Consider the following 56,910-nt stretch of genomic DNA (forward strand, 5'->3'; position numbering starts at 1 on the left):
CACCGACATCCCGTGGGCCGGGCTGCCCGCCCGCGCCCGCAAGGCGCTGCTGTACGGCCACAAGACCCAGGTCGAGGTGCGCTACCGCAACCGGTACGGCCGCGAGCGCTCCTACACCACCGCGTTCGAGGGCGCCGTCCCGTTCGTGACGCGGCGGCACTCCGAGTCCGAGAGCGACTCCAGCCGCGAGCGCTTCGAGGGCTACATGCGCGAGGTGCCCTGCCCGACCTGCAAGGGCACCCGGCTCAAGCCGGTGGTCCTGGCGGTGACGGTGATGGAGAAGTCCATCGCCGAGGTCTCCGCCATGTCGATCAGCGACTGCGCGGACTTCCTCGGCGCGCTGCGCCTCGACGCGCGGGACAAGAAGATCGCCGAGCGGGTCCTCAAGGAGGTCCTGGAGCGGCTGCGCTTCCTGGTCGACGTCGGCCTCGACTACCTGTCGCTGAACCGCGCCGCCGGCACCCTGTCCGGCGGCGAGGCCCAGCGCATCCGGCTGGCCACCCAGATCGGCTCCGGCCTGGTCGGCGTGCTGTACGTGCTGGACGAGCCCTCCATCGGCCTGCACCAGCGCGACAACCACCGGCTGATCGAGACCCTGGTCCGGCTGCGGGACATCGGCAACACCCTGATCGTCGTCGAGCACGACGAGGACACCATCAAGACCGCCGACTGGATCGTCGACATCGGCCCCGGCGCCGGCGAGCACGGCGGCAAGGTGGTGCACTCCGGTTCGCTCAAGGAACTGCTGAAGAACGAGGAGTCGCTGACCGGCCAGTACCTGGCGGGCAAGCGCGGCATCCCGATCCCGGTCGCCCGCCGGCCGCGCGACAAGAAGCGCCAGATCGTGGTGCACGGCGCCCGCGAGCACAACCTGAAGGACGTCACGGTCGCCTTCCCGCTGGGCACCTTCACGGCCGTCACCGGCGTCTCCGGCTCCGGCAAGTCCACGCTGGTCAACGACATCCTGTACTCGCACCTGGCCCGCGAGCTGAACGGCGCCCGCAGCGTCCCCGGCCGGCACACCCGGATCACCGGCACCGACCTGGTGGACAAGGTGGTGCACGTCGACCAGTCGCCGATCGGGCGGACGCCGCGCTCCAACCCGGCCACCTACACCGGCGTGTTCGACCATGTGCGGCGGCTGTTCGCGGACACCCAGGAGGCCAAGGTCCGCGGCTACCTGCCGGGCCGGTTCTCGTTCAACGTCAAGGGCGGCCGCTGCGAGAACTGCTCCGGCGACGGCACCATCAAGATCGAGATGAACTTCCTGCCGGACGTCTACGTCCCCTGCGAGGTCTGCCACGGCGCCCGCTACAACCGGGAGACGCTGGAGGTCCACTACAAGGGCAAGTCCATCGCCGAGGTGCTGGACATGCCGATCGAGGAGGCCCTCGACTTCTTCGAGGCCGTCCCCGCGATCGCCCGCCACCTGCGCACCCTCAAGGAGGTCGGCCTCGGCTACGTCCGGCTCGGCCAGCCCGCGACGACGCTGTCCGGTGGCGAGGCGCAGCGCGTCAAGCTCTCCGCGGAGCTCCAGAAGCGCTCCACCGGGCGGACGGTCTACGTCCTCGACGAGCCCACCACCGGCCTGCACTTCGAGGACATCAGCAAGCTGATCAAGGTCCTGGAGGGCCTGGTCGAGAAGGGCAACACGGTCATCGTCATCGAGCACAACCTCGATGTCATCAAGACCGCCGACTGGCTCGTCGACATGGGTCCGGAGGGCGGCGCCGGCGGCGGCACCGTCGTGGTCGAGGGCACCCCGGAGGAGGTCGCGGCCTTCACCGCCAGCCACACCGGCAAGTTCCTGCGGGACATCCTGCCGGGCGTCTCGGACGCGACGCCGGTGAAGCGCCGGAAGAAGTAGCCGAAGGGTTGGCCGGAACCGCCCGGGGAGTCGCCAGGCTCCCCGGGCGGTCCGTGTTGTGCGTGCTAGGTTGCTGGCGCCCTTCCCCGCACCGAGGAGTTCCCGATGTCCGAGCCCGTCGCGTCCCGCCGTACCGTCCTCTGCTGCGCGGCCGTCGCGCTGGCCGGTGCCACGGCGGCCGGCTGTTCGTCGAACGGCGGCGGCAAGGAGGCGGCCAAGTCCGCCGGCCCGATCGACCTCGGCAGCGCGGCGGACGTCCCGGTGGGCGGCGGCAAGGTGTACCGGGAGCAGGCCGTGGTCGTGACGCAGCCGACCGCAGGCCAGTACAAGGCGTTCAGCGCGAAGTGCACGCACGCCGGGTGCCTGGTCAACGGCGTGGTCAAGGAGCAGATCCAGTGCCTGTGCCACGGCAGCCGGTTCGGCATCTCCGACGGCGCGGTGCAGGACGGGCCGGCGCCGAAGCCGCTGCCCGAGTACCAGGTCGCGGTGCAGAACGGAAACCTCCAGGTCACCAAGGCCTGACGGCCGGCCGGCAGCGGGCCGCAGGGCCTGCCCGGTAGGAGGTGTCCGACTGACGGCGCGCGCACCGCACTGTCACCCGCAGTCGGTACGGTAGGGGCATGGCTGACCCGTCCACCTACCGACCGGCTCCGGGGGCGATCCCGCTCTCGCCCGGGGTGTACAAGTTCCGTGACGCGCACGGGCGGGTCATCTACGTGGGCAAGGCGAAGAGCCTGCGCCAGCGCCTGTCCTCGTACTTCCAGGACGTCGCCAACCTGCACCCGCGCACCGCGACGATGGTGACCACCGCGGCGTCGGTGGAGTGGACGGTGGTGTCCACCGAGGTCGAGGCGCTGCAGCTGGAGTACTCCTGGATCAAGGAGTTCGACCCGCGGTTCAACGTCAAGTACCGCGACGACAAGAGCTACCCGGAGCTCGCGGTCACCCTGAACGAGGAGTTCCCGCGGGTCCAGGTGATGCGCGGCGCGCACAAGAAGGGCGTGCGCTACTTCGGCCCGTACGGGCACGCGTGGGCGATCCGCGAGACGGTCGACCTGCTGCTGCGGGTGTTCCCGGTGCGGACCTGCTCGAACGGCGTGTTCAAGCGCGCCCAACAGGTCGGCCGCCCCTGCCTGTTGGGCTACATCGGGAAGTGCGCGGCGCCCTGCGTCGGCCGGGTCACCGCCGACGAGCACCGCGAACTCGCCGAGGAGTTCTGCGACTTCATGGCCGGCCGGACGGGCAACTACCTGCGGCGCCTGGAGGCGCAGATGCAGGAGGCCGCCGCCGACATGGAGTACGAGAAGGCGGCCCGGCTGCGCGACGACCTGGGGGCGCTGCGCCGCGCCATGGAGAAGAACGCGGTGGTGCTGGCCGACGGCACCGACGCCGACCTGCTCGCCCTCGCCGAGGACGAACTCGAGGCGGCCGTGCAGATCTTCCACGTCCGCGGCGGCCGGGTGCGCGGCCAGCGCGGCTGGGTCACCGACAAGGTCGAGGACGTGGACACGGCCGGCCTGGTCGAGCACGCGCTGCAGCAGCTGTACGGCGCGGGCACCGAGCCGGTGCCGCGCGAGGTGCTGGTCCCGGCGGTGCCGGAGGAGGCCGTCCGGGAGTGGCTGTGCACGCTGCGCGGCTCCCAGGTCGACCTGCGGGTGCCGCAGCGCGGCGACAAGAAGGACCTGATGGAGACGGTCCAGCGCAACGCCCAGCAGGCGCTGGCGCTGCACAAGACCAAGCGCGCCTCGGACCTGACCACCCGCAGCCGGGCGCTCCAGGAGATCGCCGACGCACTGGAGTTGGACTCGGTGCCGCTGCGGATCGAGTGCTTCGACATCTCGCACCTCCAGGGCGAGGACGTGGTGGCCTCGATGGTGGTGTTCGAGGACGGCCTGGCCCGCAAGAGCGAGTACCGCCGGTTCCAGATCAAGGGCTTCGAGGGCCAGGACGACGTCCGCTCGATGCACGAGGTGATCAGCCGCCGCTTCCGCCGCTACCTCCAGGAGCGCGAGCAGACCGGCGAGTGGGCCGTCCCGGAGGAAGTGCCGGACGGCGACGAGGCGTTGACCGACGAGAACGGCCGCCCCAAGCGCTTCGCGTACCCGCCGCAGCTGCTGGTGGTCGACGGCGGGCAGCCGCAGGTCGCGGCGGCGCAGCGGGCGCTGGCCGAACTCGGCATCGACGACGTCGCGGTGTGCGGCCTGGCGAAGCGCCTGGAGGAGGTGTGGCTGCCCGGGCAGGACGACCCGGTGGTGCTGCCGCGCTCCAGCGAGGGCCTGTACCTGCTGCAGCGGGTCCGCGACGAGGCGCACCGCTTCGCCATCGGCTACCAGCGTTCCAAGCGGGCCAAGCGGCTCACGGCGGGGGAACTGGACTCCGTCCCCGGCCTCGGAGAGACTCGCCGCCGGGCCCTGCTGAAGCACTTCGGTTCGCTGAAGAAGCTGCGGGCGGCCACCGTCGACGAGCTGTGCGAAGTCCCGGGCATCGGGCGCCGGACCGCCGAGACTGTTGCCGCAGCCTTGGCCTCCCGTACACCTGCCGCATTCGCGGTCAACACCGCGACCGGCGAGATCATCGAAGACAGCACCGCCACAGCAGTACCGAGAAGCGGGGAAGAGACGTGACTGTGTCCAACGGGGGAGAGAGCACCCCCGAGCTGGTGATCATCTCCGGCATGTCCGGGGCGGGCCGCTCCACCGCGGCCAAGTGCCTGGAGGACCTCGGCTGGTTCGTGGTCGACAACCTGCCGCCGGCGCTGATCCCCACCATGGTCGACCTGGGGGCCCGCTCGCAGGGCGCGGTGCCGCGGATCGGCGTGGTCGTCGACGTGCGCGGCCGCACCTTCTTCGACGACCTGCTGACCTCGCTGGAGGAGCTGGAGAAGCGCGGCGTCCGGCTGCGGGTGGTGTTCCTGGACTCCTCCGACGACGCCCTGGTGCGCCGCTTCGAGTCGGTGCGCCGCCCGCACCCGCTGCAGGCCGACGGCCGGATCGTCGACGGCATCGCCCAGGAGCGCGAGCTGCTGCGCGAACTGCGCGGCGAGGCCGACCTGGTGGTCGACACCTCGAACCTCAACGTGCACCAGCTGCGCGCCAAGATGGACGCCCAGTTCGCCGGCCAGGACGAGCCGGAGCTGCGCGCCACCGTGATGTCCTTCGGCTTCAAGTACGGCCTGCCGGTCGACGCCGACCTGGTCGTGGACTGCCGCTTCCTGCCCAACCCGCACTGGGTGCCCGAGCTGCGGGCCCGTACCGGAACCGACCCGGACGTGGCAGAGTACGTGTTCCAGCAGCCCGGCGCGCAGCCGTTCCTGGACGGCTACACCGAGCTGCTGCGGATCATCACCGAGGGCTACCGGCGCGAAGGGAAGCGCTACATGACGCTTGCCGTAGGCTGCACCGGAGGCAAGCACCGCAGCGTCGCGATGTCCGAGCAGCTGACGAAGCGTCTGATCGCGGACGGGGTCGAGACGGTGCTGGTCCACCGGGACATGGGCCGGGAGTAGCGGCCGGGAACCCCCCGTACCGCCGCCCCGGCCGAGCACGAGACAGGAACATGGGGTCGGCGTGACGGGATACGTGCCAGCGCGGCAGCAGCTCCGGACCAGACCTGCCGAGCGGTCCGCCGCACCGCGCCCCGGCGCGCCGAAGATCGCCGCGCTGGGCGGCGGCCAGGGGCTGTCCGCGTCGCTGTCCGCGCTGCGCCGGCTCACCACCGAGCTGACCGCCGTGGTCACCGTCGCCGACGACGGCGGCTCCAGCGGCCGGCTCCGCGCCGAGCTCGGCGTGCTCCCGCCCGGCGACCTGCGCAAGGCGCTGGCCGCGCTGTGCGGCGACGACGACTGGGGCCGCACCTGGTCCGAGGTGATCCAGCAGCGCTTCACCGGCACCGGCGAGCTCGGCGGCCACGCGGTCGGCAACCTGCTGATCGTCGCGCTGTGGGAGAAGCTCGGCGACCCGGTCGAGGCGCTGAACTGGGTCGGCCGGCTGCTGAACGTGCAGGGCCGGGTGCTGCCGATGTCCGCCGTCCCGCTGGACATCGAGGCGCAGGTCCGCGGCCACGACCCGCTGCGGCCCGGCGAGGTGACCGCGGTGCGCGGCCAGGCCTCGGTCGCGGTCACCCCCGGCACCGTGCAGTCGATCCGGCTGCTCCCGGACGGGCCGCCGGCCGTCCCGGAGGCCGTGCAGGCCGTCCTGGAGGCGGACTGGGTGGTGCTCGGCCCCGGCTCCTGGTTCACCAGCGTGCTGCCGCACCTGCTGGTGCCGGACCTGGCCAAGGCCCTCACCGAGACCCGGGCCCGCCGGCTGCTCACCCTCAACCTGGCCCCGCAGCCCGGCGAGACCGAGGGCTTCACCCCGCAGCGCCACCTGGAGGTGATCGCCGACCACGCCCCCGAGCTGGCCGTGGATGCGATCCTGGTGGATGAGCGGGCCGTCAGCGGAGGAGCTTTCGGGCTCGCCGACCTGACCGGCCTGGAGCAGGCCGCGAAGCGGATGGGCGCCGCCCTGGTGCTCGACCGGGTGGCCCGGGCCGACGGCACCCCGCGACACGACCCGGAGCTCTTGGCCGCAGCGTACGACCGGATTTTCCGGACTCATGGAAGGATCGGCCCATGGCGATGACGGCAGCGGTGAAAGACGAGATCTCCCGGCTTCCCGTCACCCGTGCCTGCTGCCGCAAGGCGGAGGTCTCGGCGATCCTGCGTTTTGCGGGCGGACTGCACATTGTGAGCGGCCGCATCGTGATCGAGGCGGAGCTGGACACCGGCATTGCGGCACGGCGGCTGCGCAAGGACCTCCTGGAGATCTTCGGACACTCCTCGGATCTGGTGGTGATGGCCCCCGGCGGGCTGCGACGCGGCAGCCGGTACGTGGTGCGGGTGGTGAAGGACGGCGAGCTGCTGGCCCGGCAGACCGGGCTGGTGGACGGACGCGGACGGCCGATCCGGGGCCTGCCCCCGGCGGTGGTGTCCGGCGCGACCTGCGACGCGGAGGCCGCCTGGCGCGGCGCGTTCCTGGCGCACGGCTCGCTCACCGAGCCGGGCCGCTCCTCCTCCCTGGAGATCACCTGCCCCGGCTCGGAGGCGGCGCTCGCCCTGGTCGGCGCGGCCCGCCGGCTCGGCATCCCCGCCAAGGCCCGCGAGGTGCGCGGCGTGGACCGGGTGGTGATCCGCGACGGCGACGCGATCGGCGCGCTGCTCACCCGGCTCGGCGCGCACGAGTCGGTGCTGGCCTGGGAGGAGCGCCGGATGCGCCGCGAGGTCCGGGCCACCGCCAACCGGCTGGCCAACTTCGACGACGCGAATCTGCGCCGCTCGGCCCGCGCCGCGGTCGCCGCGGGCGCCCGGGTCCAGCGCGCGCTGGAGATCCTCGGCGAGGAGGTGCCCGAGCACCTGGCCGCGGCCGGCGCGCTGCGCATGCAGCACAAGCAGGCCTCGCTGGAGGAGCTCGGCGCGCTCGCCGACCCGCCGCTGACCAAGGACGCGGTGGCCGGCCGGATCCGTCGCCTGCTGGCGATGGCCGACAAGCGCGCTGCCGAACTCGGCCTGCCCAACACCGAAGCCAACCTGACCGAGGAGATGGCCCTGAACTGACGGGCCGTCAGCCTGGTGAAACGCAACCCCGAAGGGGCGTGCGGAGCATGACGCGGCATCCGCCGCGGACAAGCCCGCCCGCCCCTTTCGGCCATGTGGGCCCTTGCGCCCTACCGGTGAGGCGATGTGCCTTGCGACACTTGAGGGAGGTAGGGTCAGCAGTGGTCGGGGAAAACCCAAAATTTCACCCCCGTCGGGCTCCGGCCCGGCGTACCTGTTAGGAGATCGGTTCGTGACGATCCGGGTAGGCATCAACGGGTTCGGCCGCATCGGCCGCAACTTCTTCCGTGCGGTCAAGGCCCAGGGCGCGGACATCGAGATCGTCGGTGTCAACGACCTGACCGACACCAAGACTCTGGCTCACCTGCTCAAGTACGACACCACTCTCGGTACCTTCCCCGGCGAGGTCTCGCACACCGAGGACACCATCACCGTCGATGGTCACACCTTCAAGGTCACCGCCGAGCGTGACCCCGCGAACCTCCCCTGGGCCGAGCTGGGCGCCGACATCGTCGTCGAGTCCACCGGCATCTTCACCAAGGCCGAGGGTGCGAAGAAGCACCTGGCGGCCGGCGCGAAGAAGGTCGTCATCTCGGCGCCCGCCACCGACGAGGACATCACCATCGTGCTGGGCGTCAACGACGACAAGTACGACGCGGCCGCGCACCACATCATCTCGAACGCCTCCTGCACCACCAACTGCGTGGCGCCGATGGCGAAGGTGCTGGACGAGAACTTCGGCATCGTCAAGGGCCTGATGACCACGGTGCACGCCTTCACCAACGACCAGGTCACCCTGGACTTCCCGCACAAGGACCTGCGTCGCGCCCGCGCCGCCTCGCAGAACATCATCCCGACCTCGACCGGTGCCGCCAAGGCCACCGCCCTGGTCCTCCCGCAGCTGAAGGGCAAGCTGGACGGCACCTCGCTGCGCGTCCCGGTCCCGACCGGCTCCATCACCGACCTGGTGGTCACCCTGGAGCGCGAGGTCACCAAGGACGAGGTCAACGCCGCGTTCCAGAAGGCCGCCCAGGAAGGCCCGCTCAAGGGCAAGCTGGCGTACACCGAAGACCCGATCGTCTCCTCGGACATCGTGAACGACCCGCACTCCTGCATCTTCGACTCGCAGCTGACGATGGTTCAGGGGAACCAGGTCAAGGTGCTCGGCTGGTACGACAACGAGTTCGGCTACTCCAACCGCCTCGTCGACCTGGTCGCCATCGTCGGCGAGCAGCTCTGACTCCCAGCGGTAGCTGACGTGACGTAAGGGGCAGGGCCCGGACGGCTGTCACCGCCGACCGGGCCCTGCCGCTGCGCCCACCCTCGTCCGTCCTACCCTCCCTGGTGACTCGCTGCCCCGTGTCACCGTCTGCCGATCCACCCATCGAGGAGCAAGCAAGACCGTGAAGACGATCGAAGACCTGGAGGTCTCCGGCAAGCGGGTGTTCGTCCGCGCCGACCTCAACGTGCCGCTGTCCGGTGACACCATCACCGACGACGGCCGGATCCGCGCCGTCGCGCCGACCATCGCCAAGCTCGTCGAGCGCGGCGCCCGCGTGGTCGTCGCCTCGCACCTGGGCCGCCCGAAGGGCGAGCCGGACCCGAAGTTCTCCCTCGCGCCGGTGGCGGTCCGCCTCGGCGAGATCCTGGGCCGCCCGGTGGCGTTCGCCACCGACACGGTCGGGGACAGCGCGAAGGCCACCGTCGCCGCCCTCGGCGACGGCGAGGTCACGCTGCTGGAGAACCTGCGCTTCAACGCCGGCGAGACCTCCAAGGACGACGCCGAGCGCGGCGCCTTCGCCGACCAGCTGGCCGCCCTGGCGGACCTGTACGTCGGCGACGGCTTCGGCGCGGTGCACCGCAAGCACGCCTCCGTCTACGACCTGCCGGCCCGGCTGCCGCACGCCGTCGGCGACCTGATCGCCACCGAGGTGGGCGTCCTCAAGCGCCTCACCGAGGACGTGGCCCGCCCGTACGTGGTGGTGCTCGGCGGCTCGAAGGTCTCCGACAAGGTCGGCGTGATCGAGAACCTGCTCGGCAAGGCCGACCGGATCCTGATCGGCGGCGGCATGATGTACACCTTCATCGCCGCCCAGGGCCACGGCGTCGGCGCCTCGCTGCTCCAGGAGGACCAGATCCCGGTCGTCCAGGACTACCTGAAGCGCGGCGCCGAGCAGGGCGTGGAGTTCGTGATCCCGCTGGACACCGCGGTGTCCGGCTCCTTCCCGGACGTCAAGGGCGGCGCCCCGGTCGAGGACTTCGCGGTCGTCGACGTGGACGCCATCCCGGACGGCGCGCTCGGCCTGGACATCGGCCCGAAGACCGCGCAGCTGTTCGCGGAGAAGATCGCCGACGCGAAGACCGTGTTCTGGAACGGCCCGATGGGCGTGTTCGAGCACCCGGCGTTCGCCGACGGCACCCGGGCCGTGGCCCAGGCGCTGGTCGACTCCGACGCGTTCACCGTGGTCGGCGGCGGCGACTCGGCGGCGGCGGTCCGCACCCTGGGGTTCGACGAGGCGAAGTTCGGACACATCTCGACCGGCGGTGGCGCGAGCCTCGAGTACCTGGAGGGCAAGACCCTTCCCGGTCTCGCCGCCCTGGAGGACTGAGAACACATGACTGAGCGTCTCCCGCTGATGGCGGGCAACTGGAAGATGAACCTCGACCACCTCGAGGCCATCCGCCACACCCAGAAGCTGGCGTTCACGCTGGCCGACAAGGACTACGCGGCCGTCGAGGTCGCCGTCCTGGTCCCGTTCACCGACCTGCGCTCCGTGCAGACCCTGGTCGACGGCGACAAGCTGAAGATCAAGTACGGCTCGCAGGACATCTCCCAGCACGACGGCGGCGCCTACACCGGCGAGGTGTCCGGCCCGATGCTGTCGAAGCTGAACTGCGCCTACGCGGTCATCGGCCACTCCGAGCGCCGCCAGTACCACGGCGAGAACGAGGAGATCGTCAACGCCAAGGTGAAGGCCGCCTACCGCAACGGGATCACCCCGATCCTGTGCATCGGCGAGCCGCTGGACATCCGCAAGGCCGGCACCCACGTCGAGTACACCCTCGGGCAGCTCGACGGCGCGCTGGACGGCGTCCCGGCGAGCGACGCCGAGACCATCGTGGTCGCGTACGAGCCGGTCTGGGCGATCGGCACCGGCGAGGTCGCCACCCCCGAGGACGCGCAGGAGGTGTGCGGCGCGATCCGGGCCCGGCTCGCCGAGCTGTACACCCCCGAGCTGGCCGGCAAGGTCCGCGTCCTGTACGGCGGTTCGGTCAAGTCCTCGTCGGCGGCCGGCCTGATGGCCAAGCCCGACATCGACGGCGGACTGATCGGCGGCGCCTCGCTGGACGCCGACGAGTTCGTCAAGATCGTGCGCTACCGTGACCAGGCAGTAGGCTAACGCCGCCGCAGCAACGTAGGCTTTGGGGCCGGACCGCGAAGAGCGGGCCCGGCCCCTTCGCCGAAGATTCGAGAGAGTTGGTCCCGTCGTGGTTCTCGGGTTCGAGATTGCTCTGATCGTCCTCAGTGCGCTGATGATCCTGCTGGTGCTGCTGCACAAGGGCAAGGGCGGCGGCCTGTCCGACATGTTCGGCGGCGGCGCGATGTCCACCGGTGGCGGCTCCGCGGTGGCCGAGCGGAACCTCGACCGCATCACCATCGTCGTCGGCCTGGCCTGGTTCGCCTGCATCATCGTGCTCGGGCTGCTGCTGAAGGGCAACTGACGCCCGACAACTGACGCGAAGTCGGCGGGCGATGGTGGCACAGGCTTAACCGCCGCTTACACTAGGACGACTTCGCCACCGTCCGCCCAGCCGCGGCCGGACGGCACCAGCACGCAGGGGAGTCAGACCGTGGCAAGTGGCAACGCGATCCGAGGCAGCAGAGTCGGTGCCGGCCCGATGGGAGAGGCGGAGCGCGGCGAGTCCGCCCCCCGCAACCGGATCTCCTTCTGGTGCGCCAACAAGCATGAGACGCGCCCCAGTTTCGCCGCGGAGGCGGCCATCCCGGACACCTGGGACTGCCCCCGCTGCGGGTTCCCGGCCGGCCAGGACGAGCACAACCCGCCCGCCCCGGCCCGCAACGAGCCGTACAAGACCCACCTCGCCTACGTGCGCGAGCGGCGGACCGACGCGGACGGCGAGGCGATCCTCGCCGAGGCGCTGGCCAAGCTGCGCGGCGAGATCTGAGCCGTTCGGCAACGCGAAAGCCGCCCACCCGGGAGTGATTCTCCGGTGGGCGGCTTTCTGTTTGAGGCGGCCGTCCGACCGGGGACGGGGTTCCCGGGCGGGCGGCCTTCTGTTCGACGCGTTCCCCTTCGCGCAGTTCCCCGCGCCCCTGGCGGGGCGCGGGGAACGGGTGGCCGGTTCGGCGGAAGGGCCCTGACGGGGTGTCAGGCGAGCTTGCCGGCGGCGGCCTCGTCGAGGAGCCAGAGGGTCTGCTCGGTGCCCTTGACCGCGCCGGCCGGGGCCGTGCCCGGGTCGGGGGCGGTGCGGGCCAGTGCGACGGCGTCGGCCTTGTCCGCGCCGGCGGCGAGGAGCCAGACCTGCCGGGCGGCGCGCAGGGCGGGCAGGGACAGCGAGATGCGGGTGGGCGGCGGCTTCGGGGAGTCGTGGACCGCGATCACCGTACTGCCGGTCTCCCGGATCCCGGGATGGCCGGGGAACAGCGAGGCGACGTGGGCGTCCGGGCCGACGCCCAGCAGCAGGACGTCGAACACCGGGTCGGCCGCGGCGAGTTCCGCGGCGTACCGGGCGGCGGCCTCCTCGGCGGGGGCGCCGTCGTCGGCGGGCATCTCGTGGATGCGGGCGCCGAGCGGCCGGACGGCGTCCAGGAACGCGGCCGCCTGGACGGCGTTGCGCTCCGGGTCGCCGGCCGGCAGGTAGCGCTCGTCGCCCCACCACAGCTCGACCCGCGCCCAGTCGACCGCGTCGCGCGCCGGGTGGGCGGCGAGCGCGGCGAGCAGGGCGTTGCCGTTGCGGCCGCCGGTGAGCACCAGGTGGGCGGTGCCGCGCGCGGCCTGGGCGTCGACGGCGGCGGTGATCAGCCGGGCGGCGACCGCCTCGGCCATCAGCGCCGGGTCGCGGTGGACCAGGACGCGTTCGCCGCTCACTGCGCGCTCTTCTTGCGGGCGGCGGCCTTCTTGGTGGCGGCGGGCGTCTCGCGCTCGCCGACCGCGTGCTCCTCGACCTGCTCCGCGACCTTCTCCGCGACGTGCTGCTCGACGGTGCCGCCGGGGCCAGCGTGCTCGACTCCGGCGATCCGCTCGCGCAGCCGGTCCACGGGGGTCCGGACGGCGGTGGCGTAGATGTCGTCGGGGTCGAGGCGGCGCAGTTCCTCGGCGATCAGCTCGGCGGTGTCGCGGCGCTTGAGCGCGACCATGCGGTCGGGCGCGCCGGGCATCGACAGGGTGCCGAGCAGGCCGTCGGGGCGGTCCAGGACGATGTCGCCGTCCTTGGTGCGCAGGATGACGGCGGTGATGCCGGGGCCGCCGGTGACGACCCGCTCGACCGGTACCCGCAGGCGGTTGTGCAGCCACAGGCCGAGCAGTTCGACGCTGGGGTTGTACGACTCGCCCTCGACCACCGCGGCGGTGATCTCCACGTCGCGCTGGTCGAGCGCGGCGGCCAGCATCGAGCGCCAGCCGGTGATCCGGGTCCACGCCAGGTCGGTGTCGCCGGGGGTGTAGCCGGTGGCCCGCTGGGCGAGCTGGCCGACCGGCGACTCGGCGGTGACCGCGTCGGTGATCCGGCGCTGGGCGAGCGCGCCCAGCGGGTCCTGGGCGGGGTTGAGCGGCGCGTTGTCCGGCCACCAGACCACCACGGGGGCGTCCGGCAGCAGCAGCGGCAGCACCACCGACTGGGCGTGCGCGGCGAGTTCGCCGTGCATGCGCAGGATGACCGTTTCGCCGCTGCCGGCGTCGCTGCCGACCAGGATCTCCGCGTCCAGCCGGGTCTCGGCCCGGGCGCGGGGCGAGCGGCCGGCCCGCTTGATGACGGCCAGGGTCCGCGAGGGGTGCTCGCGGGAGGCGTCGTTGGCGGCCTTCAGGGCGTCGTAGGCGCTGCCCTCGTCGGTCACGATGACCAGGGTCAGCACCATGCCGGCGGCGGTCGAGCCGCTGGCCCGCCGGGCGTCCATCAGGGCAGCGTTGATCTTGCTGGACGTGGTGTTCGTCAGGTCGATCTTCATGGCCGGCGCCAGCTCCTGCCGTCTCGTGCGAGCATCTCGTCCGCCTCGACCGGGCCCCAGGTGCCGGCCGGGTACTGCGCGGGTTTGCCGTTGGCGTCCCAGTACTGCTCGATCGGGTCGAGGATCTGCCAGGACAGCTCGACCTCCTGGTGCCGCGGGAAGAGGTTCGCGTCGCCGAGCAGGACGTCCAGGATGAGGCGCTCGTACGCCTCGGGGCTGGACTCGGTGAACGACTCGCCGTAGGCGAAGTCCATGGTGACGTCGCGGACCTCCAGCGCGGTGCCGGGGACCTTCGAGCCGAAGCGCACGGTGACGCCCTCGTCCGGCTGGACGCGGATCACCAGGGCGTTCTGGCCGAGCTCCTCGGTGGCGTAGGAGTCGAACGGCAGGTACGGGGCCCGCTGGAAGACCACCGCGATCTCGGTGACCCGGCGGCCCAGCCGCTTGCCGGTGCGCAGGTAGAACGGCACGCCCGCCCAGCGCCGGTTGTTGATCTCCAGCTTGATGGCCGCGTAGGTGTCGGTCTTGGACTCGGGGTTGATGCCGTCCTCGTCCAGGTAGCCGAGCACCTCCTCGCCGCCCTGCCAGCCGGAGGTGTACTGGCCGCGCACGGTGTGCTTGCCCAGGTCGGCGGGGAGCTTGACGGCGGAGAGCACCTTCAGCTTCTCGGCCACCAGCGCCTTCGGGTGGAAGGACGCCGGCTCCTCGATCGCGGTCAGCGCCATCAGCTGGAGCAGGTGGTTCTGGATGACGTCCCGGGCCGAGCCGATGCCGTCGTAGTAGCCGGCCCGGCCGCCGATGCCGATGTCCTCGGCCATGGTGATCTGCACGTGGTCGACGTACGACCGGTTCCAGATCGGCTCGAACATTTGGTTGGCGAAGCGCAGCGCCAGGATGTTCTGGACGGTCTCCTTGCCCAGGTAGTGGTCGATCCGGAAGACCTCGTCGCGGGGGAAGACCTCGTGGACGATCCGGTTCAGCTCCTGGGCGCTCTCCAGGTCGTGGCCGAACGGCTTCTCGATGACCGCGCGGCGCCAGGAACCCGCGGGCGGGTCGGTGAGGCCGTGCTTCTTGAGCTGCTGGACCACGGTGGGGAAGAACTTCGGCGGGACCGACAGGTAGAACGCGAAGTTGCCGCTGGTGCCCTGCGCCTGGTCGAGTTCCTCGATGGTGCGGCGCAGGGTGTCGAAGGCCTCGTCGTCGCCGAAGTCGCCCTGGACGAACCGCATGCCCTTGGCGAGCTGCTGCCAGACCTCCTCGCGGAAGGGGGTGCGCGCGTGCTCCTTGACGGCGTCGTGCACCACCTGCGCGAAGTCCTCGTCGGCCCACTCGCGTCGGGCGAAGCCGATCAGCGAGAAGCCCGGCGGCAGCAGGCCGCGGTTGGCGAGGTCGTAGATCGCCGGCATCAGCTTCTTGCGCGACAGGTCGCCGGTGACGCCGAAGATCACCAGTCCGGACGGGCCGGCGATCCTCGGGAGCCGGCGGTCGGCGGGGTCCCGCAGCGGGTTGACGGGCCGGCTCGGGGTGTCTCCCGCGGCCGGCTCCGTTCCCTCCACGTCCGGGTACGGCTGGGTGTTGCTCACTGTGGTGTGCTCCGCTTTCCGTGCGTCGGTTCCGTGAGCAGGATCAGTTGTCGCTGTGCGACTGGAGCGCGGCGGTGACGGTCTCCAGCAGCTCGGACCAGGAGGCCTCGAACTTCTGCACGCCCTCCTCCTCCAGCACCCGGACCACGTTGTCGTAGTCCACGCCGGCCGCGGCGACCGCGTCCAGCACGGCCTTGGCGTCCGCGTAGTTCGGGGTGATGGTGTCGCCGTCGACCACGCCGTGGTCGTCGGTGGCGTCCAGGGTGGCCTCGGGCATGGTGTTGACGGTGCCCGGGGCGACCAGCTCGGTCACGTACAGGGTGTCCGGCAGGCTCGGGTCCTTGACGCCGGTGGACGCCCACAGCGGGCGCTGCGGCTTGGCGCCGGCCGCCTCCAGGGCCTGCCAGCGGGCCGAGGCGGGCTTGCTGCCGTCGACCGAGCCGTAGACCTCCTCGTACGCCTGGTAGGCGAGGCGGGCGTTGGCGACGGCGGCCTTCGAGCGCAGTTCCTTGGCCTCGCCGCCGACGGCGTCCAGGCGCTTGTCGATCTCGGTGTCGACGCGGGAGACGAAGAAGGAGGCGACCGACTCGATCTGGGAGAGGTCCAGGCCGGCGGCCTTGGCCTGCTCCAGGCCGGTCAGGTGGGCGTCGATGACGGCCTTGTAGCGTTCCAGCGAGAAGATCAGCGTGACGTTGACGCTGATGCCCTTGGCGAGCACCGCGCTGATCGCGGGCAGGCCGGCCAGCGTCGCGGGGATCTTGATCAGCACGTTCGGGCGGTCGACCAGCCACCACAGCTGCTTGGCCTCGGCGACCGTCGCGGCGGTCTCGTGGGCCAGCCGCGGGTCGACCTCGATGGAGACCCGGCCGTCGCGGCCGTTGGAGGCGTCGTACACCGGGCGCAGCACGTCGGCGGCGTCGCGCACGTCCGAGGTGGTGATCATGCGGACGGCCTCGTCGGTGGTGACCTTGCGCACCGCGAGGTCCTCGAGCTGGGTGTTGTACGCCCCGTTGCCCGCGATGGCCTTCTGGAAGATGGTCGGGTTGGTGGTGACGCCGACGACGTGCTTCTCCTGCACCAGCTCGGCCAGGTTGCCGGAGTTCAGGCGCTCCCGGCTGAGGTCGTCCAGCCAGATGGCCACGCCTTCTTCGCTGAGGCGGTTCAATGCGTCGGTCATGGTGCTTCAGTCCCTCTTCTTCTTTTCGTACGTCTGCGGTGGAGTCCGGGGCCCGGCCCGGGGCAGTGCGGATACCCCGGACCGGGCGGGTCAGCGCGTCAGCGGGAGACGGCCTCGACCGTGCGCAGCGAGGCGCGGGCGGCGTTCGCGACGGCATCCGCGGTGATGCCGAACTCCTGGTACAGCACCTTGTAGTCGGCGGAGGCGCCGAAGTGCTCCAGGCTGATGATCCGGCCGGCGTCGCCGACCAGCTCGCGCCAGCCCTGGGCGATTCCCGCCTCGACCGAGACCCGGGCCCGGACGTTCGGCGGCAGCACGCTGTCGCGGTACGCCTGGTCCTGCTCGTGGAACCACTCCACCGACGGCATCGAGACGACCCGGGCCGGGGTGCCCTCGGCCTGCAGCGCCTCGCGGGCCTGCATGGCCAGCTGCACCTCGGAGCCGGTGCCGATCAGGATGACCTTGGGCTCGCCGCCCTCGGCCTCGGCCAGCACGTAGCCGCCCTTGGCCGCGCCCTCGGCGGAGCCGAACACCTCGCGGTCGAAGGTCGGCACGCCCTGGCGGGTCAGCACCAGGCCGACCGGGCCGGGGTGGCTGGTCTGCCGCTCCAGCACGGTGCGCCACACCACGGCGGTCTCGTTGGCGTCCGCCGGGCGGACCACGGCGAGGCCGGGGATGGCGCGCAGCGCGGCCAGGTGCTCGACCGGCTGGTGGGTCGGGCCGTCCTCGCCGAGGCCGATGGAGTCGTGCGTCCACACGTAGACCACGGGCAGCTTCATCAGCGCGGCGAGCCGGACCGCGGGGCGCATGTAGTCGGAGAACACCAGGAAGGTGCCGCCGTAGATGCGGGTGCGGCCGTGCAGGGCGATGCCGTTCATCACGGAGCCCATGGCGTGCTCGCGGATGCCGTAGTGGATGGTGCGGCCGTACGGCGAGGCGCTCTTGAGCGGGTTGCCCTCCGGCAGGAAGGAGGACTCCTCGTCGATGGTGGTGAGGTTGGACTCGGCGAGGTCCGCGGAGCCGCCCCACAGTTCGGGGACCAGCTTGCCGACGGCCTTCAGGGTGTCGCCGGAGGCCTTGCGGGTGGCGACGTCCTTGCCGGCCGGGAAGACCGGGAGGGCCTTCTCCCAGCCGTCGGGCAGCTCGCCGATCTGGATCCGGTCGTACTCGGCGGCGCGCTGCGGGTTGGCGGCGCGCCAGTCGCGCAGCTGCTCCTCCCAGGCGGTGCGGGCGGCCTGGCCGCGCTGCACGACCTCGCGGGCGTGCGCGACGACCTCGTCGGTCACCTCGAAGGTCTTCTGCGGGTCGAAGCCCAGCACCTTCTTGGTGGCGGCGATCTCGGCGTCGCCGAGGGCCGAGCCGTGCGCCTTGGCGGTGTCCTGGGCGTTCGGCGCGGGCCAGGCGATGATGGTGCGCATCGCGATGATCGACGGCTTGCCGGTCTCGGCCTTGGCGGCGGCGAGCGCGGCGGCCAGCGCCGGGACGTCGATGTCGCCGTCCGCCTTCGGGGAGACCCGCTGGACGTGCCAGCCGTAGGCCTCGTAGCGGGCCAGCACGTCCTCGGAGAACGCGGTGGCGGTGTCGCCCTCGATGGAGATGTGGTTGTCGTCGTACAGCGCGACCAGGTTGCCGAGCTTCTGGTGGCCGGCCAGCGAGGACGCCTCGGCGGAGATGCCCTCCTGGAGGTCGCCGTCGGAGACGATCGCCCAGATGGTGTGGTCGAACGGCGAGGTGCCGGCCGGCGCGTCCGGGTCGAACAGGCCGCGCTCGTAGCGGGCGGCCATGGCCATGCCGATGGCGTTGCCGACACCCTGGCCGAGCGGGCCGGTGGTGGTCTCGACGCCGGCGGTGTGGCCGTGCTCGGGGTGGCCGGGTGTGCGGCTGCCCGCGACCCGGAAGGCCTTCAGGTCGTCCAGCGACAGTCCGTAACCGGACAGGAACAGCTGGGTGTACAGCGTGAGAGAGGTGTGCCCCGGCGAGAGCACGAAGCGGTCGCGGCCGACCCAGGTCGGGTCGGTCGGGTCGTGGCGCAGGAAGCGCTGGAAGATGAGGTACGCAGCGGGGGCCAACGACATGGCGGTGCCGGGGTGCCCGTTCCCCACCTTCTGCACGGCGTCCATGGCCAGGACCCGGGCCGTGTCCACGGCCCGCTGGTCCAACTCGCTCCACTCGAATACGTTCGGCGTCGTGCTCACCCTGACTCAGGGCTCCTTCCGATTTTGTGAAGTGTGACCCCGTGAAGGGGACCGGTCGGCCACGCCGTTGTGGTTGGTGCGCCGATCACGGAGGGTTGATCCCGCTTCTCTGTGCGAGCCTACCGTTTGCGGGGCCCCTCACCCTGCGTGCCGGGCAACGTGGACCGGCGGCGTCGCATTCCCCTGGCGTGCCGTCAACTGCCCTGTCCTACCCTCACCCGTCTAGGGAGGGTTCGCGCGTCCGAGGGGCAAGACGCGAGCACCTGCGGCTCGCCGGGGGACCCCGGGGCGGATCGGGAGATATGGAACGTCTATGGTTGCGTGGTACGCGCAGCGCGGACGGTGGGCACCCTGCGGGTCTCCGGGACGCCTGTGGAAGTTCATCGACTGTTGAGGTGTCCGTGACCGCCGTCGAATCCCGCCCCGCCGGGGTGGTGGGGACGAGGACCGCGCCCCGGCCGCTCGGGGCCCGCGTCGGGGCCTTCGTCGCCCTCACCAAACCCCGGATCATCGAGCTGCTGCTGATCTCCACGGTGCCGGTGATGTTCCTGGCCCAGGACGGCGTGCCGAACCTGTGGCGGGTCCTCGCGGTGGTGGTCGGCGGCTACCTGTCGGCGGGCGGCGCCAACGCGCTCAACATGTACATCGACCGCGACATCGACGCGGTGATGTCCCGCACCGAGCGGCGCCCGATCGTCACCGGCATGGTCTCCCCGCGCGAAGCCGTGGTCTTCGGCATCACGCTGGCCGTGGTCTCCACGGTCTGGCTCGGCGTCCTGGTCAACTGGCTGTCGTCGGCGCTCGCGCTGGCCGCGCTGCTGTTCTACGTCTTCGTGTACACGCTGGGCCTGAAGCGGCGCACCGCGCAGAACGTCGTCTGGGGCGGCATCGCCGGCTGCATGCCGGTGTTCGTCGGCTGGGCGTCCGTCACCAACTCGCTGTCCTGGTCGGCGGTGCTGCTGTTCCTGGTGGTGTTCTTCTGGACGCCGCCGCACACCTGGGTGCTGTCGATGAAGGTCCGCGACGACTACACCCGGGCCGGCGTGCCGATGCTGCCGGTGATCCGCGGCAACATCGGGGTGGCCAAGCAGGTCGTGGCCTACTCCTGGGTGATGGTGGCGACCTCGCTGCTGCTGTGGCCGGTCGCGCACACCAGTTGGCTGTACCCGGCCACCGCGGTCGTGCTCGGCGCGCTGTGGATGAAGGAGGCGTACGCGCTCCAGTCGCGCGCCAAGGCCGGCATCGTGGGCGCCAAGCTCAAGGAGATGCGGCTGTTCCACTGGTCGATCACCTACCTGACGCTGCTGTTCCTCGAAGTCGCGATCGACCCGTTCATCGGCTGACCCGGCCTCTCGACACCCCCTCGGCCTCAGCGCGGCGCAAGCCCGCTGGGGCCGACGTGGTTCTCCAGCCAGGCGTGCAGCGGCGCCGCCGCGTGCAGGAACTCCACCACCCGGTCGCAGGCCCCGGCGGTGCCCAGCCACGGGGCGGGCTCCCACTGCTGCCAGGCGATCAGGCCCTTGTGGCGCAGCAGCTCGATCCGCGGGTGGTCCTTCGGGTATCCGCGCGGCGCGGTCTTCAGGCTGTCCCGGCCGACCACCTCCGGCCCGGCGCCGCGCACGGCCGCCACCACCCGCTCCAGCTCGGCGCCCGTCACGTCCTCGGCGACCGCGGTCCGGTAGGCCGCCAGCTGGTCGCTCGCCAGATGGTAGTAGCCCAGCCCGCAGGCCAGCCCGTCGGCGGACAGCTGCACGTAGCCGCCGGACTCCAGGACCGCGCCGATGTGCGTCTTGTAGGGCGACTTGTCGGCGGAGAACCGGACGTCCCGGTGGGGCCGGAAGATCTTTCCCGGCCCGAACTCGGGCTCCAGCCGGGCCAGCAGCGCCTCCATCGGGGCGCGCACCTGCTCCTCGTAGCGGGCGCGGTGCTCCGTCCAGAAGGTCCTGGAGTTGTCGGCCTCCAGGTGCTCGTAGAACTCCAGGGCCTCGGCCGGCCAGCCACGGAAATCGTTCACGAGGGCCAGTATTCACGCTGCGGGGGCGCGGGCCGCGCGGCTTTGCCCGCGCATGGGGTGACGTTTCGTCAGCGGAAACAGTTCTCCAGTAGGGTCGGCCACCGCCGTGATCCTGTCGTCATCTTTTCGGGGGAACCGATGCCGCTGCCGTCCGTCGTCGTGTCCGGACACCTGTTCCGGGCCCGGGAGCCCGCCGAACTCGCCTGCCGGGTCGGCGCCTTCGCCGCCGCGCCCACCCGGCTCCTGCTGGCCTCGGACGGCCTCACTACCACCCTGCTGTCCGCCTGGACCGGCGGCCCGGTGCGGGTCGGGGGAGCGGAGCACCGGCGGGTGGCCGCCGTCGGCGCGCCCACCGGGGCCGCCGTGCTGCTGCGGGCCGGCGCGGACGAGGAGCTGATCGTCCGCCGCTCGGTGCTCACCGGGCCGGACGGCGCAGAGCTGTCGCGCAACGTGGTGGTCGCCCGGCCCGGGCTGTCCGCCGCCGCCGAGGAGTGCCTGACCGACCCCGACGCGCCGATCGGCGCCGCCCTGCGGGCCGCCGGTACCGCCCACCGGCGCACCGTGCTGGACGCCGGCGTGCGCGACTGGGACGGCGCGGACGCCGCCTACAAGACCTACCTGATGTGGCACGGGCAGCAGCCGCTGGCCGCCGTCACCGAGACCTTCGACCCCGCCGTGGTGCCCGCCGCACCCGCCGCCGCACTGCTCGCCGCCGGAGGCAGCCGATGACCCCCCGCACCACCACCGTTGCGATCGTCGGCGCCGGGCCGGCCGGCCTGGTCCTCGCCCACGTGCTGCACCGGGCCGGGATCGCCGTCACCGTCCACGAGCGGCAGTCCCGGGCCGCCGTCGAGAGCGCCGCCCGGGCCGGGGTGCTGGAGCACCGGGTGGTGGAGTACCTGCGGGCGCTCGGCCTGGCCGACCGGCTGACCGCCGAGGGCGAGCGGCACGGCCGGTGCGAGATCACCTGCCTGGGCGAGAACGTGCTGGTCGACTACGGCGTGCTGTCCGGCGGCGTCCGGCACTGGGTGTACCCGCAGCAGCTGCTGCTGCGCGACCTGATCGCCGGGTACGAGCGGGACGGCGGCGCGATCGCCTTCGAGCGGCCGGTGCGGTCCGTCACCGCGGACGCCGACGGCCGCCCGGTGCTGGACACCGCCGACGGCCCGCTGCGCGCCGAGTACGCGATCGGCTGCGACGGCGCGCACAGCGTGGTCGCCGCCGCCTTCCCCGACGGCGACACCGGGCCCGGGCGGCGCTACCCGTACGACTGGCTGACGGTGCTGGCCCGGATCTCCCGGCCGGTCGAGCAGATCCGCTACGCGGTGCACGCCGACGGGTTCGCCGGAATGATGCCGCGCACCGCCGACGTCGGGCGCTTCTACCTGGAGGTGCCCGCCGACGAGGACCCGGCCGGCTGGGACGAGCGGCGGATCCGCGCCGAACTCGGACGCCGGCTGGAGCTCGGCGGCGAGGACCCGGCCCTCGGCGCGCTGCTGGAGACCGGCATGCTGCGGATGCGCGGCCGGGTCGCCCACCGGATGCGGGCCGGCCGGCTGCTGCTGGCCGGGGACGCCGCGCACACCGTCACCCCGTCCGGCGCCAAGGGCCTCAACTCGGCCGTCGCCGACGCCGCCGACCTGGCCGCCTGCCTGCTCGCCGAGCTGCTGGACGGCGACCCCACCGGCCTGGACGGCTACCAGCGGCGCCGGCTGGACGCCGCCTGGCAGACCCAGGAGTTCTCCGACCAGCTGCTCGACCTGCTCCACCTGCCCGCCGGGCTGCCGCCCGCGCAGCGGGAGTTCGCGCTGCGGCTGCGCCTGGAGCGGATCCGGCGGATCGCCGCCCCCGGACCGGAGGGCGCCGCCTTCGCGCTGGCCTACGCCGGGGCCGGCGAGCTGCCGCTGCCCGCCATGTGGCCGTCGGCACAGGGCGCCGCCGTCGCCACCGGCGCTACCGGTCGGTAGCATGCGGGCATGACCAGCGCAGAGACCGCCACCACCGCCGCGCCGGACGCCCGCGTCGAGCGCCGCGCCAAGCGCATTGCCAAGCACCTCACCAGCTTCGCCGCGCAGCACGGCGGCAGCGCGGACGGGGTCGTCGAGTACGTCGGCCGCACCGCCACCCGGATCGTCGTGGTCGGCGCCGACGGCACCTGGGGCGACCAGGTCGCCCCGACCTACGCGATCGGCCGCCGGGCCGCCGAACTCGCCGGGCTCACCCTGCACGACGACTTCGAGGGCGAGCTGGGCCTGAAGGTGAAGACCGGCCCGTACGAGTGGAAGCGCATGGCGGGCATCCAGATCTGACCGCCGGCCGGCCGGCAGCACGAAGAGGAGCGCGGACGATCCGTCCGCGCTCCTCTTCGCTGCGTTCCGGGGTCCGGCGCCCGCTCAGGCGACCAGTTCGGCGTCCGGGGCGGTGGCCTGGGCCGGGATGCCGGAGCGGCTGCGCAGCGCCAGCGGGACGCGCAGCGCGGCGCCCCAGATCACGGCCGCGCCCAGCATGTGCAGGCCGACCATGATCTCCGGGGCGTCCGTGAAGTACTGGACGAAGCCGAGCACGCCCTGCAGCAGCAGCAGGCCGAACAGCTCGTACACCCGGGCGCGGGCCGCCGCCGGGGCCTTCACGGCGGCGAACACCAGCACCGCGGCCAGCGTCAGGCCGACCGACAGGAACACCAGGTCGGCGTGGGCCTGGGTGAGGCGGTCGTAGTCCATGGTGATCCGGGGGGTGCCGGCCGAGCCGGGGTGGTGGCCCGCGCCGGTGACCAGGGTGCCGACCAGGGCGAGCGCGCCGATCGAGGCCACCAGCACCTGCGCGAAGCGGTGGATCGCCGGGGCGACCAGCAGCCGCGGCTCGCCGTCGCCCTCCTTGGACCGCTCCCAGCCGAGCACCGCCGTCCACACCAGGCCCAGCGCGGCGACCATGTGCAGGCCGACCACGTACGGGTTGAGGTGGGTCAGCACCGTGATGCCGCCGATCACCGCGTTCGACATCACCAGCCAGAACTGCGCCCAGCCGAGCCGGGTCAGCGAGTGCCGCCACGGCTTGGAGCAGCGGGCGGCCAGGATGAACCAGCCGACCGCGGCGGACAGCACGTAGGTGAGCATCCGGTTGGTGAACTCGATGACGCCGTGGATGCCCATCGCGGGCGTCGGGGTCACGCTGCCGTCGGTGCAGGTCGGCCAGGTGGTGCAGCCGAGGCCGGAGTCGGTCAGCCGGACGGCGCCGCCGGTGACCACGATCACCACGCTCATCACCACGGCGGCCATGGCCGCCCGGCGGACGTGCTGGGGGCTCGGATGCCAGCGCTCGGCGAGGAGGGAGAACGGGTTGGTCACCGGACCATGGTAGGCGGGCTTTACACGGCGCCCTGCCGACGGTCCGGTGGTGCGGGCGTTTCGGGGGACACGCGGACAAAACGGCTGCTTTCGAGCGTGTCCGGTCATTGGTCTTGACCTCTTCACCGAATGGCCGAAAGAGTGCGCTTTGGTCCATACCTTTCACAGCTTGGGCTCATCTCTCCTGCCCGCACCCACCCGCGGAGTCCTGCACATGCGCACGTCCATATCCGCTGCCACCGTGGCGCTCGGTGGCTCCCTCGCCCTCGCGGCCCTGGTCGTCCCGACCGCGGCCGCCGCCCCCGGTGAGGGCACCTGCTTCAACCTCGGCGTCGCCGGCAAGTACGGCGAGTTCATCGAGGGCGACGACACTCACAGCCCGGACGCCGAGGGCGCGGTCGCGGTCGGCGGGAACGCCGATTTCAGCCACGGCGGCTTCACCGTCGGCAACGAGCTCACCGCCGCCGAGGTGGCCGCCCTGCCCGGCGGCAACGCCCTGGTGGTCGGCGGCAACCTGATCCAGAACGGCGCCCACGTCCAGGTGATGAAGGGCAAGGGCGTGGTGGCCGGCCAGGTGATCGGCGGCGGCCAGCTGGAGGGCGTCACCAAGGGCCCCAGCCCGATCGACTTCGCCGCCGAGTTCGCCAAGCTGCGCACGCTCTCCACCGAACTGGCGAAGACCGCGGGCGCCGCCCCCACCGTGGACGGCAACCGGCTGACCTTCACCGGCGGCGACGCCAGGGCCAACTTCTTCACGGTGTCGGCGGACACCCTGCAGAAGGCCGCCGAGATCTACCTGAAGGTCCCGGCCGGCTCCTCCACCGTGATCACCGTCACCGGCGGCGGCTACGACCAGACCAAGGCCCCCACCAGCGGCTTCCTGATCTGGGACAACGCCAAGAAGGCGTACGTGCTGGACGACAAGCTGCAGTCCGCGGACGGCGGCGCCGAGCGCGCCAGGTTGCTGTGGAACTTCCCCACCGCCACCAGGATCGTCAAGCACAGCGGCAACGCCTGGCCGGGCAGCATCCTGGCCCCGAACGCGGCGTTCGACCTGGGCAAGGGCGGCCCGGTGAACGGCTCGGTGTGGGCGAAGTCGCTGACCGGCAGCGGCGGCGCCGAGACCCACCACTACCCGTTCTCGGGCTGCCTGCCCGGCACCACCGTGCCGCCGACCTCGCCCTCGCCGACGCCGTCGACCGGCACCGGCGGCTCGCCGGGCCCGTCGCCGTCGGGCAGCGCCACGACCCCCGGCGGCGGCACCGGGTCGCCCGCCCCGAGCGGCTCGGGCAGCCCGGCGCCGAGCGGGCCGGCCGGCGTGAGCCCCGCGCCGTCCGCGAGCCACGGCGGCGGCAGCGGCGGCTCCGGCGGCTCGGGCGGGGGCGGCGGGCTGGCGTTCACCGGCGCCGAGGGCCTGGTGCCGCTGAGCATCGGCGGCGCGCTGGTGCTCGCCGCGGGCGGCGGGATCGTCTGGGCGGCGCGCCGCAGGAAGGCCGGCGCCTCCTCCTGACCGCGGGCAGCGGAAGGCCCCGGGGACGGCCGTCCCCGGGGGCCCTCGCGTGCGGGCTACTCCCAGCGGAAGAAGCGGGCGGCGGCGGCCAGGCCGAGCACCGACCAGACGGCGAGGATGCCGAGGTCCGCCCACGGCGTGCCGTGGCCCAGTTGCAGGACCGAGCGCAGGCCGTCGGAGAGCGCCGAGATCGGCAGCAGCTCCAGCACCGGGCGCACCGCGTCCGGGAACTTCGACAGCGGGACGACCACGCCGCCGGCCAGCAGCAGGAGTATGAACACCAGGTTCGCGCCGGCCAGCGTGGCCTCCGCGCGCAGGGTGCCCGCCATCAGCAGGCCGAGGCCGGAGAACGCGGCGGTGCCGAGCACCAGCAGGAGCAGCACCGCCAGCGGGTTGCCGTGCGGCGACCAGCCGAGGCCCAGCGCGATCGCGGACAGCAGCAGCACCTGGAGCAGCTCGGTGACCAGCACGCAGCCGGTCTTCGCGGTGAGCAGCGCCCAGCGCGGCAGCGGAGTCGCGCCCAGGCGCTTGAGGACGCCGTAGCGGCGCTCGAAACCGGTGGCGATGGCCTGGCCGGTGAAGGCGGTGGACATCACGGCGAGCGCCAGCAGGCCGGGGGCGAGGAAGTCGACCCGCTTGCCGGGGCCGTCCACGGCGACCACGTCGACGGCGGAGAACAGCACCAGCAGCACGGTCGGGATGACCACGGTGAGCAGCAGCTGCTCGCCGTTGCGCAGCAGCATCCTGGTCTCCAGGGCGGTCTGCGCGAGCAGCATCCGGCCGACCGGGGCGGCGCCCGGGCGGGGGGTGAGGTCGGTGGCGGTCATCGCAGTTCCCGTCCGGTCAGGTCGAGGAAGACGTCTTCGAGGCTGCGGCGCTGCACCGCGAGCTTGTCGGGCATCACCCCGGCGTCGGCGCACCAGCCGGTGACGGCGGCGAGCAGGGCGGCGTCCAGGGCGGCCTCGACCCGGTAGGAGCCGGGGGCGGCCTCGGTGACCGAGGCCGCGTCGGGGAGCACCTTGCGCAGGCCGGCCAGGTCGAGCCCGGCGGGGCCGTCGAAGCGCAGCTGGGCGTCGGAGCCGCGCAGCTCGTCGGGGGAGCCCTGGGCGATCACCCGGCCGCGGTCGACGATCGCGACGTCGTCGGCGAGCTGCTCGGCCTCGTCCATCTGGTGCGTGGTGAGGACGACGGTGACGCCGGCGGCGCGCAGTTCGGAGACCAGCTCCCAGGTGGCGCGGCGGGCCTGCGGGTCGAGGCCGGCGGTGGGCTCGTCCAGGAAGACCAGTTCGGGGCGGCCGACCACGGCCATGGCGAGCGCGAGGCGCTGCTGCTGGCCGCCGGAGAGCCGGCGGTAGGGGGTGCGGCCGCAGGAGTCCAGGCCGAGGCGCTCGGCGAGCGGGCCGACCGGCAGCGGGTCCGCGTACAGCGCGGCGGTGTGGCGGAGCATTTCGAGGGCGCGCGCACCGGCGTACACGCCGCCGGACTGGAGCATCACGCCGATCCGCGGCCTGAGCCGGCCGGCCTGCGCCACCGGGTCCAGGCCGAGGACCCGGACGGTGCCCGCGTCGGGGCGGCGGTAGCCCTCGCAGGTCTCGATCGTGGTGGTCTTGCCCGCGCCGTTGGGGCCGAGCACCGCGGTGACGGAGCCGCGCGCGATGGCCAGGTCCAGGCCGTCCACGGCGGTCTTGTCGCCGTACCGCTTGACCAGTCCGGTCACCTCGACGGCGGGGTCTGCATGCATACCGGCGAGTGTAGGAGCAGCTCACGCCGTCTTTCAGGTAAGGCTTGCCTTCCGTGACGGAAGCCACCGGTGAGACCCGGGTCACGGCTTGTTTCCTGTCGCCGAATTACGCAACAATCGTGTTGTGAAAAACTTTCGCGAGCGCGCCGCCCAGCCGAAGGAGCCCGAGGCTCCCGGCTGCGACGTGCCCGCGACGGCGGCGGAGGCGCTCTCCGAGGGCCACCGGGCGACCCGGGAGCGGGTCGCGCGTTCGATCCTCGACCACGGGCCGTCCTCGGCCGCCGACCTGGCCAGCCGCCTCGGCCTGACGGCCGCCGCGGTGCGCCGCCACCTGGACGGCCTGGCCGCCGCCGGGCTGGTCGAGTCCCGCGAGCAGCGGGTCTACGGCAGCCGCGGCCGGGGCCGCCCGGCCAAGGTGTTCGCCCTGACCGACGGCGGCCGGGACGCCTTCCACCAGGCCTACGACCAGCTCGCCGCCGACGCGCTGCGCTGGATCTCGGAGGCCGCCGGCGGCGGCGAGGCGGGCGAGCAGGCGGTCGCCGCCTTCGCCCGGGCCCGGCTGGCCGCGCAGGGCCGGAAGTACCAGGGCGCGGTCGAGCAGGCCGACGCCCAGCAGCGCGCCGAGGCACTCGCCCGGGCCCTGAGCGCCGACGGGTACGCTGCCACGGTGCGGCGGGTCCCGACCGCCGGCGCGGCCCCGCCGCCCCGGCCGGCGCGCAGCTCTGCCAGCACCACTGCCCGGTCGCGCACATCGCCGAGCAGTTCCCGCAGCTCTGCGAGGCGGAGACCGAGGTCTTCTCGCAGCTCCTCGGCACCCATGTGCAACGGCTGGCCACCATCGCCCACGGCGACGGGGTCTGCACCACGTATGTGCCGGCATCCGGTGCCGCACCGTCGTCCTCGCGGACGCCCGGTGCCGTGCCGGCTGCCGGTACGTCCCCCAACGAAACCGGCTCCACCGCGCGGAGGAACCTCGCATGACTGACATCGCACACCCCGAGCTCGAAGGCCTCGGCACGTACGAGTACGGCTGGGCCGACTCGGACGCGGCCGGTGCCGCCGCCAAGCGCGGCCTGAGCGAAGAGGTCGTCCGCGACATCTCGTCGAAGAAGAACGAGTCCGAGTGGATGCTGAACCTCCGGCTCAAGGGCCTGAAGCTGTTCGGCAAGAAGCCCATGCCGACCTGGGGCTCCGACCTGTCGGGCATCGACTTCGACAACATCAAGTACTTCGTGCGCTCCACCGAGAAGCAGGCCGAGTCCTGGGAGGACCTGCCCGCCGACATCAAGGCCACGTACGACAAGCTGGGCATCCCGGAGGCGGAGAAGCAGCGCCTGGTCGCCGGCGTCGCCGCCCAGTACGAGTCCGAGGTCGTCTACCACCAGATCCGCGAGGACCTGGAGGAGCAGGGCGTCATCTTCCTGGACACCGACACCGCGCTGCGCGAGCACCCGGAGCTGTTCAAGGAGTACTTCGGCACCGTCATCCCGGCCGGCGACAACAAGTTCGCCGCCCTGAACACCGCGGTGTGGTCCGGCGGCTCGTTCATCTACGTGCCGAAGGGCGTGCACGTGGACATCCCGCTGCAGGCCTACTTCCGGATCAACACCGAGAACATGGGCCAGTTCGAGCGGACGCTGATCATCGTCGACGAGGACGCCTACGTCCACTACGTCGAGGGCTGCACCGCGCCGATCTACTCCTCGGACTCGCTGCACTCCGCGGTGGTCGAGATCATCGTCAAGAAGGGCGGCCGCTGCCGCTACACGACCATCCAGAACTGGTCGAACAACGTCTACAACCTGGTCACCAAGCGCGCCGTGGCGTACGAGGGCGCGACCATGGAGTGGGTCGACGGCAACATCGGCTCCAAGGTCACCATGAAGTACCCGGCCGTCTACCTGATGGGCGAGCACGCCAAGGGCGAGACGCTGTCGATCGCGTTCGCGGGCGAGGGCCAGCACCAGGACGCCGGCGCGAAGATGGTCCACATGGCGCCGAACACCTCGTCGCACATCGTCTCCAAGTCGGTGGCCCGCGGCGGCGGCCGCACCTCCTACCGCGGCCTGATCGAGATCGGCGAGGGCTCGCACGGCGCCAAGTCGAACGTGCTGTGCGACGCGCTGCTGGTCGACACCGTCTCCCGCTCGGACACCTACCCGTACGTGGACGTCCGCGAGGACGACGTGTCGATGGGCCACGAGGCGACCGTCTCCAAGGTCTCCGAGGACCAGCTCTTCTACCTGATGAGCCGCGGCCTGAGCGAGACCGAGGCGATGGCGATGATCGTCCGCGGCTTCGTCGAGCCGATCGCGCGCGAGCTGCCGATGGAGTACGCGCTGGAGCTGAACCGGCTGATCGAGCTGCAGATGGAGGGCGCGGTCGGCTGACGCGCCGTCAGCACCCGCCGTCCGTCGTCCATTTCCGAAAGAGAGCAACACGAACAGCCATGGCTGAGCAGAACACCCCCGGCTCCACCACCGCCGGTTCGATCGAGGTGGGCACCGCCGGCGCCGGCGCGCAGCTCGCCGGCCCCGGCACCGGCCGCGAGACCGTCCGGCAGCCGATCGACGCCCGCGTCACGGTCAAGCCGTCCTACGACGTCAACGACTTCCCGGTGCCGACCGGCCGCGAGGAGGACTGGCGGTTCACCCCGCTGCACCGCCTCGCCGGCCTGCACGACGGCACGGCGCTGGACGGCGTGAAGGGCGAGACCCGGACCGAGCTGGGCCTGCCGGAGGGTGTCACCTCCGAGCTGGTCGGCCGCGACGACGCCCGTGTCGGCAAGGCCGGCATCCCGGTGGACCGGGTGGCCGCGCAGGCGTTCAGCGCCTTCGAGGAGGCGCTGGTGGTGACCGTCCCCAAGGAGACGGTGCTCACCGAGCCGGTCCGGATCGACGTGCACGGCGAGGGCGGCGTCCGCTTCGGCCACGTGGTGGTCGAGGTCAAGCCGTTCGCCGAGGCCGTGGTGGTGCTGAACCACACCGGCACCGGCACCCGCGCCGCCAACGTCGACCTGCTGGTCGGCGACGGCGCCAAGCTGACCTTCGTCTCCGTCCAGGACTGGGACCGGGACGCGGTGCACGTCGCCCAGCACAACGCGCTGGTCGGCCGGGACGCCACCTTCAAGTCGGTGGTGGTCACCTTCGGCGGCGACGTGGTGCGCCTGCACCCGCGGGTCAACTACGCGGGCCCCGGCGGCGAGGCCGAGCTGTTCGGCCTGTACTTCGCCGACGCGGGCCAGCACCTCGAGCACCGCCTGATCATCGACCACGACACCCCGCACTGCCGCTCCAACGTGGCCTACAAGGGCGCGCTGCAGGGCGAGGACGCGCACGCGGTGTGGATCGGCGACGTGCTGATCCGCGCGGCCGCGGTCGGCACCGACACCTACGAGCTGAACCGCAACCTGGTGCTCACCGACGGCGCCCGGGTCGACTCGGTCCCCAACCTGGAGATCGAGACCGGCGAGATCGTCGGCGCCGGCCACGCCTCGGCGACCGGCCGCTTCGACGACGAGCAGCTGTTCTACCTGCAGTCCCGCGGCATCCCGGCCGACGAGGCCCGCCGCCTGGTGGTGCGCGGCTTCTTCGCCGAGCTGGTCCAGCAGATCGGCGTCACCGAGATCCAGGACCGGCTGATGGCGAAGATCGAGGCCGAGCTGGAAGAGACCGTGGCATGAGCGCCGGCTACGTGCGTGCCTGCGCGCTGAGCGTGCTGCAGGAGGACGTGCCGAAGAAGGTCGAGCTGAACGGCGTCCCGGTGGCGATCGTCCGCACCGACGAGGGCGTGTTCGCGATCAACGACATCTGCTCGCACGCCAACGTCTCGCTCTCCGAGGGCGAGGTGGAGGACTGCATGATCGAGTGCTGGCTGCACGGCTCCAGCTTCGACCTGCGCACCGGAAAGCCGTCCGGGCTGCCCGCGACCAGGCCGGTCGCCGTCTACCCCGTAAAGATCGAAGGGGACGATGTGCTCGTCTCCGTCAACCAGGAGAACTGAGTACCCCATGGCAACGCTTGAAATCCGCGACCTGCACGTCTCCGTCAACGCCGAGGGCGGCCCGCGCCAGATCCTCAAGGGCGTCGACCTGACGGTCAAGCAGGGCGAGACCCACGCGATCATGGGTCCGAACGGCTCCGGCAAGTCCACCCTGGCCTACTCGCTGGCCGGCCACCCCAAGTACACCGTCACCGGCGGCCAGGTGCTGCTGGACGGCGAGGACGTGCTGGAGATGTCGGTCGACGAGCGGGCCAAGGCCGGCCTGTTCCTGGCCATGCAGTACCCGGTCGAGGTCCCCGGCGTCTCGGTCTCCAACTTCCTGCGCACCGCCGCCACCGCCGTCCGCGGCGAGGCCCCCAAGCTGCGGCTGTGGGTCAAGGAGGTCAAGGAGGCGATGGCCGCCCTGCAGATGGACCCGGCGTTCGCCGAGCGCAACGTCAACGAGGGCTTCTCCGGCGGTGAGAAGAAGCGCCACGAGATCCTCCAGCTGGAGCTGCTCAAGCCGAAGGTCGCGATCCTCGACGAGACCGACTCCGGCCTGGACGTCGACGCGCTGCGGATCGTCTCCGAGGGCATCAACCGGGTCCGTTCCACCGGCGAGGTCGGCACCCTGCTGGTCACCCACTACACCCGCATCCTGCGCTACATCAAGCCCGACTACGTGCACGTCTTCGCGGGCGGCAAGATCGTCGAGTCCGGCGGCGCCGAGCTCGCCGACAAGCTGGAGGAAGAGGGCTACGAGAGCTACGTGAAGGGCGGCGCTTCCGAGTGACCCATTCCCATCTGACCGGACTCCTCGACACCGACGCCATCCGCAAGGACTTCCCGGTCCTGTCGCGGGTGCTGCACGACGGCAAGCCGCTGGTCTACCTGGACAACGCGGCGACCTCGCAGAAGCCGCGCCAGGTGCTGGACGCGCTGAACGCCTACTACGAGCGGCACAACGCCAACGTCCACCGCGGCGTGCACGTGCTGGCCGAGGAGGCCACCGCGCTGTACGAGGGCGCCCGGGACAAGGTCGCGGCGTTCGTCAACGCGCCCAGCCGGAACGAGGTGATCTTCACCAAGAACGCCTCGGAGTCGCTCAACCTCGTTGCCAACATGCTGGGTTGGGCCGACGAGCCGTACCGGGTCGACGCCGACTCGGAGATCGTCATCACCGAGATGGAGCACCACTCCAACATCGTGCCGTGGCAGCTGCTCGCGCAGCGCACCGGCGCGAAGCTGAAGTGGTTCGGGCTGACCGACGAGGGCCGGCTCGACCTGTCCAACATCGACGAGCTGATCACCGAGAAGACGAAGATCGTCTCGGTCACGCTGGTGTCGAACCTGCTGGGCACCGTCAACCCGGTGGAGACCATCGTCCGCAAGGCCCAGTCGGTCGGCGCGCTGGTCGCCATCGACGCCTCGCAGGCCGCCCCGCACGCCGTCCTCGACGTGCAGGCGCTGGAGGCCGACTTCGTCGCCTTCACCGGCCACAAGATGCTCGCGCCCACCGGCATCGGCGTGCTGTGGGGCCGTCAGGAGCTGCTGGAGGACCTCCCGCCGTTCCTCGGCGGCGGCGAGATGATCGAGACCGTCACCATGGGCTCGTCCACCTACGCCCCCGCGCCGCACAAGTTCGAGGCCGGCACCCCGCCGATCGCCCAGGCCGTCGGCCTGGGCGCCGCCATCGACTACCTGTCGGCGATCGGCATGGACAAGGTCGCCGCCCACGAGCACGCGATCACCGCGTACGCCATCGAGCGCCTCGCCGAGGTGCCCGACCTGCGGATCATCGGCCCGCGCACGGCCGTCGACCGCGGCGCGGCGATCTCGTTCACGCTGGGCGACATCCACCCGCACGACGTGGGCCAGGTGCTCGACGAGCAGGGCATCGCGGTCCGGGTCGGCCACCACTGCGCACGGCCGGTGTGCCTGCGGTACGGAATTCCGGCGACCACCAGGGCGTCGTTCTATCTGTACTCCACGCCCGGCGAGGTGGACGCGCTGATCGACGGCCTCCACCACGTCCGCAACTTCTTCGGCTGAGGTGGCTGCCATGAAGCTCGACTCGATGTACCAGGAGATCATCCTGGACCACTACCGCAACCCCCACGGCAAGGGGCTGCGGGACGGCGACGCCGAGGTGCACCACGTCAACCCGACCTGCGGCGACGAGATCACCCTGCGGGTGAAGCTCGACGGCGCGGTCGTCGCGGACGTCTCCTACGAGTCGCAGGGCTGCTCGATCAGCCAGGCCTCCGCCTCCGTCCTGAACGACCTGGTGGTCGGCAAGACGGTCGGCGAGGCCCAGCAGGTCCAGGAGGCCTTCCTCGAACTGATGCAGAGCAAGGGCCAGTCCGAGGGCGACGAGGAGATCCTGGAGGACGCCGTCGCGTTCGCCGGGGTCTCCAAGTACCCGGCCCGGGTCAAGTGCGCCCTGCTCGGCTGGATGGCCTGGAAGGACGCCACCGCCAAGGCGCTCGCCGGCCGGCCCTCGATCACCGACTGACGCCCCGTTAGGACACTGGACACATGAGCGAGAACGAGACCCCCGAGGCCGTCGCGGCCGACGCCGCGCCGACCGACAGTCCCGGTGCGTTCACCACCGCCGGCACCGTCACCACCGAGGACCTCATGGAGGCCCTGATGGACGTCGTCGACCCCGAACTGGGCATCGACGTCGTCAACCTGGGCCTCATCTACGGCCTGCACATCGACGAGGACGACACCGCCACCGTCGACATGACCCTCACCTCGGCCGCCTGCCCCCTCACCGACGTCATCGAGGACCAGGCCCGCACCGCCACCGACGGCCTGGTCAAGGACCTCCGGATCAACTGGGTCTGGATGCCGCCGTGGGGCCCCGACAAGATCACCGACGAGGGCCGCGACCAGCTCCGCGCGCTCGGCTTCAACGTCTGATCGCACCGACGCGAAAAGGGGGCGGGATCCATCCGGATCCCGCCCCTTTTCGCGTGCCCGCGCCCTCCGGTCAGGCCCTGCGGCGCAGGACCGCCGCGCCCAGCGCCAGGGAGGCGGCGGCGGCGAGGACGGCGAAGGCGGTGACGGCGGGGAGCAGGCCGTAGGCGCGGGTGAGGGCGCCGACGGCGATGATCGGGGCGGAGGAGCCCAGGTAGACGATCACCCACAGGGCGGAGAGCTCGCTGCCGCGGCGGGCCGGGTCGAGGGCCGCGACGGAGGCCGTGAACAGCGAGCGGAACGCGATGCCCTGGCTGACGCCGGCGACCACGCTGCCGACGAACAGCAGCGCCGAGGCGCCGGTCGCGGCGGCCGCCGTGAGCAGGCCCAGGCCGACCGCCAGACCGGCCAGGCCGGCCGCGACCACGGCCCGGTCGGAGGTCGGCGGGACCAGCAGCTGGGCCGCCGCCGAGGAGCCGAGCAGCAGCGCCGCCACCGCCGCGCCCGCCATCCGGGACTCGGTGTGCAGCAGGGTGCCGGCGAACGCCGGGGCGAGCGCCAGGTAGACGCCGAAGACCGCGTACGAGACGAAGCCCGCGCCCGCCGCGAGCAGGAACTCGCGGCGGCCCGCGCGGGGCAGCCGCAGCCGCTGCGGACGCAGGTGGGCCGGGGTGGTGACGCGCGGCGGGGAGGCCGGCGGGCGGACCGAGCCGGGCATCCGCGGGTGCACCAGGGCCAGCGGCACGCACAGCGCGAGCAGCGCGAGCGCGTGCGGCAGGAACAGGCCCGGCAGCGGGTTCGCGCCGGAGGCGACGGCCGCGCCGACCAGCGGGCCGAGCGCGACGCCGCCGGCCGAGCAGGCCAGCGTGAGTTTGGCGGCCAGGGTCGGCCGGTCGGGCAGCAGGTCGCCGAGGGCGGCGCCGGCCGCGCCGGTGGACAGGCCGACCGCGACGCCCTGGACGGCGCGTCCGGCGGCCAGCTGCCAGAACGAGCCGGCGGTGGCGAACACCACGTCGCCGGCGGCGGACAGCGCCACCGCGGGCAGGATCATGGCGCGCCGCCCCAGGTGGTCCGACCAGTGGCCGACCGCGGCCAGCACCGGGACCAGGGCGAAGACGTAGACCGTGAACAGGACCGTGGTGTCGAGCGGGGTCAGGCCGAGCCGCACCTGGAGGGTCGGGTAGAGCGGCGTGACCAGGTTGGCGCCGATCAGCATCAGCAGCAGAGCGGCGGCCACCAGGCCGACGCGGATGCCGCGCAGCGCGTTCCAGCGGCTGATCGCGGCGAGCTGGAGCTGCCCGCGGGGGGCGAGTTCCAGCGGAAGCAGGGCCTCCGACAGTCGGCGGCCGGCGTAGCGAGCGGGGCTCGGGCCGGGGCCGGCGGGGGAGAGGTCCGCCATGGCAGGGGTCTCCTGTGGCCGGGCGCCGCCGGGCGCGCGTCCGGGCCGGGAGTGGTGGCGCGGCGGCATGGCCCGGTCGGCGCGGGTGTGCACGTGGTACTGAGGGGTTCGGAGCCTCGTCGCTCCGGGCGCGTACGCGCGGGGGTGTGCGCGTCGCTCACCGAAGGATACGTGCACCGGGGCACTCGTTCGGCCGCACCGTCCCACTCGTTCGGGGGACGCCCGCGCAGGTCACGCGTTCGGTGGTGACGGCCGATACGCTGGGTTGACGGGCCGACACGTTCGGCCCGCGCCGCCGATGCCCCGGCGTCCGCCCCACCGTCGGACCGCCCCGGTCGGCGGTGCCCTCCGACGAACCGCGGGAGATCGCGAGCGATGGCCGGACGAAGCCGTTTCACCCCTGACCAGCAGCCGTCCGACGCCGAGGGCCTGCTGCCCGCCGACTACGACCTCGCGGACCTGTACGGCGCGCAGAGCGGCGACGACGAGGACCCCGACGACACCGCCGTGCTGATCCCGCCGATCGCGCTGCCCGCGGACCGCGAGCTCGCCGACGCGGCGCTCGCCGTCCCGCTGATCGCCCGGGTGGTCGCGCTGGCCCGCTGGGTCGCCCCGCACCGGCCGGTCGACGAGCACGGCGACCTCGCCCCCGAGGACCGGGCCACCGCCGCGCGGATGCTCGGCGCCGAGGACCCGGGCGAGGAGGAGATCGTCGAGGCGATGCGCGCCTGGGCGCTGGCCTGCGACCTCGACCTGGTGGAGACCGGCACCACCGAGGACGGCAGCCACATCGCCATCCCCGGCCCCGACCTGCCCGCCGTCGAGGCCGGCGACCCGGCGGCCGTGCTCGGCCTCTGGTTCGACGCCGCCGAGCTGGTCCGCGAACTCGCCGCCGAGGCCGAGTCGGTGGACCCCGAGGTGGTCGAGGGCGATGTCCGCGCCGCCGCCGAGGATCCCGACGGGCTCGCCGAGGTGGAGGACGCCCACGACCAGGCCGCGGAGATCCTCGACGAGGCGCTGCACGTGCTGTACGAGGCCACCGCGTTCGCCGAGCCCGGCGCCGAGACCGTCCCGCTCGGCGTGCTGGCCGCGCTGCTGGTCGTCCCCGACGGGCAGGAGCCCGACGAGGAGATGCTCGGCGAGATCACCGACCTGATGGTCGTCCTCGACCCGATGCTCGGCGACCTCGCCGAACTCGGCCTGGTCGAGCACCGCCCGATCGACCCCGAACTCTTCGAGGAGGACGACCAGGACGAGGAGGGCGTCGACACCGACCAGCCGCTGACCGACGAGGACGCCGCCCGGTTCGGCACCGTCCGGCTCACCCCGCTCGGCCAGTACGCGGTCCGCGAGTGGCTGATCGCCGACGGCTTCGACGCCCCGCTGGCCGGCGACCTCGCCGACCGCGACGGCCCCGCCCTGCTGCGCGCCCTCGCCGAGAACGGCAGCCTGTTCGCCGAACCCGAGCTCAAGGCCTGGCTGGCCGCCCGGGAGGACCCCGCCGACGCCGCCCGCGAGCTGCTGGCAGGCGGGAAGGGCCGCGACGTGCAGTCCCCGGTGCGCCGCCACTACTGCCTGGTCGCGCTCGGCGAGCTCGGCGACGGCGCGGCCCCCGCCGTCCGCGAGGTGATCGACGATCCCGAACTCGGCGGCCTCGCCCGCGAATGGCTGCGCGCCCGCGGCGCCGCCGACGTGGACGCCCCCGAACGCTCCGCCGCGCTCTGGCGGACGGTCGACGCGCTGGCCGCCACGCTGCTGCTGACCGCCGGCCAGGGCGGCGGGCTGCCGGCGATGGTCGCCGAACTGCCGGTCACCGACAACCCCGCCAGCTACTTCGGCGAGGTCTGGCGGGTGCCGCACCCCCTGACGGTCGAGGTGCTGGAGGCCGTCGGCGACCTCCACCTGGACCGCAAGGTCGCCAAGGAGGCACGGCGGGCCGCGATCAAGGCGCGTTCGCTGCGGGCCCGGGGCTGACCGCCGCCCGGCCCGGGCGGCCGGTGCGCGGCGCCGGCGGGGCCGGCCGGCAACCGAGGCGCAACCCCGCCGCGTCCCACTGTCGGAAGGCCGCCGCGGACCTGATGGATCGACAGGTTCCCAGGGCCGTATGGTGTGGGGCGATGCCGGGCCCGCCCGGCGGGCAGACGGTACGGCGAGTGGCCGGGGGTGCGGCGAGGAATGAAGAGGCAGCGCGCGAGCGGGCCGTGGGAGATCGAGGAGGTCTACGCGGACCAGGAGGCGTACAGCCGACGGCTGTTGGCCGGCGCCGACTTCCCGGTGTTCGGCTGGGAACACCGCACGGGCGGCCTGCCCGGGCGGGACGTGCTCGCCGAGTGCGGGGTCAGCAACGGCGAACTCGGCTGGGTCGAGGTCCGCTCCGGCGACTGGGACGCGGCCGACGGCCCGTACGTCACCGTCCGCACCTACCGCCCCGGCGCGGAACTCGCCGAGCCGCTGCCCGACCTGGAGGACGTGGTCGAGGACGAGCGCGACCGGGTCTGGGAGCACCTCGGCATCGACGAGGGCGACACCCCCTCCGGCGTCCGCGCGCTGCGCGAGTGGATCACCGTGGACGGCGACCCGCGCGCCCTGCAGATCCACGAGGACCGCCGCCCCGGCGGCGGCACCGTCTGGGCCGGCCGGCTGTGGATGGACGGCGCGACCGTCACCGTCACCGGGCGGGGCGTGCCGCCCGGCGCGATCGAGCTGCGCCGGATCGCCGACTTCGAGCAGTACATCATCGGCCGCACCGCGCTGCTGCGGACCCTGGCCGCCCGGCAGCCGGCCCCGGCCGCGCCCCGGCCCGAGCCGACGCCCGGCGAACTCGGCCTGACCGCGCACCGCGAACTCGTCGAGCAGGGCATCGCCCGGGCCACCGCGATCCAGGCCCAGCTGCGGGCCGGCCGCTCCGCCCGGCTGCCCCGCCACCTGCGCGGCGACGACCGCAAGGAACGCTGGGAGACCGTGGTGCGCCAGCAGATGCGGCTCGCCTCGGAGTCCGAGGACGAGGCCGACGGCGCCGTCACCTCGATGGTCAACCACCTCAGCCGGCTCGCCCACCACGTCGACTGGCTGACCGGCACCACCGAGGGCTGCGCCGCGATCGAGGAAGTGGTGCGGTACACCGTGTTCGCCAGCGAGGTGCCGAGCCTGCCCGCGCAGCGCGCCTGGGAACGCCTGTGGGCGGGCGGCACCCCCGAGCTGCCGTCCGGCACCGAGGACGCCTGGCTGACCGCGTGGGAGCAGTGGCGGATCGAGCGTACCCAGCACTGGAGCCGGCGGTAAAGCCCCGGTCATGGGGCGGTCTCCGGTTGGCAAATCGGTTCACGGATCGGCACGTTGACGCAGCGTCGGGTTCATGTCCGGTTCACGTGCGGCCCGGACTCTGACGGACACCGATCCACACCTCCCCCTCCAGGAGTGACCGTCATGTCGCTGTCCCGTCGGGACTTCGTGAACCGTTCGACCGTCCTCGGCGCAGGCGTCCTGATCGCCGGCAGCGCCGAGGTGCTCGCCACCGCCCCCGGTGCGATCGCCGCCCCGGCCGGCGGTGAGGCCGCCCTCGCCAAGGGCGGGCACACCGCGGTCGGCTACGGCGAGCTGGTGTCCGACCCCCAGGGCATCCTGGCGCTGCCGAAGGGCTTCTCGTACGAGATCATCACCCGCACCGGCACCACCACCCTGGTCACCGGCGAGAGCACCCCCAGCAACCACGACGGCACCGCCGCGTTCGAGGGCCGCCACGGCGCGACCCTGCTGGTCAACAACCACGAGCTGGCCGGCCCCCGGGCCAAGTGGCCGCACCCCGTGCCGCTGCTCCCCGGCTACGTGTACGACCCGGCCGCGGCCGGCGGCTGCACCGTCGTCGAGGTGTCCGGGCACGGGCACGGGCGCGGCGACGAGCAGGGCAAGGGCCACGGCCACGGCAAGCGGCAGGTCCGGGAGTGGGTCGGCATCGCCGGCACCGCCACCAACTGCGCCGGCGGCGCCACCCCGTGGAACACCTGGCTGACCTGCGAGGAGACCGAGGACAAGGCCGGCACCAACGGCTTCACCAAGGACCACGGCTACGTCTTCGAGGTCGACCCGCACGACCAGGACGCCAACCGCGACCCGCAGCCGATCAAGGCCTTCGGCCGGTTCGCGCACGAGGCCGTCGTCATCGACGAGAAGCGCGGCCACGCCTACCTGACCGAGGACGCGTCCAAGCCGAACGGCCTGCTCTACCGCTGGACGCCGCCGGCCGGCTTCCGCCACGGCAAGGGCAAGCTGCGCACGCTGGCCGCCGACGCCGGCGCGCTCGAGGCGCTCAAGGCGTTCGACTCCCAGGGCAAGCTGGTCGACGACCTGTCCCGGGCCACCAAGCCCGGCACCACCTACGGCGCGGACTGGGTCAAGGTCGCCGACCGGGACGCGCGTTCGGTCTCGATCCGCAAGCAGTTCAAGGACGGCGAGATCACCCGCGCCCGCAAGCTCGAAGGCATGTGGTGGGGCGACGGCGGCATCTACTTCGTCTCCTCCTTCGCCCGCGAGGAGTCGCCGCTCCAGCACGACGGGCAGGTCTGGTTCTACAACCCGGTCCGCCGCACGCTGACGCTCAAGGTCATCCTCGGCGTCAACGCCGACATCTGGACCGACAAGGGCAACTTCGACGGCCCCGACAACATCACCGTCTCGCCCCACGGCGGCCTGATCATCGCCGAGGACGGCAACGGGCTTCAGCACCTCTTCGGCACCACCACGGACGGGCGGACGTACGCGCTGGCGCGCAACGAGCTCAACCTCGGGACGGCGGAGGAGCCGGAGTTCAGCGAGTTCACCGGCGTGACGTTCTCGCACGACGGGCGGACGCTGTTCGCGAACATCCAGGAGCCGGGCATCATGCTGGCGATCACCGGGCCGTGGCACCGCATGTGACGCGCTGATCGGTGGGTCCGCCCGGGGAGGGGTGTCGCTCTCCCCCGGGCGGACCCTGCCCTTTCGGGGTGCGAGGGGGTCAGTGCTCGGCGAGCCTCAACTGGAGCATGGCCAGCAGGCGCTGCTGAGGCTGGGTCAGGTCGAGGCCGGTCAGCTGCTCGGCCCTGCGGACGCGGTACCGCAGGGTGTTGGGGTGGATGTGGAGGGCGTCCGCGGCGGTGCGGACCTCGCCGAGGGCGTCGAGGTAGGCGAGGACGGACTCGGCGAGGCGGGTGTGGTGCCGGGCGTCGTAGGCGGTGAGGGCGGTGAGGCGGGGGTCGCGGAGTTCGGGGCGGTCCTGGAGCAGGGCGAGCACCTCGGAGACCAGGACCTCGGCCTGCACGTCGTGCAGCGCGGCGACGTCCGGGACGACGCCGCCGCGGCCCATCGCGTCGAGGATGCGGTCGGCCTGGGCGCGGGAGGCGGGCACCTCGGAGAGGCCGGGGACGGTGGGGCCGATGGCGGCGCGCAGCGGGATGGCGAGGTGGGTGCGGGCGGCGTCGACGGTCTCCTGGGCCCAGTCGCGCAGGGTGGCCTGCGGGAGACCGGGCGGGAGTTCGGGGAGCAGGACGTAGACGCGGGAGTCGACGGGGGCGAGCAGCGCGCCGCGGTGGCGGGCGGCGGTGTGCACCGAGATCAGGCCGGTGACCTCGTCGCGGGAGAGTTCGGCGTCGCGGCCGTCGGTGGCGGCGGGCGCGTAGGCGAGGACGGTGGCCGGGCGGCGCAGGTCGAGGCCGAGGTGGGTGGCGAGCGACTGCGGGCCGGTGGAGCCCTCCAGCAGGCCGGTGAGCAGGGTCTGGGTGAGGCGGGCGTCCGCCGACAACTCGCGGCGGCGGCGCACCAGTTGGCCGGCGGCGACGCGGGCCGCGCCGACCAGGGCCTGGGCGGCGTTCGGGGTCAGCGGGCGGGCGCCCTCCTGGACCCAGATGGTGCCGAGCGGCTGGGCGCCGGAGCGGATCGCGATGGCGAGGCGGCGGCGGATGCCGAGCTCCGGGTGGGCGGCGATCTCGATCGCGCCCTCGGAACCGCGCAGGTGCGAGAAGACGCCCCACTCGCGGAGCTTGGCGAGGTACGGCTCCGGGCCCTGGCGGCCGAGGATGGACAGCCGCCGCAGGTCGTCGACCTCGTCGGTCTCGGAGGTGCGGGAGTAGGCGAGCACCCGGCTGGAGGTGTCCTCGACGGAGACGATGCCGCCGGTGAGGACGGCCACGGTCTGGGCGAGGGAGAACAGGTCGCCGGTGTCGGCCTCGCCGGGCTCGGCGCTGTCCGGCCCGGTGAGCAGGGTGCGGGCCAGCGAGTCGAGGTGCTCCCAGCGGGTCTCGCGGCGGACCGACAGCAACGCCACGCCGGCCTCGGTGGCGGCCTCGCGCAGCGCGTCGGCTTGGCCGGGTCCGTCGAGCTTGACGGCGACGGCGGCGGCCCGGGCCCGTCCGGCGGCGCGCAGCGCGGGGAGGGCGGCGCGGCCGCGGGCGCCGATGGCGAGGACGAGTTCGCCCGGGGCGGCGGTCGGCGGGTCCTCCGGGTCGAGGATGGCGACGTGGCGGACCGGCACGTCCAGCCCGGCCGGCGCGGCCTGGAGCTCGACCAGGGGTTCGCCGAGCGACATCAGCAGCTGGCGCAGCGGCAGGCCGTTCATGTGCGGGTCCTTCGTGGGGTCGGACAACATCCCGGCCCCGAGTTTAGTGAACCGGACAGGATCCGGGGGCCGTGACCGGGGCGTGACGGTGTTCGTCCGGGCGGACAACGGCGAGCGGGGGACTTTGGCGGCGCGGCCAACAGTTCGCGCCCGGCGCGGGGAATAGCGTTCCTCCATGGCCGGCGTGCGACCCGCGTCGGCGTCCCATGACGAGAAGGAGAGCGTGCGCGCCATGGATGCTGTGACCCAGGTCCCCGCGCCGGTGAACGAGCCGGTCCACAGCTACGCCCCCGGGAGCCCCGAGCGGGCCCGCCTGGAGGCGAAGCTGAAGGAGCTGGGCGGCCAGGGGCCGATCCAGCTCACCATGACGATCAACGGCGAGCGCCGCCTCGGCGGCGGTTCCGAGTTCCACGTGGTGCAGCCGCACAACCACGCGGCCCGGCTCGGCACGCTGCGCAACGCCACCCAGGACGACGCGCGCGAGGCCATCGACACCGCGCTGGCCGCCGCGCCGGCGTGGCAGGCGCTCTCCTTCGACTCGCGTGCCGCGATCTTCCTGCGCGCCGCCGACCTGCTGGCCGGCCCTGGCGCGAGACGCTGGCCGCCGCCACCATGCTCGGCCAGTCGAAGACCGCCCAGCAGGCGGAGATCGACACCCCCTGCGAGCTGGTCGACTTCCTGCGCTTCAACGTGCACTTCGCCCGGCAGATCCTGGCCGAGCAGCCGGTCTCCTCCGAGGGCGTGTGGAACCGCAGCGACCACCGCCCGCTGGAGGGCTTCGTCTACGCGATCACCCCGTTCAACTTCACCGCGATCGCCGGCAACCTGCCGACCGCGCCCGCGCTGATGGGCAACGTGGTGATCTGGAAGCCGTCCCCCACGCAGCAGTTCGCCGCGCACTACCTGATGCAGCTGCTGGAGGCCGCCGGCCTGCCCAAGGGCGTCATCAACATGGTCACCGGCGACGGCCTGGACGTCTCCGAGGTCGCGCTCAAGCACCCCGCGCTGGCCGGCATCCACTTCACCGGTTCCACCGCCACCTTCCAGCACCTGTGGCGCACGGTCGGCGAGAACATCGCCGGCTACCGCACCTACCCGCGGATCGTCGGCGAGACCGGCGGCAAGGACTTCCTGGTCGCCCACCCGTCCGCCGACAAGGCCGTCCTGAAGACCGCGATGACCCGCGGCGCCTTCGAGTTCCAGGGCCAGAAGTGCTCGGCGCTGTCCCGCGCCTACGTGCCGGCCTCGATCTGGGCCGAGCTGAAGGACGAGTTCCGCGACGAGGTCGAGTGGCTCACCATGGGCGACGTCACCGACCTGGCGAACTTCATGGGCGCCGTCATCGACGACCGCTCCTTCGCCAAGAACAAGGCCGCGATCGACCGCGCCCAGGCCGACCCCAAGGTCGAGGTCCTGGCCGGCGGCAGCTACGACGACTCGGTCGGCTGGTTCGTCCGCCCGACCGTGCTGGTCTGCGAGGACCCGGCCGCCGAGTACTTCAAGGACGAGTACTTCGGCCCGATCCTCGCCGTGCACGTCTACCAGGACGAGAACTACGACGAGATGCTCGCGCAGATGGAGTCGGTCTCCTCCTACGGCCTGACCGGCTCGATCATCGCCCAGGACCGCACGGCCGTCGAGCACGCCATGCACGTGCTGCGCAACGCCGCCGGCAACTTCTACATCAACGACAAGCCGACCGGCGCCGTCGTCGGCCAGCAGCCCTTCGGCGGCGGCCGCGCCTCCGGCACCAACGACAAGGCCGGCGCCAAGCAGAACCTGATGCGCTGGACGTCCACCCGGTCCATCAAGGAGACGTTCGTCCCGCCGACGGACTACCGCTACCCGCACATGGGCTGACGAAGCCTCAGTGCCGTTCTGCGGGGCGGCCGCCACCCCGGCCGCCCCGCACCTCTCCCCACCAGCTGATCCTTGATCGGGAGTCCACGATGCTCCGTTCCGCCCTCCTCGCCGCCTCGCGCTCCCCGCAGGTGCGCACCATGGTCGAGAAGTTCCCGCCCACCCACGCGATAGTCGAGCGCTTCGTCGCCGGCGACCGCCTCGACCAGGGCGTGAGCGCGACCGAGACGCTGGTCAGCAGCGGCCGCAAGGTCACCCTCGACCACCTCGGCGAGGACACCAAGGACGCCGAGCAGGCCGCCGCCACCGCGCTGGCCTACGAGCACCTGCTGACCGCCCTCAAGGAGACCGGCCTCGCCGCCGACGCCGAGGTCTCCGTCAAGCTCTCCGCGGTCGGCCAGTTCCTGCCGGTCGACGGCGAGAAGATCGCACTGGAGAACGCCCGCCGGATCTGCCAGGCCGCCGCCGACGCCGGCACCACGGTGACCCTCGACATGGAGGACCACACCACCACCGACTCCACCCTCGGCATCGCCCGCGAGCTGCGCGCCGACTTCCCGTGGCTCGGCGTCGTCCTCCAGGCGTACCTGCGCCGCACCGAGGCCGACTGCCGCGACCTCGCCCACGAGGGTTCCCGGGTCCGCATCTGCAAGGGCGCCTACAAGGAGCCCGAGTCGGTCGCCTTCCAGGGCAAGCGCGAGGTCGACCTCGCGTACGTCCGCGCGCTGAAGGTCCTGATGGCCGGTCAGGGCTACCCGATGGTGGCCTCGCACGACCCCAACATGATCAAGATCGCGGGCCAGTTGGCCGAGTGGAACCGCCGCGACGTCACCTCGTTCGAGTACCAGATGCTCTTCGGCATCCGCCCCGAGGAGCAGCTCCGGCTCGCCGAGGCCGGCAACACCATGCGCGTCTACCTCCCCTACGGCCAGGAGTGGTACGGCTACTTCATGCGCCGCCTCGCGGAGCGCCCCGCGAACCTGACGTTCTTCCTCCGCGCGATGGCCACCCGCGGCTGACGGCCACTCAACTCCCCGGCGGGGCCCGCGGCATGACGCCGCGGGCCCCGCCGGCGACTCCGGGGGTGTGTCAGAGCATGGCGGCGGCGGGCTTGACCATGGAGCGGGCGGTCTTGGCGTCGACGTACTCGCCCAGGGCGGTCATGACCCATTCGCCGGAGAACTGGCGGACCAGCTTGCACATGGCGACGCCGGTGCGGGGTTCGGCGTGGGTGAGGTCGAAGCGGACGAGTTCCTCGCCGGTGGTGGCGTCGACCAGGCGGCAGTAGGCGTTCTTGACGTCGGTGAACTTCTGGCCGGAGAAGGAGTTGACGACGAAGACCAGCCCGCAGACCTCGGGGGGCAGGCCGCCGAGGTGGACGGTGATGGCCTCGTCGTCGCCGCCACCCTTGCCGGTGAGGTTGTCGCCGGAGTGGGCGATCGCGCCGTTGAAGACCGAGAGCTTCATGAACCAGGCGGTCTCGATCCGCTCGCGGTTCGCGTTGAAGGCGATCACCGAGGCGTCCAGGTCGATGCCGCGGCCGCGGCCGGCGGGCTCCCAGCCCAGGCCCATCCGGACCGAGGCGAGGAAGGGCTTGCCGGCCTTCTCCAGGGAGACCGAGCCGCCCTTGACCAGGTTGACCCGGCCCTTGTCGAGGGTGATCTTGCCGACCGCGGGGGAGCCGGAGGGCATCGGCGGCGGGGTGGCGGACGCCGGGGCGGCGGCGGGCACCGGCGGTGCGGCGGGCGGTGCGGGCGGGACCGGCGGCGCGGAGGGGACGGCGGCGGCCGGGGCCTCGTCCTCGACGGAGACGCCGAAGTCGGTGGCGATGCCGGCCAGGCCGTTGGCGTAGCCCTGGCCGACGGCGCGGATCTTCCACTCGGCGCCGCGGCGGTAGACCTCGACCACCACCAGGGCGGTCTCCCGGCCGAGCCGGGGCGGGGTGAAGGTGAAGAGTTCGCGGCCGCTGTCGGCGTCCCGGACGGTCGCGGTGGGCTCGGTGCCGGCGAAGGTGGCCTGCCGGTCGTCGAGCGAGGCGGTGACCACGATCCGGGTGATCTCGGCGGGCACGCCGGAGGTGTCGACGGTGATCGCGTCGGGGGCGCCGCCGGCGGCCGGACGGTGCGTCACGCCCGGGCCGCTCGGGGCGTTGAAGAACACGAAGTCCGCATCCGAACGGACCTTGCCGGACTGGGTGAGCAGCAGCCCGGACACGTCCAGCTGCTTGGGCGCGGTGACCTCCACCACGACCCGGCCCGCACCGAGCGGTGCGTTGCCGCCCTGCACCAGAACAGACGTCACGTGCTCCTCCTAGACTCGCCGCCGCGACCACCCTAGCCAACGGTCCGGGCCCGCCGCGGTACGCCGCCAGCGAATCCCGGTCGAACACGCTTGCCGGGCCCGGGCGGGCTCGGCGAGCATGCAGTCATGCCAGCACTGCAACGAGCCGAAGCAACTGTCCGTGCCCGCCTCCTGGAGGTCCGCGGCTACACCGTCGACCTCGACCTGACCCGGGGGGCGGAGCGGTTCGGCAGCACCACCGTGATCCGGTTCGGGTGCGCCGAGCCCGGCGCCGACAGCTTCGTCGACCTGGAGCCGGCCGCCCTGCACCGGGCCGTGCTGAACGGCCGACCGCTGGACGTGGCCGACCTGGACGGCAACCGCCTCGCGCTGCCCGGCCTGCTCGCCGAGAACGAGCTGCTGATCGAGGCCGAGATGCGCTACTCGCGCACCGGCGAGGGCCTGCACCGCTACACCGACCCCGCCGACGACGCGGTCTACCTGTACGCCACCTGCGGCCCGGACCTGGCCGCGAAGGTCTTCGCCTGCTTCGACCAGCCCGACCTGAAGGCCCCGATCACCCTCACCGCCACCGCGCCCGGGGAGTGGACGCTGGTCGCCAACGGGGCGCCGGTCAAGTCCGACGGCGGGCACTGGGAGTTCGCCGCCACCAAGCCGATCTCCACCTACCTGTTCACGGTCGTCGCGGGCCCGCTGCACTCGGTGTACGGCGAGCACGACGGCATCCCGCTGGGCCTGCACGCCCGCCGCTCGCTGGCCGCCGAACTCGACCGCGAGGCCCCCGAGCTGTTCGAGGTGACGGCCGCCTCGCTGGACCGGCTGCACGAACTCTTCGACGAGCGCTACCCCTTCGGCGAGTACCACCAGGCCTTCGTGCCCGAGTTCAACTGGGGCGCGATGGAGAACCCCGGCTGCGTGGTGTTCCGCGACGAGATGCTGTTCCGCTCCCCGGCCACCGAGGCCGACCACGAGCGCCGCGCCATGGTGATCTGCCACGAGATGGCCCACATGTGGTTCGGCGACCTGGTCACCATGCGCTGGTGGGACGACCTGTGGCTGAACGAGTCGTTCGCCGAGATGCTCGGCTACCGGATCGCCGCCGAGTCCACCCGCTTCACCGGCACCTGGACGGCCTTCGCCGCCCAGCGCAAGGGCTGGGGCTACGACGCCGACCAGCGCTCCTCCACCCACCCGGTGGCCGGCAACGGCACCCGCTCGGTGGCCGAGGCGATGGTCAACTTCGACGGCATCTCCTACGCCAAGGGCGCGTCCGCGCTGCGCCAGCTCGTCGCCTGGCTCGGCGACGAGGCGTTCTTCGCCGGCCTCAACGCGTACTTCGCCGACCACCTGTACGGCAACGCCGAACTCCCCGACTTCCTGGCCGCGCTGGCCACCGCCAGCGGCCGCGACGTGCACGGCTGGGCCGACGCCTGGCTGCGCACCAGCGGCGTCGACACGCTGCGCGCCGAGACCGAGCGCGCCGACGACGGCACCCTGACCGCGCTCACCGTGGTCAACGAGGGCGAGCGGCCGCACCTGATCGAGGTCGGCGGCCACCGGGTCGAGGACGGCCGGCTCGTCCCGGCCGGCCGCGCCGCCGTCGAGATCGGCCCCGGCCGCCGGGTCGCCGTGCCCGCCCTGGTCGAGGCCGGCGCCCAGCTGGTCGTCCCCAACGACGGCGACCTCACCTGGGCCAAGATCCGGCTGGACGCGCACTCCTGGCGGCTCGTCACCGAGTCGCTCTCCACGATCGGCGACGACGTCACCCGCGCCGTCCTCTGGGAGCACGCCCGCGACCTGGTCCGCGACGCCGAACTCGACCCGGCCGAGTACCTCCGCCTGATGGAGCGTCACCTGCCCGCCGAGACCAGCGACGTCATCGTCGAGACGGTGCTCACCTTCGCCCGCGTCCACGTCGCCGGCCGCCACCTCACCGGCGAGCGCCGCACCGAGGGCCTGGCCGCCGTCAGCCGCACCGCCCGCGCACTGCTCGCCGACGGCGGCAGCGAGGGCATCCGGCTGGCCGCGCTGCGCGCCGCCGTGGACAGCTCCGGCGGCGAGCAGCAGCTCGCCGAACTGCGCGGCTGGCTGGCCGGCGAGGGCGTCCCCGCCGGGCTGGAGCTCGGCCCCGAACTGCGCTGGGCGGGCCTGGCCCGACTGGCCGCGCTCGGCGAACTCGACGAGGACCGGATCGCCGCCGAGACCGCCCGCGAACCCGGCACCGAGGCCGACTTCGGCGCCGCCCGCTGCCGCGCCGCCCGGCCCGACAGCGAGGCCAAGGCCCGCGCCTGGCACGACCTGTTCACCCCCGACGCGATGTCCAACCGCCTGCTGGAGGCCACCGCCCGCGGCTTCTGGGCCTCCGGCGACGAGACCGAGCAGACCGCGTACGCGCTGCGCTTCTTCGAGCGGATCGGCGAGGCCGCGCAGCGCGGCGACATCATCGCCCGCCTGCTCGGCGCCACCCTCTTCCCGGTCGCCCAGGCCGGCCCGGAGGTGGTGGCCGCCGCCGAAACCGCCCTCGGCGACCCGGGGCTGACGCCGTCGCTGCGCCGCAACCTGGCGGACTGCACGGACGACCTCCGGCGCACCCGGGCGATCCGGGCGGCCTTCGAGTAGGGGCCGGAGCCGGGCCCAGGGCTCGGGGAACGGCGAGGTCGTGTTGCGGCGGGCCTCAGGACGGTGGCCCGAAGCAGCCGGACCGATTCGCGCCCCTTTGATCCTCCGCAGACTCGGCCTCGCCGTTCCCCGAGCCCCTGGTTACGCACCCCGAGCCCCCGAAGGGGCTCTCGCCGCGCCGCCGGAGTCAGAAGCTGCCGCGGGCGGCGACCGCGCGGCTGGTGGGGAGGGCGAAGGCGGAGGCCGTCCAGGTCTCCGGGGCGGTGGGGGTCGGAGCGGCGAGGGCGCCGGTGACGGTGAAGGTGTAGGTGCCCGGGGCCAGCGGGAGGTCGGACGGGGTGGTGAAGCGGTAGATCAGGGTGTCGCGTTCCAGGGCGACGGTGACGACCGCACCCGGCAGGTCGGTCGCGGGGCGGTGCCGGGCAGCGCGGCCGGCCGGGCGAGCCGGAACTCGACCTGGAGGGCCGTCATCGACTCGTCCAGCCGCACCTGCACGGTGTGCCGGGTGCCGGCCCGGCCGAGGGCGTCGACCCGGGCGGTGCCGCCCAGCGGGTGGGTCGGCGCCGGGGAGGACGAGGGAACGGGCGGCTGGAGGTCGGGTCGCGGTGTCGCGGACGGCGAGGGCGTCGGGGCCAGCGGGGTGCCGGTGCCGCTCGCGGAGGGCGACGGCGCGGCCGGGCCGGTGGGCAGCGGCGACGGGGCGGGCGTGGTCGACGGGGCCGCGGGGCTGCTCGCCGAGGCGGTCGTCACCGGGGTGGCGGTGACCGCGGCGGGGCGTGTGCCGGGGCGGGCCGTCGGGCTCGTCGAGGCGCGGCCGGGCAGCGGCGCGGCCTGGGTGGTGGCGGGCCCCTCGACGGGGGTGGCCTCGGGTGCGGGCTCGGACGGGTCCGGGCTGGGCGCGGGCGGGCCGCCGACGGTGACCCCGGGGCGGCGGCCGATCTGCTGCTGCTCGTTGAGCAGCCAGGTGGTGGCCAGGCTGATCCCGACCACGGTGGACATCGCCATCGCCGCGCCGGAGAAGCGGATGGTGGGCAGCCGCAGCCGCCCGCCGAAGGGCCGGGGCCGGCCGTGCCGTCCGGTGCGGCCCGCGGCGACGGGCCGGGAGTGCTCGCGGAGCGCCACCGGGCTCCCCTTCCTGGTCTGGTCCGCGTCGGGCGTCCGGACCGGACGTGACGCCGCACCCGGCGCCGCCCGGGCGGGCCCGGACGAACGGCGCGGGAGGGACGAGACTACCAGCGGTCTGACGGACCGCCAGATCCCGGACCGAACCGGCGTCCGAATCGAGTCCCTTGCCCCGCTGGCCGGTTGGCGACCCCCGGTGGCTCCGCGTGGCCGGAACTCGCCACCCGGTGCGCCGCGTGCAACCCCATGCAACCGTTGCGGGCGCCGGTGCGCCGGAGCACGCTGGGCGGGTACCCAGCCGCTTCGGAGAGATCGTCATGCCGTGCGACCCGCTGTCCGCCCCGTCCGACCGTCCGCTCGCCGCCACCCCCACGGGCGGCGAGCCGGACGGAGCCGCCGCTCCCCGTGCGGTGGAGGAGGTGCTGGTGCTGCGGATCGCCCTCGACCAGGACCTGGTCGGTGAGGTGCACACCCGGTTCCGCTACGAGGCCGCGGCCCCGTACGAGGTGCGCCTGACCTTCCACCTGGGGCGTCCCGACGAGGCGGACTGGGTGTTCTCCCGCGAGCTGCTGCGCGACGGCCTGGAGTCGTTGAGCGGCCAGGGCGACGTCAAGCTGTGGCCCGCGCACTGCCCCTGCCACGGCGCGACCCTGCACCTGGCGCTGGACTCCCCGCACGGCAGCGCGCTGCTGGAGGCGTCCCGGCCGCAGGTGAAAGCCTGGCTGGAACGCACCTACCGGCTCGTGCCGGACGGCCGGGCGGGCGAACTACTGCCCAGCGACGAGGAGTTGGCGCAGCTGCTGGCCGAGGGCTGAGCCGCCCGGGGCGACCGGGGCAGCCGCAGCACCCCGTGCGCCAGGTCGGCCCGCAGCGCCCGCACGGCGGGTGCGGCCGAGCCCGGCAGCATGTCGTACGGGTCGTCGGGCCCGAACACCGTCACCTCGGCGCAGGCCGACAGCCGGTACGGGCGGGCCTCCAGCAGCGGGCCCAAGTGCCGTCGCAGCCGGGAGAGTTCGGCGCGGACGGTGACGGTGCGGGCCGGCTCGGCGAACAGCGCCTCGGCGAGTTCGGCGGCGCTCAGGCCGTCCCGGTGCAGGGACAGCAGCAGGAGCAGCTCGGTGTGCCGCGGGCTCGGGGTGTGCGACCAGCAGCCCGCGCTGCCGTTCACCCGCAGCTCGGGGCGTTCCGGGCGGCGCAGGTCCAGTTCCACCAGGCCGGGCCCGGCGGGTTCGGCCGGGGCGGCGGGCCGGGGCTCGCTCGGGCGCAGCAGCCAGCCGTCGGCGAGCGGCTCCACCGTGCACTCGCCGAGCGTCGGCACGAAGTGCACGCCGCCGCCCTCCCAGCTGTCCGGCGGCAGCGCCAGCCGGGGCGGGCCGGGGATGCCGACGGCGGCGGCCGTCCAGCCGGACGGGTCGACGACCAGGGCGGGGCCGCCGAAGCGGGCCAGCAGCGGGACGGCGACGGTGCGCAGCCGGTGCAGCCCCTCCAGGTGGGCGGCGCGGAGTTCGGTCTCGGCGAGCCGGGCGGCGGTCAGCGCGAGCTGCCGCAGGTAGTGCGGGCCGCCGGCGGCGGGGCCGCTCAGGTCGACGACGCCGGCCGGGCGGCCGGTGCGCGGGTCGCGGATCGGCACGCCGAAGCAGGTCCAGTTGTGGTGGCTGCGCAGGTAGTGCTCGGCGGAGTGCACCTGGGAGGGCCGGGCGGTGCGGGCGGCCAGGCCGATGCCGTTGGTGCCGACCGCGTCCTCGGACCAGAGCGCGCCCGGTTCGAAGCCGATCGCGTCCACGGCGCGGCGCAGCCGGTGCTCGCCCTCCATCCACAGGATCCGGGCCTTCGGGTCGGAGACCGCCAGCACCAGCGGGGTGGCGTCGCCGGGCGCGAACAGGGTGGCGCGCAGCACCGGCAGCACCGTGGCGAGGCCGGTGGCGCGGCGCAGCTCCTCCAGCTCGGCGAGCGGCATGCGGTGGGTCTCGCGGGAGCGCTCCGGGTCGAGGCCGAGGCGGCGCAGCCGGGCCCAGGAGTCCTCGATCTCGGGGCGGACGGCGTGGTCGCCGGGCGCGGTCCGCTCGCCCGCCATGGCCCGGTCGTACGCCCGGGCCGGGGCGTGCGCCCGGGTCGGCGGGCGGTCGGCGCCTCTGGTTCCGCGCTGCATTCGTACCCCCGTCTCGCCGTCGGCTGTCAGCGTAAGGCCGGTCGGCGCGGACACGCCGGGCCGGGAAGAAGAGTCGTCCGCCCGGCGGCCGCCGGTGCACACTGGTCGGTTCCGGTGCCCGCCCGGGCGGGTCAGCCGTGCTGGGCGGGGCGTTCGCCCTGGGCGGTCTCGACCGCGCGGTGCAGGTCGTGGCCGGCCTCGGCGGCGGTGGCCGCGGTGGCGGCGAGGCAGCCGGCCAGCGCGAGCGCGGCCAGCGTGCGCACGGCGCGGCGGCGGCGCGGCGGGCCGGGGGCGAGCAGGGCGCGGACCCGTTGCGGCACGGGCCCGCCGGCCGCGGCGGGGCCAGCCGGGGCGCGGGTCGGCGGGGCGCGGGAGGCGGCCAGGGCGGCCCGGCCGATCGCGCGGGCGGTGAGCGCCCGGTCGCCGACCTCGGCGGCGGCGCACTCGTCGGCCCAGCGCTCCAGGTGGTAGCCGAGCGCGGCGCGCAGCGGGCGGAGCGCCGGGTGGCAGGCGGCGGCGTACTCGGCGGCGGCCAGCAGCAGGTGGTGGCGGCCGGTCAGGTGGGCGCGTTCGTGGGCAAGCAGGGCGGCCCGCTCGGGGGCGCTGAGCGCGGCCAGCATGCCGCGGGTGGCGACGATCCGGGGCGGGCGGCCGGGCAGTGCGTAGGCGTCGGCGCGGTCGTCGTCGAGGACGGTGAGCGCGGCGGCGGCCGGGTCGCCTCGGCGCAGGTGGGCGCGCAGGCCGGCCGGGGCGTCGCCGGTGGCGCGGCGGGCGCGGCGCAGGTCGGCCAGCTGGTGGCGGGCGGTGCGGACGGCGAGCGCGCCGATCACCAGCAGGGCGAGCGCGGCGGCGACGGCGGCGGGCGCCCATTCGCCGCCGGCCAGCGCGCCGGGGTGCCAGCGGGCGGGGAGAGGTGGGCGAGCGCGGCGGCGTACGGCAGGTGCAGCAGGCCGGTGACGGCGAGCAGGCCGAGCGAGGCCAGCGCGGCGGTGCCGAGGGCGGCGGCGGTGGCGGCCAGGGTGAGGGCGGCGGCGCGCGGGGCGAGCTGCTCGGCGAGGCGGCGGGCCAGCGGGGCGGCGAGCAGCGGCAGCAGCAGGGGGGCCCAGACGGCGATGGTCACGGTTGCTCCCCGAGCAGGTCGCGGAGCAGGCGCTCGTCCTCGTCGGAGAGGTCGGAGACGAACCGGGCGAGGACGGTGGAGCGGTCGCGGCCGCGGTCGAGCTCGGTGCGCATCCGGCGGGCGGCGAGGCCGTCGGCGTCCTGGACGGTGGGGGTGTAGGCGAAGGCCCGGCCGGCCTTGGTGCGGGCGACGGTGCCCTTCTCGTGCAGCCTGGCCAGGATGGTGGCGACGGTGGTGCGGGCCAGCTCGGCGTCGACGGCGTCCTGCACCTGCTGGGGGGTGAGCGGGGCGCCGGCGGCCCAGAGGGCGGCGAGCACCTGGGCTTCGAGTTCCCCCGCCGGGCGGCGGGCGGTCGAGTCCGTCATGTCGCGCGAACCTCCGGCGTTCGTCTACAGTTCCGTCGATCGACGTCTACACCACTGTAGACGCCCGGGGGGTGGCCCCGACACGGACACCCCCCAACGTAACGGGAGGTCCGCCAGCCTTGCCCCAGTCCCTGCCCCTCGAAGGCGTCCTCGGAACGTCGCTCGGAGCGGCGAGTGAGCCGCAGCACGCGTCCGTTCTGGTACATCTTGTCCCTGTGATCCCGAATGTTCATCCCCCCGCCCGCCTGCTCGCGTACGACGGCAGCGGCATCGACGGCGGCCTCTACACCCGCATCACCGGGTGGGCCGGGGCCGCGCCGCACTGGTTCGACCAGCTGGTCACCGCCTGGTCGGCGCTCGGCCTCGGCGTCTTCGCGCTGCTGATGCTCCGGGGCTGGTGGCGGGCCCGGTCCGCCGACTCGGCCGTGATGGCCCGGGTGCTGGCCTCGCCGCTGATCGTGGTCGTCGCGTACCTGGCCAACTCGGTGCTCAAGGGGCTGGTCGAGGAGGTCCGGCCCTGCCAGCAGATCGCCGGCACCGTCCCGCTGGAGGCCTGCCCCGCCCCCGGCGACTGGTCGTTCCCGAGCAACCACACGGTGATCGCGTTCGCCGCCGCCACCGCGCTCTGGTTCGCCGACCGCCGGCTCGGCGGGATCGGCCTGCTCGCCGCCGTGCTGATGGGCGCCTCCCGGGTCTGGGTCGGCGCGCACTACCCGCACGACGTGGCGGTCGGCGCCGTGGTCGGCGTCCTGGTGGCGGCCGTCCTCGCGCTGCTCGCCGGGCGGGCCGCGCCGCTGGTCGACCGGCTGCGCACCGGGCCGCTCGGGCCCGTCCTCGGGGTCGGGACGGCCTGACCGAGCGCCGGGGCCGGTCGGACCCTTGTGCCGCCGAGCCGGGCGGGGAGAGCATGTGAGCCGGGCCGGGGCCGGAGACGGACCCCCGCCCGGCTCGGTGTTTTCTGCAGCTCTGCGGAGGGATGCGCCATGCCGTACCGACTCGACGTCACCCAGGGGGACTGGCCCGCGGACGAGCTCGGGAAGGGGGTGGAGGGGCTCCTCGCGGACAGCACGGTGCTCAGCCTGGCCACCGCCGGCCACGAACTCGGGCCGCACGCCAACCTGGCGTTCTACGCCTTCGACGCCGACCTGGTGCTGTACTTCGTCAGCGAGCGCTCCACCCGGCACAGCCTGCACCTCGCCGAGGACGCCCGGGCCTCCGCCACCGTCCACCTGCCCCCGCCGGCCTACGGCGAGCAGCTGCGCGGCATCCAGCTCACCGGCCGGGCCGGCGAGGCCTGGGGCAAGCAGGCCGAGGCCGCGCTCGCCGCGTACCGGGGCCGCTACCCCGACTTCGCCCGCGACTCCGCGGTGCGCGAACAGTTCCTGGCCGGCCGGGGCGCCGCCGCGCTGTACCGGCTCCAGGTGGAGGAGCTCACCGCGGTCGACGAGCCGCGATTCGGGCGGCGCAACTACCTGCGGGCCCGCGTGGTGCGCTGACGACCCGCCCACCGGCCGCCAGGTTGTATGGACAACTCTTGCGGGCGGTTCACCTGCCCGACGGGAGCCGGACGGACTGCGGCCACCTCGAAGCCCGAGTCTGTCCGCATGAAGGTCATCATCGTAGGAGCCGGGGTGCTGGGCACCATGCACGCCTGGCAGGCCGTCGAGCGCGGCCACGAGGTCGTCCACCTGGAGCGCGAGGCCGAGGCGCGCGGCGCGTCCGTCCGCAACTTCGGACTGGTGTGGGTCAGCGGACGCGCCGCCGGCGAGGAACTCGAGGTCGCGCTGCGCGCCCGCGAACTGTGGGAGCAGATCGGCGCCCGCGTCCCCGGCCTGTGGTTCCGCGCCAACGGCTCGCTCACCCTGGCCCGCACCGAGGCCGAACTCGCCGTCGCCGAAGCCGCCGTCGAGCTGCCCGACGCCGCCGCCCGCGGCTACCGGCTGCTCTCCCCCGAGGAGGTCCGCGCCGTCAACCCCGCGCTGCGCGGCAGCTTCCTCGGCGGCCTGCACTGCACCCGCGACGGCGCCGTCGAGTCCCGGGTCGCCCAGCCCGCGCTGCGCGCCGCGCTGGAGGCCACCGGCCGCTACGCCTTCCTGCCCGGACGCGAGGTCCGCGAGGTGGTCGGCGCCTCCGCCGTCCGCGACGACCACGGGCAGCTGCACCAGGGCGACCTGGTGATCCTGTGCACCGGCGCCTGGCTCGGCGGCCTGGTCCGCGAACTCGTCCCCGACCTGCCGGTGCGCCGGGTGCGCCTGCAGATGATGCAGACCGACCCGCTCGGCGAGACCCTCACCACCTCGGTCGCCGACGGCGACTCCTTCCGCTACTACCCCGCCTTCGCCGGCCCCGAGCTCGACGCGCTGCGCGCCGTCCAGCCGCAGCCGCCGGTCGCCGCCGAGCACAAGATGCAGCTGCTGATGGTCCAGCGCAAGGACGGCGGCCTGACCATCGGCGACACCCACGAGTACGACCAGCCGTTCGGCTTCGACGTCGTCGAGGACCCGTACGAGCACGTCGCCGCCGTCAGCGAGGAACTGCTCGGCCGGCCGCTGCCGAAGATCCGCCGCCGCTGGGCCGGCGTCTACGCCCAGTGCGTCGACACCACCCGCGTGGTGCACCGCCAGCAGGTCGCCGACGGCGCCTGGCTGGTCACCGGCCCCGGCGGGCGCGGCATGACCTGCTCGCCCGCGATCGCCGAGGCCACCGCCGACGCCGCGGGCCTCTGACACCCCTTCAGCCCCGAACCGCAAGAGGCAGAACATGACCACGCACGATGTGACCCTGGTGGTGCTCGACATGGCCGGCACCACCGTCGCCGACGACGGCCTGGTGGAGCTCGCCTTCGCCGCCGCCGCCCGCTCCCAGGGCGTCGAGACCGGCAGCCCCGAGCACGCCGCCATGCTGGAGCACGTCCGCGCCACCATGGGCGAGTCCAAGATCTCGGTGTTCCGGCACCTGTTCGGCGACGAGGACCGCGCCCAGGCCGCCAACCTGGCCTTCGAGGCCGCGTACGAGGACCTGGTCGACCAGGGCCACTGCGAGGCGCTGCCCGGCGCCGCCGAGGCGATCGCCGAACTGCGCGGCCGGGGCCGGAAGGTGGTCCTCACCACCGGCTTCTCCCGCACCACCCAGGACCGCATCCTGGACGCCCTCGGCTGGCAGTCCGTCGCCGACCTGACGCTGTGCCCCGCCGACGCGGGCCGCGGCCGCCCCTACCCCGACCTGGCGCTCACCGCGCTGCTGCGCACCCGCACCGACTCGGTCCGGCA

The 56,910-nt window shown here is 73.3% G+C and carries 50 protein-coding genes and 2 pseudogenes (2 of these 52 running past the window's edge); 35 read left to right on the forward strand and 17 right to left on the reverse strand.

The annotated features are described in order from the left end of the window. The 11 genes from uvrA to KCH_RS26245 form a co-directional block, all read left to right on the forward strand. Window positions 1-1,867 carry the 3' portion of an excinuclease ABC subunit UvrA gene (gene uvrA / locus KCH_RS26195; protein WP_035867015.1) on the forward strand. It extends 1,010 nt beyond the left edge of the window, so 1,867 of the gene's 2,877 nt are visible here — the last part of the coding sequence; its start codon lies beyond the left edge, outside the window; it ends in the stop codon at window positions 1,865-1,867. A gap of 105 nt (window positions 1,868-1,972) precedes the next feature. Then, complete coding sequence (locus KCH_RS26200; RefSeq protein ID WP_035867019.1) at window positions 1,973-2,389, forward strand: Rieske (2Fe-2S) protein; 417 nt, start codon at window positions 1,973-1,975, stop codon at window positions 2,387-2,389. 98 nt (window positions 2,390-2,487) lie between these two features. Then, window positions 2,488-4,491, forward strand: a complete 2,004-nt coding sequence (uvrC, locus tag KCH_RS26205) for an excinuclease ABC subunit UvrC (RefSeq protein WP_035867023.1) — start codon at window positions 2,488-2,490, stop codon at window positions 4,489-4,491. After that, the gene (rapZ, locus tag KCH_RS26210) at window positions 4,488-5,372 is read left to right on the forward strand and encodes an RNase adapter RapZ (RefSeq protein WP_425268826.1); all 885 of its coding nucleotides are present in this window, start codon (window positions 4,488-4,490) and stop codon (window positions 5,370-5,372) included. The genes uvrC and rapZ overlap by 4 nt, the downstream gene beginning before the upstream one ends. A gap of 61 nt (window positions 5,373-5,433) precedes the next feature. After that, a complete protein-coding gene (locus KCH_RS26215) occupies window positions 5,434-6,489 on the forward strand; it encodes a gluconeogenesis factor YvcK family protein (RefSeq protein WP_084223929.1) in 1,056 nt (351 codons plus the stop codon). Beyond that, on the forward strand, window positions 6,480-7,460 hold the full coding sequence (gene whiA, locus KCH_RS26220; protein WP_014138611.1) for a DNA-binding protein WhiA: 981 nt from the start codon (window positions 6,480-6,482) through the stop codon (window positions 7,458-7,460). The genes KCH_RS26215 and whiA overlap by 10 nt, the downstream gene beginning before the upstream one ends. A gap of 232 nt (window positions 7,461-7,692) precedes the next feature. Beyond that, window positions 7,693-8,700, forward strand: a complete 1,008-nt coding sequence (gene gap, locus KCH_RS26225; protein ID WP_035867031.1) for a type I glyceraldehyde-3-phosphate dehydrogenase — start codon at window positions 7,693-7,695, stop codon at window positions 8,698-8,700. A gap of 163 nt (window positions 8,701-8,863) precedes the next feature. After that, window positions 8,864-10,069 (forward strand): phosphoglycerate kinase, encoded by a 1,206-nt coding sequence (locus KCH_RS26230; protein ID WP_035867042.1) that lies wholly within the window; start codon window positions 8,864-8,866, stop codon window positions 10,067-10,069. A gap of 6 nt (window positions 10,070-10,075) precedes the next feature. Continuing rightward, complete coding sequence (gene tpiA, locus KCH_RS26235; protein ID WP_035867045.1) at window positions 10,076-10,861, forward strand: triose-phosphate isomerase; 786 nt, start codon at window positions 10,076-10,078, stop codon at window positions 10,859-10,861. A gap of 88 nt (window positions 10,862-10,949) precedes the next feature. Further along, on the forward strand, window positions 10,950-11,183 hold the full coding sequence (secG, locus tag KCH_RS26240; protein WP_035867047.1) for a preprotein translocase subunit SecG: 234 nt from the start codon (window positions 10,950-10,952) through the stop codon (window positions 11,181-11,183). A gap of 129 nt (window positions 11,184-11,312) precedes the next feature. Next, window positions 11,313-11,648: an RNA polymerase-binding protein RbpA gene (locus KCH_RS26245; protein ID WP_073814874.1), complete on the forward strand. Its 336-nt coding sequence runs from the start codon at window positions 11,313-11,315 to the stop codon at window positions 11,646-11,648. 203 nt (window positions 11,649-11,851) lie between these two features. On the opposite strand, the gene pgl is transcribed toward KCH_RS26245, so the two are convergent. From pgl to tkt, 5 genes are all read right to left on the reverse strand, one after another. Further along, a complete protein-coding gene (gene pgl / locus KCH_RS26250; RefSeq protein WP_035867049.1) occupies window positions 11,852-12,571 on the reverse strand; it encodes a 6-phosphogluconolactonase in 720 nt (239 codons plus the stop codon). Continuing rightward, entirely contained in the window at window positions 12,568-13,647 is a 1,080-nt protein-coding gene (gene opcA, locus KCH_RS26255; protein ID WP_035867052.1) for a glucose-6-phosphate dehydrogenase assembly protein OpcA, read from the reverse strand. The genes pgl and opcA overlap by 4 nt, the downstream gene beginning before the upstream one ends. Beyond that, window positions 13,644-15,203 carry a glucose-6-phosphate dehydrogenase gene (zwf, locus tag KCH_RS26260; RefSeq protein WP_051654044.1) on the reverse strand — a complete coding sequence of 520 codons (1,560 nt, stop codon included), beginning with the start codon at window positions 15,201-15,203 and terminating at the stop codon, window positions 13,644-13,646. Before zwf ends, opcA begins: the two co-directional genes overlap by 4 nt. Window positions 15,204-15,273: 70 nt before the next feature. Beyond that, a complete protein-coding gene (gene tal, locus KCH_RS26265) occupies window positions 15,274-16,407 on the reverse strand; it encodes a transaldolase (protein ID WP_035867054.1) in 1,134 nt (377 codons plus the stop codon). A 98-nt stretch (window positions 16,408-16,505) separates the two neighbouring features. Further along, window positions 16,506-18,602, reverse strand: coding sequence for a transketolase (gene tkt / locus KCH_RS26270; RefSeq protein ID WP_035867056.1), 2,097 nt, complete (start codon window positions 18,600-18,602; stop codon window positions 16,506-16,508). A gap of 401 nt (window positions 18,603-19,003) precedes the next feature. Between tkt and KCH_RS26275 the strand changes: the two genes are divergently transcribed. Next, window positions 19,004-19,945 (forward strand): heme o synthase, encoded by a 942-nt coding sequence (locus KCH_RS26275; protein ID WP_035873795.1) that lies wholly within the window; start codon window positions 19,004-19,006, stop codon window positions 19,943-19,945. 26 nt (window positions 19,946-19,971) lie between these two features. On the opposite strand, the gene KCH_RS26280 is transcribed toward KCH_RS26275, so the two are convergent. Next, window positions 19,972-20,616 (reverse strand): DUF2461 domain-containing protein, encoded by a 645-nt coding sequence (locus KCH_RS26280; protein ID WP_035867059.1) that lies wholly within the window; start codon window positions 20,614-20,616, stop codon window positions 19,972-19,974. A 138-nt stretch (window positions 20,617-20,754) separates the two neighbouring features. On the opposite strand from KCH_RS26280, the gene KCH_RS37835 reads away from it, so the two are divergent. The 3 genes from KCH_RS37835 to KCH_RS26295 are packed head-to-tail and all read left to right on the forward strand — an operon-like array spanning window position 20,755 to window position 22,925. Beyond that, window positions 20,755-21,345: a chorismate pyruvate-lyase family protein gene (locus KCH_RS37835; RefSeq protein ID WP_051653468.1), complete on the forward strand. Its 591-nt coding sequence runs from the start codon at window positions 20,755-20,757 to the stop codon at window positions 21,343-21,345. Further along, entirely contained in the window at window positions 21,342-22,583 is a 1,242-nt protein-coding gene (locus KCH_RS26290) for an FAD-dependent monooxygenase (RefSeq protein WP_035867060.1), read from the forward strand. The genes KCH_RS37835 and KCH_RS26290 overlap by 4 nt, the downstream gene beginning before the upstream one ends. A gap of 9 nt (window positions 22,584-22,592) precedes the next feature. Next, window positions 22,593-22,925: a hypothetical protein gene (locus KCH_RS26295; RefSeq protein WP_035867061.1), complete on the forward strand. Its 333-nt coding sequence runs from the start codon at window positions 22,593-22,595 to the stop codon at window positions 22,923-22,925. 84 nt (window positions 22,926-23,009) lie between these two features. Here the strand turns inward: KCH_RS26295 and KCH_RS26300 are convergent, their stop codons facing one another. Then, entirely contained in the window at window positions 23,010-24,068 is a 1,059-nt protein-coding gene (locus tag KCH_RS26300; protein ID WP_084223930.1) for a COX15/CtaA family protein, read from the reverse strand. Window positions 24,069-24,174: 106 nt separating this feature from the next. On the opposite strand from KCH_RS26300, the gene KCH_RS26305 reads away from it, so the two are divergent. After that, window positions 24,175-25,470: a choice-of-anchor A family protein gene (locus KCH_RS26305; RefSeq protein WP_035867066.1), complete on the forward strand. Its 1,296-nt coding sequence runs from the start codon at window positions 24,175-24,177 to the stop codon at window positions 25,468-25,470. Window positions 25,471-25,526: 56 nt separating this feature from the next. On the opposite strand, the gene KCH_RS26310 is transcribed toward KCH_RS26305, so the two are convergent. Both KCH_RS26310 and KCH_RS26315 read right to left on the reverse strand, forming a co-directional pair. Then, complete coding sequence (locus tag KCH_RS26310) at window positions 25,527-26,297, reverse strand: ABC transporter permease (protein ID WP_035867067.1); 771 nt, start codon at window positions 26,295-26,297, stop codon at window positions 25,527-25,529. Continuing rightward, complete coding sequence (locus KCH_RS26315; RefSeq protein WP_035867069.1) at window positions 26,294-27,211, reverse strand: ABC transporter ATP-binding protein; 918 nt, start codon at window positions 27,209-27,211, stop codon at window positions 26,294-26,296. Before KCH_RS26315 ends, KCH_RS26310 begins: the two co-directional genes overlap by 4 nt. Window positions 27,212-27,335: 124 nt before the next feature. Here KCH_RS26315 and KCH_RS26320 point away from each other — a divergent pair. The 8 genes and pseudogenes from KCH_RS26320 to KCH_RS26355 all read left to right on the forward strand — a co-directional run bounded on the left by KCH_RS26320 (window position 27,336) and on the right by KCH_RS26355 (window position 34,120). Beyond that, window positions 27,336-28,192 (forward strand): annotated as a pseudogene (locus KCH_RS26320) (helix-turn-helix transcriptional regulator). Then, a complete protein-coding gene (sufB, locus tag KCH_RS26325; RefSeq protein ID WP_035867071.1) occupies window positions 28,189-29,601 on the forward strand; it encodes a Fe-S cluster assembly protein SufB in 1,413 nt (470 codons plus the stop codon). Before KCH_RS26320 ends, sufB begins: the two are co-directional and overlap by 4 nt. 59 nt (window positions 29,602-29,660) lie before the next feature. Beyond that, window positions 29,661-30,893, forward strand: a complete 1,233-nt coding sequence (gene sufD, locus KCH_RS26330) for a Fe-S cluster assembly protein SufD (protein ID WP_035867073.1) — start codon at window positions 29,661-29,663, stop codon at window positions 30,891-30,893. Then, a complete protein-coding gene (locus KCH_RS26335; RefSeq protein ID WP_035867074.1) occupies window positions 30,890-31,213 on the forward strand; it encodes a non-heme iron oxygenase ferredoxin subunit in 324 nt (107 codons plus the stop codon). Before sufD ends, KCH_RS26335 begins: the two co-directional genes overlap by 4 nt. A 7-nt stretch (window positions 31,214-31,220) precedes the next feature. After that, window positions 31,221-31,985, forward strand: coding sequence for a Fe-S cluster assembly ATPase SufC (sufC, locus tag KCH_RS26340; protein WP_035867075.1), 765 nt, complete (start codon window positions 31,221-31,223; stop codon window positions 31,983-31,985). Next, entirely contained in the window at window positions 31,982-33,244 is a 1,263-nt protein-coding gene (locus tag KCH_RS26345; RefSeq protein ID WP_035867077.1) for a cysteine desulfurase, read from the forward strand. The genes sufC and KCH_RS26345 overlap by 4 nt, the downstream gene beginning before the upstream one ends. Window positions 33,245-33,254: 10 nt before the next feature. Further along, complete coding sequence (gene sufU / locus KCH_RS26350) at window positions 33,255-33,707, forward strand: Fe-S cluster assembly sulfur transfer protein SufU (protein WP_035867078.1); 453 nt, start codon at window positions 33,255-33,257, stop codon at window positions 33,705-33,707. A 125-nt stretch (window positions 33,708-33,832) separates the two neighbouring features. Beyond that, entirely contained in the window at window positions 33,833-34,120 is a 288-nt protein-coding gene (locus KCH_RS26355) for a metal-sulfur cluster assembly factor (RefSeq protein WP_051055973.1), read from the forward strand. Between the two features lie 70 nt (window positions 34,121-34,190). On the opposite strand, the gene KCH_RS26360 is transcribed toward KCH_RS26355, so the two are convergent. After that, window positions 34,191-35,516, reverse strand: coding sequence for an MFS transporter (locus tag KCH_RS26360; protein ID WP_051653469.1), 1,326 nt, complete (start codon window positions 35,514-35,516; stop codon window positions 34,191-34,193). A 375-nt stretch (window positions 35,517-35,891) separates the two neighbouring features. Between KCH_RS26360 and KCH_RS26365 the strand changes: the two genes are divergently transcribed. The 3 genes from KCH_RS26365 (at window position 35,892) to KCH_RS26375 (ending at window position 40,430) form a co-directional block, all read left to right on the forward strand. Next, on the forward strand, window positions 35,892-37,490 hold the full coding sequence (locus tag KCH_RS26365) for a hypothetical protein (protein ID WP_051653470.1): 1,599 nt from the start codon (window positions 35,892-35,894) through the stop codon (window positions 37,488-37,490). A gap of 201 nt (window positions 37,491-37,691) precedes the next feature. Continuing rightward, window positions 37,692-38,798 carry a hypothetical protein gene (locus KCH_RS26370; protein WP_035867079.1) on the forward strand — a complete coding sequence of 369 codons (1,107 nt, stop codon included), beginning with the start codon at window positions 37,692-37,694 and terminating at the stop codon, window positions 38,796-38,798. Window positions 38,799-38,942: 144 nt separating this feature from the next. Continuing rightward, a complete protein-coding gene (locus KCH_RS26375; protein ID WP_035867082.1) occupies window positions 38,943-40,430 on the forward strand; it encodes an alkaline phosphatase PhoX in 1,488 nt (495 codons plus the stop codon). A 79-nt stretch (window positions 40,431-40,509) separates the two neighbouring features. Here the strand turns inward: KCH_RS26375 and KCH_RS26380 are convergent, their stop codons facing one another. Next, a complete protein-coding gene (locus KCH_RS26380; RefSeq protein WP_035867083.1) occupies window positions 40,510-42,105 on the reverse strand; it encodes a PucR family transcriptional regulator in 1,596 nt (531 codons plus the stop codon). A gap of 232 nt (window positions 42,106-42,337) precedes the next feature. Here KCH_RS26380 and pruA point away from each other — a divergent pair. Both pruA and KCH_RS26390 read left to right on the forward strand, forming a co-directional pair. Then, window positions 42,338-43,965: pseudogene (gene pruA / locus KCH_RS26385) on the forward strand (L-glutamate gamma-semialdehyde dehydrogenase). An 89-nt stretch (window positions 43,966-44,054) separates the two neighbouring features. Further along, complete coding sequence (locus tag KCH_RS26390; protein WP_035867085.1) at window positions 44,055-44,984, forward strand: proline dehydrogenase family protein; 930 nt, start codon at window positions 44,055-44,057, stop codon at window positions 44,982-44,984. Window positions 44,985-45,054: 70 nt separating this feature from the next. On the opposite strand, the gene KCH_RS26395 is transcribed toward KCH_RS26390, so the two are convergent. Then, window positions 45,055-46,254 (reverse strand): TerD family protein, encoded by a 1,200-nt coding sequence (locus KCH_RS26395; protein ID WP_157032440.1) that lies wholly within the window; start codon window positions 46,252-46,254, stop codon window positions 45,055-45,057. 138 nt (window positions 46,255-46,392) lie between these two features. Between KCH_RS26395 and pepN the strand changes: the two genes are divergently transcribed. Next, window positions 46,393-48,885, forward strand: a complete 2,493-nt coding sequence (gene pepN, locus KCH_RS26400) for an aminopeptidase N (protein ID WP_035867088.1) — start codon at window positions 46,393-46,395, stop codon at window positions 48,883-48,885. Window positions 48,886-49,239: 354 nt separating this feature from the next. Here the strand turns inward: pepN and KCH_RS26405 are convergent, their stop codons facing one another. Beyond that, complete coding sequence (locus tag KCH_RS26405; protein WP_035867090.1) at window positions 49,240-50,007, reverse strand: hypothetical protein; 768 nt, start codon at window positions 50,005-50,007, stop codon at window positions 49,240-49,242. Window positions 50,008-50,324: 317 nt separating this feature from the next. On the opposite strand from KCH_RS26405, the gene KCH_RS26410 reads away from it, so the two are divergent. After that, window positions 50,325-50,822 carry an SsgA family sporulation/cell division regulator gene (locus KCH_RS26410; protein ID WP_051653471.1) on the forward strand — a complete coding sequence of 166 codons (498 nt, stop codon included), beginning with the start codon at window positions 50,325-50,327 and terminating at the stop codon, window positions 50,820-50,822. Here the strand turns inward: KCH_RS26410 and KCH_RS26415 are convergent. The 4 genes from KCH_RS26415 to KCH_RS26430 form a co-directional block, all read right to left on the reverse strand. Further along, entirely contained in the window at window positions 50,741-52,156 is a 1,416-nt protein-coding gene (locus tag KCH_RS26415; RefSeq protein WP_051653472.1) for a sigma-54-dependent transcriptional regulator family protein, read from the reverse strand. The two genes, KCH_RS26410 and KCH_RS26415, sit on opposite strands and share 82 nt — an antisense overlap. Before the next feature lie 131 nt (window positions 52,157-52,287). Further along, window positions 52,288-52,986: a M56 family metallopeptidase gene (locus KCH_RS26420; protein ID WP_244305439.1), complete on the reverse strand. Its 699-nt coding sequence runs from the start codon at window positions 52,984-52,986 to the stop codon at window positions 52,288-52,290. Next, the gene (locus tag KCH_RS44930) at window positions 52,983-53,276 is read right to left on the reverse strand and encodes a hypothetical protein (RefSeq protein WP_035867092.1); all 294 of its coding nucleotides are present in this window, start codon (window positions 53,274-53,276) and stop codon (window positions 52,983-52,985) included. The genes KCH_RS26420 and KCH_RS44930 overlap by 4 nt, the downstream gene beginning before the upstream one ends. Then, entirely contained in the window at window positions 53,273-53,641 is a 369-nt protein-coding gene (locus KCH_RS26430; RefSeq protein ID WP_035867094.1) for a BlaI/MecI/CopY family transcriptional regulator, read from the reverse strand. Before KCH_RS26430 ends, KCH_RS44930 begins: the two co-directional genes overlap by 4 nt. A gap of 215 nt (window positions 53,642-53,856) precedes the next feature. Between KCH_RS26430 and KCH_RS26435 the strand changes: the two genes are divergently transcribed. The 4 genes from KCH_RS26435 to KCH_RS26450 all read left to right on the forward strand — a co-directional run. Then, entirely contained in the window at window positions 53,857-54,495 is a 639-nt protein-coding gene (locus KCH_RS26435) for a phosphatase PAP2 family protein (RefSeq protein WP_035867095.1), read from the forward strand. A 129-nt stretch (window positions 54,496-54,624) separates the two neighbouring features. Next, window positions 54,625-55,137, forward strand: a complete 513-nt coding sequence (locus KCH_RS37840; RefSeq protein ID WP_051653473.1) for a pyridoxamine 5'-phosphate oxidase family protein — start codon at window positions 54,625-54,627, stop codon at window positions 55,135-55,137. 108 nt (window positions 55,138-55,245) lie between these two features. Further along, entirely contained in the window at window positions 55,246-56,367 is a 1,122-nt protein-coding gene (locus tag KCH_RS26445; protein WP_035867098.1) for a TIGR03364 family FAD-dependent oxidoreductase, read from the forward strand. Between the two features lie 34 nt (window positions 56,368-56,401). Continuing rightward, window positions 56,402-56,910: the 5' portion of a phosphonatase-like hydrolase gene (locus KCH_RS26450; RefSeq protein WP_035867100.1), read on the forward strand. The gene runs 172 nt beyond the window's last position; only the first 509 of its 681 coding nucleotides appear in the window; the start codon lies at window positions 56,402-56,404; its stop codon lies off the right edge, out of view.

It is taken from the genome of Kitasatospora cheerisanensis KCTC 2395 (genome assembly GCF_000696185.1).
Lineage (GTDB): Bacteria > Actinomycetota > Actinomycetes > Streptomycetales > Streptomycetaceae > Kitasatospora > Kitasatospora cheerisanensis.

Bases quoted from the DNA above. Each gene is read 5' to 3' on its own strand.
- KCH_RS26200 (WP_035867019.1), top strand. From the start codon at position 1,973: ATGTCCGAGCCCGTCGCGTCCCGCCGTACCGTCCTCTGCTGCGCGGCC.
- uvrC (WP_035867023.1), top strand. From the start codon at position 2,488: ATGGCTGACCCGTCCACCTACCGACCGGCTCCGGGGGCGATCCCGCTC.
- whiA (WP_014138611.1), top strand. From the start codon at position 6,480: ATGGCGATGACGGCAGCGGTGAAAGACGAGATCTCCCGGCTTCCCGTC.
- tpiA (WP_035867045.1), top strand. From the start codon at position 10,076: ATGACTGAGCGTCTCCCGCTGATGGCGGGCAACTGGAAGATGAACCTC.
- opcA (WP_035867052.1), bottom strand. From the start codon at position 13,647: ATGAAGATCGACCTGACGAACACCACGTCCAGCAAGATCAACGCTGCC.
- tal (WP_035867054.1), bottom strand. From the start codon at position 16,407: ATGACCGACGCATTGAACCGCCTCAGCGAAGAAGGCGTGGCCATCTGG.
- KCH_RS37835 (WP_051653468.1), top strand. From the start codon at position 20,755: ATGCCGCTGCCGTCCGTCGTCGTGTCCGGACACCTGTTCCGGGCCCGG.
- KCH_RS26290 (WP_035867060.1), top strand. From the start codon at position 21,342: ATGACCCCCCGCACCACCACCGTTGCGATCGTCGGCGCCGGGCCGGCC.
- KCH_RS26295 (WP_035867061.1), top strand. From the start codon at position 22,593: ATGACCAGCGCAGAGACCGCCACCACCGCCGCGCCGGACGCCCGCGTC.
- KCH_RS26300 (WP_084223930.1), bottom strand. From the start codon at position 24,068: ATGACCGGACACGCTCGAAAGCAGCCGTTTTGTCCGCGTGTCCCCCGA.
- KCH_RS26305 (WP_035867066.1), top strand. From the start codon at position 24,175: ATGCGCACGTCCATATCCGCTGCCACCGTGGCGCTCGGTGGCTCCCTC.
- KCH_RS26310 (WP_035867067.1), bottom strand. From the start codon at position 26,297: ATGACCGCCACCGACCTCACCCCCCGCCCGGGCGCCGCCCCGGTCGGC.
- KCH_RS26315 (WP_035867069.1), bottom strand. From the start codon at position 27,211: ATGCATGCAGACCCCGCCGTCGAGGTGACCGGACTGGTCAAGCGGTAC.
- sufB (WP_035867071.1), top strand. From the start codon at position 28,189: ATGACTGACATCGCACACCCCGAGCTCGAAGGCCTCGGCACGTACGAG.
- sufD (WP_035867073.1), top strand. From the start codon at position 29,661: ATGGCTGAGCAGAACACCCCCGGCTCCACCACCGCCGGTTCGATCGAG.
- KCH_RS26335 (WP_035867074.1), top strand. From the start codon at position 30,890: ATGAGCGCCGGCTACGTGCGTGCCTGCGCGCTGAGCGTGCTGCAGGAG.
- sufC (WP_035867075.1), top strand. From the start codon at position 31,221: ATGGCAACGCTTGAAATCCGCGACCTGCACGTCTCCGTCAACGCCGAG.
- sufU (WP_035867078.1), top strand. From the start codon at position 33,255: ATGAAGCTCGACTCGATGTACCAGGAGATCATCCTGGACCACTACCGC.
- KCH_RS26355 (WP_051055973.1), top strand. From the start codon at position 33,833: ATGGAGGCCCTGATGGACGTCGTCGACCCCGAACTGGGCATCGACGTC.
- KCH_RS26360 (WP_051653469.1), bottom strand. From the start codon at position 35,516: ATGGCGGACCTCTCCCCCGCCGGCCCCGGCCCGAGCCCCGCTCGCTAC.
- KCH_RS26365 (WP_051653470.1), top strand. From the start codon at position 35,892: ATGGCCGGACGAAGCCGTTTCACCCCTGACCAGCAGCCGTCCGACGCC.
- KCH_RS26370 (WP_035867079.1), top strand. From the start codon at position 37,692: ATGAAGAGGCAGCGCGCGAGCGGGCCGTGGGAGATCGAGGAGGTCTAC.
- KCH_RS26375 (WP_035867082.1), top strand. From the start codon at position 38,943: ATGTCGCTGTCCCGTCGGGACTTCGTGAACCGTTCGACCGTCCTCGGC.
- KCH_RS26380 (WP_035867083.1), bottom strand. From the start codon at position 42,105: ATGAACGGCCTGCCGCTGCGCCAGCTGCTGATGTCGCTCGGCGAACCC.
- KCH_RS26390 (WP_035867085.1), top strand. From the start codon at position 44,055: ATGCTCCGTTCCGCCCTCCTCGCCGCCTCGCGCTCCCCGCAGGTGCGC.
- pepN (WP_035867088.1), top strand. From the start codon at position 46,393: ATGCCAGCACTGCAACGAGCCGAAGCAACTGTCCGTGCCCGCCTCCTG.
- KCH_RS26410 (WP_051653471.1), top strand. From the start codon at position 50,325: ATGCCGTGCGACCCGCTGTCCGCCCCGTCCGACCGTCCGCTCGCCGCC.
- KCH_RS26415 (WP_051653472.1), bottom strand. From the start codon at position 52,156: ATGCAGCGCGGAACCAGAGGCGCCGACCGCCCGCCGACCCGGGCGCAC.
- KCH_RS26430 (WP_035867094.1), bottom strand. From the start codon at position 53,641: ATGACGGACTCGACCGCCCGCCGCCCGGCGGGGGAACTCGAAGCCCAG.
- KCH_RS37840 (WP_051653473.1), top strand. From the start codon at position 54,625: ATGCCGTACCGACTCGACGTCACCCAGGGGGACTGGCCCGCGGACGAG.
- KCH_RS26445 (WP_035867098.1), top strand. From the start codon at position 55,246: ATGAAGGTCATCATCGTAGGAGCCGGGGTGCTGGGCACCATGCACGCC.